46 protein-coding genes and 1 CRISPR repeat array (1 of these 47 running past the window's edge) are annotated in these 57671 nt (G+C 49.3%); of the genes, 10 read left to right on the top strand and 36 right to left on the bottom strand.

What is annotated here, in order from left to right:
- The 8 genes from BTA35_RS13880 to BTA35_RS13845 all read right to left on the bottom strand — a co-directional run.
- Window positions 1-289, bottom strand: partial view of an ATP-binding cassette domain-containing protein gene (locus BTA35_RS13880; RefSeq protein WP_078320420.1) — the 5' portion only. The gene continues 335 nt to the left of window position 1, outside the view; only the first 289 of its 624 coding nucleotides appear in the window; it begins with the start codon at window positions 287-289; its stop codon lies off the left edge, out of view.
- The gene (locus BTA35_RS13875) at window positions 267-1172 is read right to left on the bottom strand and encodes a metal ABC transporter substrate-binding protein (RefSeq protein ID WP_078320419.1); all 906 of its coding nucleotides are present in this window, start codon (window positions 1170-1172) and stop codon (window positions 267-269) included. Before BTA35_RS13875 ends, BTA35_RS13880 begins: the two co-directional genes overlap by 23 nt.
- Before the next feature lie 165 nt (window positions 1173-1337).
- Entirely contained in the window at window positions 1338-2624 is a 1287-nt protein-coding gene (locus tag BTA35_RS13870; RefSeq protein ID WP_202931271.1) for a putative porin, read from the bottom strand.
- Between the two features lie 134 nt (window positions 2625-2758).
- The gene (locus BTA35_RS13865; protein WP_078320417.1) at window positions 2759-3220 is read right to left on the bottom strand and encodes a KilA-N domain-containing protein; all 462 of its coding nucleotides are present in this window, start codon (window positions 3218-3220) and stop codon (window positions 2759-2761) included.
- A gap of 291 nt (window positions 3221-3511) precedes the next feature.
- Window positions 3512-4954, bottom strand: coding sequence for a hypothetical protein (locus BTA35_RS13860; protein ID WP_078320416.1), 1443 nt, complete (start codon window positions 4952-4954; stop codon window positions 3512-3514).
- A gap of 92 nt (window positions 4955-5046) precedes the next feature.
- Entirely contained in the window at window positions 5047-5727 is a 681-nt protein-coding gene (locus tag BTA35_RS13855) for a YbjQ family protein (protein ID WP_202931270.1), read from the bottom strand.
- A complete protein-coding gene (locus BTA35_RS13850) occupies window positions 5724-6050 on the bottom strand; it encodes a hypothetical protein (RefSeq protein ID WP_078320415.1) in 327 nt (108 codons plus the stop codon). Before BTA35_RS13850 ends, BTA35_RS13855 begins: the two co-directional genes overlap by 4 nt.
- Window positions 6047-6424 carry a hypothetical protein gene (locus BTA35_RS13845; RefSeq protein WP_078320414.1) on the bottom strand — a complete coding sequence of 126 codons (378 nt, stop codon included), beginning with the start codon at window positions 6422-6424 and terminating at the stop codon, window positions 6047-6049. The genes BTA35_RS13850 and BTA35_RS13845 overlap by 4 nt, the downstream gene beginning before the upstream one ends.
- On the opposite strand from BTA35_RS13845, the gene BTA35_RS13840 reads away from it, so the two are divergent.
- The 3 genes from BTA35_RS13840 (at window position 6414) to tal (ending at window position 9415) form a co-directional block, all read left to right on the top strand.
- Complete coding sequence (locus BTA35_RS13840; RefSeq protein ID WP_078320413.1) at window positions 6414-6986, top strand: DUF4760 domain-containing protein; 573 nt, start codon at window positions 6414-6416, stop codon at window positions 6984-6986. The two genes, BTA35_RS13845 and BTA35_RS13840, sit on opposite strands and share 11 nt — an antisense overlap.
- 332 nt (window positions 6987-7318) lie before the next feature.
- The gene (dusA, locus tag BTA35_RS13835; protein ID WP_078320412.1) at window positions 7319-8341 is read left to right on the top strand and encodes a tRNA dihydrouridine(20/20a) synthase DusA; all 1023 of its coding nucleotides are present in this window, start codon (window positions 7319-7321) and stop codon (window positions 8339-8341) included.
- Window positions 8342-8461: 120 nt separating this feature from the next.
- Window positions 8462-9415 (top strand): transaldolase, encoded by a 954-nt coding sequence (gene tal / locus BTA35_RS13830; RefSeq protein ID WP_078320411.1) that lies wholly within the window; start codon window positions 8462-8464, stop codon window positions 9413-9415.
- An 84-nt stretch (window positions 9416-9499) separates the two neighbouring features.
- On the opposite strand, the gene BTA35_RS13825 is transcribed toward tal, so the two are convergent.
- Together BTA35_RS13825 and BTA35_RS13820 are read right to left on the bottom strand one after the other, a co-directional pair.
- On the bottom strand, window positions 9500-10015 hold the full coding sequence (locus tag BTA35_RS13825) for an STAS domain-containing protein (protein WP_078320410.1): 516 nt from the start codon (window positions 10013-10015) through the stop codon (window positions 9500-9502).
- Between the two features lies 1 nt (window position 10016).
- On the bottom strand, window positions 10017-11174 hold the full coding sequence (locus BTA35_RS13820) for a PP2C family protein-serine/threonine phosphatase (protein WP_078320409.1): 1158 nt from the start codon (window positions 11172-11174) through the stop codon (window positions 10017-10019).
- 272 nt (window positions 11175-11446) lie between these two features.
- Here BTA35_RS13820 and BTA35_RS13815 point away from each other — a divergent pair, with 272 nt between their 5' ends.
- Window positions 11447-11788 carry a PilZ domain-containing protein gene (locus BTA35_RS13815; RefSeq protein ID WP_078320408.1) on the top strand — a complete coding sequence of 114 codons (342 nt, stop codon included), beginning with the start codon at window positions 11447-11449 and terminating at the stop codon, window positions 11786-11788.
- Between the two features lie 78 nt (window positions 11789-11866).
- On the opposite strand, the gene BTA35_RS13810 is transcribed toward BTA35_RS13815, so the two are convergent.
- The 5 genes from BTA35_RS13810 to BTA35_RS13790 form a co-directional block, all read right to left on the bottom strand.
- The gene (locus BTA35_RS13810) at window positions 11867-12601 is read right to left on the bottom strand and encodes an MlaA family lipoprotein (protein ID WP_078320488.1); all 735 of its coding nucleotides are present in this window, start codon (window positions 12599-12601) and stop codon (window positions 11867-11869) included.
- A 64-nt stretch (window positions 12602-12665) separates the two neighbouring features.
- The gene (locus BTA35_RS13805) at window positions 12666-13610 is read right to left on the bottom strand and encodes an alpha/beta hydrolase (protein WP_078320407.1); all 945 of its coding nucleotides are present in this window, start codon (window positions 13608-13610) and stop codon (window positions 12666-12668) included.
- Window positions 13610-17602 (bottom strand): ATP-dependent RNA helicase HrpA, encoded by a 3993-nt coding sequence (hrpA, locus tag BTA35_RS13800; RefSeq protein WP_078320406.1) that lies wholly within the window; start codon window positions 17600-17602, stop codon window positions 13610-13612. The genes BTA35_RS13805 and hrpA overlap by 1 nt, the downstream gene beginning before the upstream one ends.
- A gap of 247 nt (window positions 17603-17849) precedes the next feature.
- Window positions 17850-19541 (bottom strand): AMP-binding protein, encoded by a 1692-nt coding sequence (locus BTA35_RS13795; RefSeq protein ID WP_078320405.1) that lies wholly within the window; start codon window positions 19539-19541, stop codon window positions 17850-17852.
- Between the two features lie 422 nt (window positions 19542-19963).
- Window positions 19964-21589 carry an acyl-CoA synthetase gene (locus BTA35_RS13790; protein WP_078320404.1) on the bottom strand — a complete coding sequence of 542 codons (1626 nt, stop codon included), beginning with the start codon at window positions 21587-21589 and terminating at the stop codon, window positions 19964-19966.
- Between the two features lie 413 nt (window positions 21590-22002).
- Between BTA35_RS13790 and BTA35_RS13785 the strand changes: the two genes are divergently transcribed.
- Window positions 22003-22758, top strand: a complete 756-nt coding sequence (locus tag BTA35_RS13785; protein WP_078320403.1) for an alpha/beta fold hydrolase — start codon at window positions 22003-22005, stop codon at window positions 22756-22758.
- A 217-nt stretch (window positions 22759-22975) separates the two neighbouring features.
- Complete coding sequence (locus BTA35_RS13780; protein ID WP_078320402.1) at window positions 22976-23446, top strand: MaoC/PaaZ C-terminal domain-containing protein; 471 nt, start codon at window positions 22976-22978, stop codon at window positions 23444-23446.
- A 155-nt stretch (window positions 23447-23601) separates the two neighbouring features.
- On the opposite strand, the gene BTA35_RS13775 is transcribed toward BTA35_RS13780, so the two are convergent.
- Both BTA35_RS13775 and BTA35_RS13770 read right to left on the bottom strand, forming a co-directional pair.
- On the bottom strand, window positions 23602-24786 hold the full coding sequence (locus BTA35_RS13775; RefSeq protein ID WP_078320401.1) for a vWA domain-containing protein: 1185 nt from the start codon (window positions 24784-24786) through the stop codon (window positions 23602-23604).
- Between the two features lie 9 nt (window positions 24787-24795).
- Window positions 24796-25641, bottom strand: a complete 846-nt coding sequence (locus BTA35_RS13770) for an AAA family ATPase (protein ID WP_078320400.1) — start codon at window positions 25639-25641, stop codon at window positions 24796-24798.
- Between the two features lie 185 nt (window positions 25642-25826).
- On the opposite strand from BTA35_RS13770, the gene BTA35_RS13765 reads away from it, so the two are divergent.
- Window positions 25827-27545, top strand: a complete 1719-nt coding sequence (locus tag BTA35_RS13765; RefSeq protein ID WP_078320399.1) for a flagellinolysin — start codon at window positions 25827-25829, stop codon at window positions 27543-27545.
- Between the two features lie 157 nt (window positions 27546-27702).
- Entirely contained in the window at window positions 27703-28674 is a 972-nt protein-coding gene (gene cysK / locus BTA35_RS13760; RefSeq protein ID WP_078320398.1) for a cysteine synthase A, read from the top strand.
- A 38-nt stretch (window positions 28675-28712) separates the two neighbouring features.
- Here cysK and BTA35_RS13755 read toward each other — a convergent pair whose 3' ends face one another.
- From BTA35_RS13755 to BTA35_RS13740, 4 genes are all read right to left on the bottom strand, one after another.
- The gene (locus tag BTA35_RS13755; RefSeq protein ID WP_078320397.1) at window positions 28713-29504 is read right to left on the bottom strand and encodes a class II glutamine amidotransferase; all 792 of its coding nucleotides are present in this window, start codon (window positions 29502-29504) and stop codon (window positions 28713-28715) included.
- 163 nt (window positions 29505-29667) lie between these two features.
- A complete protein-coding gene (locus BTA35_RS13750; protein ID WP_161489878.1) occupies window positions 29668-31542 on the bottom strand; it encodes a vWA domain-containing protein in 1875 nt (624 codons plus the stop codon).
- Window positions 31543-31675: 133 nt separating this feature from the next.
- Complete coding sequence (locus tag BTA35_RS13745) at window positions 31676-32338, bottom strand: YEATS-associated helix-containing protein (RefSeq protein WP_078320395.1); 663 nt, start codon at window positions 32336-32338, stop codon at window positions 31676-31678.
- Window positions 32339-32475: 137 nt separating this feature from the next.
- Window positions 32476-32850: a hypothetical protein gene (locus tag BTA35_RS13740; RefSeq protein WP_078320394.1), complete on the bottom strand. Its 375-nt coding sequence runs from the start codon at window positions 32848-32850 to the stop codon at window positions 32476-32478.
- Between the two features lie 64 nt (window positions 32851-32914).
- Between BTA35_RS13740 and BTA35_RS13735 the strand changes: the two genes are divergently transcribed.
- Window positions 32915-35029 (top strand): prolyl oligopeptidase family serine peptidase, encoded by a 2115-nt coding sequence (locus BTA35_RS13735; protein ID WP_078320393.1) that lies wholly within the window; start codon window positions 32915-32917, stop codon window positions 35027-35029.
- A gap of 338 nt (window positions 35030-35367) precedes the next feature.
- Window positions 35368-40337: direct repeats of the CRISPR family, unit length 29 nt; unit sequence CGGTTCATCCCCGTGGGCACGGGGAACAC.
- Between the two features lie 95 nt (window positions 40338-40432).
- Here the strand turns inward: BTA35_RS13735 and cas2e are convergent.
- The 15 genes from cas2e to BTA35_RS13660 all read right to left on the bottom strand — a co-directional run bounded on the left by cas2e (window position 40433) and on the right by BTA35_RS13660 (window position 55725).
- Complete coding sequence (cas2e, locus tag BTA35_RS13730; protein ID WP_078320392.1) at window positions 40433-40726, bottom strand: type I-E CRISPR-associated endoribonuclease Cas2e; 294 nt, start codon at window positions 40724-40726, stop codon at window positions 40433-40435.
- Window positions 40723-41643 carry a type I-E CRISPR-associated endonuclease Cas1e gene (gene cas1e, locus BTA35_RS13725; RefSeq protein ID WP_078320391.1) on the bottom strand — a complete coding sequence of 307 codons (921 nt, stop codon included), beginning with the start codon at window positions 41641-41643 and terminating at the stop codon, window positions 40723-40725. Before cas1e ends, cas2e begins: the two co-directional genes overlap by 4 nt.
- Window positions 41640-42254, bottom strand: a complete 615-nt coding sequence (gene cas6e, locus BTA35_RS13720; protein ID WP_078320390.1) for a type I-E CRISPR-associated protein Cas6/Cse3/CasE — start codon at window positions 42252-42254, stop codon at window positions 41640-41642. Before cas6e ends, cas1e begins: the two co-directional genes overlap by 4 nt.
- A complete protein-coding gene (cas5e, locus tag BTA35_RS13715; RefSeq protein WP_078320389.1) occupies window positions 42241-42900 on the bottom strand; it encodes a type I-E CRISPR-associated protein Cas5/CasD in 660 nt (219 codons plus the stop codon). Before cas5e ends, cas6e begins: the two co-directional genes overlap by 14 nt.
- Before the next feature lie 9 nt (window positions 42901-42909).
- Window positions 42910-44058 carry a type I-E CRISPR-associated protein Cas7/Cse4/CasC gene (gene cas7e / locus BTA35_RS13710; RefSeq protein WP_078320388.1) on the bottom strand — a complete coding sequence of 383 codons (1149 nt, stop codon included), beginning with the start codon at window positions 44056-44058 and terminating at the stop codon, window positions 42910-42912.
- Window positions 44059-44076: 18 nt separating this feature from the next.
- Window positions 44077-44544 carry a type I-E CRISPR-associated protein Cse2/CasB gene (gene casB / locus BTA35_RS13705; RefSeq protein ID WP_078320387.1) on the bottom strand — a complete coding sequence of 156 codons (468 nt, stop codon included), beginning with the start codon at window positions 44542-44544 and terminating at the stop codon, window positions 44077-44079.
- Window positions 44522-46057, bottom strand: coding sequence for a type I-E CRISPR-associated protein Cse1/CasA (casA, locus tag BTA35_RS13700; protein ID WP_078320386.1), 1536 nt, complete (start codon window positions 46055-46057; stop codon window positions 44522-44524). The genes casB and casA overlap by 23 nt, the downstream gene beginning before the upstream one ends.
- The gene (gene cas3, locus BTA35_RS13695) at window positions 46058-48763 is read right to left on the bottom strand and encodes a CRISPR-associated helicase/endonuclease Cas3 (RefSeq protein WP_078320385.1); all 2706 of its coding nucleotides are present in this window, start codon (window positions 48761-48763) and stop codon (window positions 46058-46060) included.
- A 371-nt stretch (window positions 48764-49134) separates the two neighbouring features.
- Complete coding sequence (locus tag BTA35_RS13690) at window positions 49135-49581, bottom strand: YcgN family cysteine cluster protein (RefSeq protein WP_078320384.1); 447 nt, start codon at window positions 49579-49581, stop codon at window positions 49135-49137.
- A gap of 2 nt (window positions 49582-49583) precedes the next feature.
- Window positions 49584-49871: a YcgL domain-containing protein gene (locus BTA35_RS13685; RefSeq protein WP_274378433.1), complete on the bottom strand. Its 288-nt coding sequence runs from the start codon at window positions 49869-49871 to the stop codon at window positions 49584-49586.
- A gap of 31 nt (window positions 49872-49902) precedes the next feature.
- On the bottom strand, window positions 49903-51042 hold the full coding sequence (rnd, locus tag BTA35_RS13680; protein WP_078320383.1) for a ribonuclease D: 1140 nt from the start codon (window positions 51040-51042) through the stop codon (window positions 49903-49905).
- Window positions 51042-51644 (bottom strand): recombination mediator RecR, encoded by a 603-nt coding sequence (recR, locus tag BTA35_RS13675; protein WP_078320382.1) that lies wholly within the window; start codon window positions 51642-51644, stop codon window positions 51042-51044. The genes rnd and recR overlap by 1 nt, the downstream gene beginning before the upstream one ends.
- 172 nt (window positions 51645-51816) lie before the next feature.
- On the bottom strand, window positions 51817-52143 hold the full coding sequence (locus BTA35_RS13670; RefSeq protein ID WP_078320381.1) for a YbaB/EbfC family nucleoid-associated protein: 327 nt from the start codon (window positions 52141-52143) through the stop codon (window positions 51817-51819).
- Between the two features lie 122 nt (window positions 52144-52265).
- Window positions 52266-54644 (bottom strand): DNA polymerase III subunit gamma/tau, encoded by a 2379-nt coding sequence (dnaX, locus tag BTA35_RS13665; RefSeq protein WP_078320380.1) that lies wholly within the window; start codon window positions 54642-54644, stop codon window positions 52266-52268.
- Between the two features lie 160 nt (window positions 54645-54804).
- Window positions 54805-55725, bottom strand: a complete 921-nt coding sequence (locus tag BTA35_RS13660; RefSeq protein ID WP_078320379.1) for a mechanosensitive ion channel domain-containing protein — start codon at window positions 55723-55725, stop codon at window positions 54805-54807.
- A 161-nt stretch (window positions 55726-55886) separates the two neighbouring features.
- Between BTA35_RS13660 and BTA35_RS13655 the strand changes: the two genes are divergently transcribed.
- Window positions 55887-57431 carry a sensor domain-containing diguanylate cyclase gene (locus tag BTA35_RS13655; RefSeq protein WP_078320378.1) on the top strand — a complete coding sequence of 515 codons (1545 nt, stop codon included), beginning with the start codon at window positions 55887-55889 and terminating at the stop codon, window positions 57429-57431.
- The last annotated feature ends 240 nt before the right edge of the window (window positions 57432-57671 follow it).

The raw sequence follows: 57671 nt of genomic DNA, 5'->3' as shown, positions 1-57671 counted from the left end.
AGCCATTCAGAGGCCAGAGCGCAGGCCGCGGGTGCTCCTGCGCTAAAAACAGATAGCGGGATGTGCCCCGATCAAGGGAGCCGCGGATCAAGGAAACTTGTCCCGACAGGGTTTTCAGCAGCAACGACTTACCGGCACCATTGCCCCCGGTTAGCGCGATTTTGTCTCCGGGGAGCACCCTTAGATTCAGAGGGCCAATATGTGTATCCGGTGCCGAGGGGTAGCCGATGCATGCCTGATGCAAAGAAACCAGAGCAGACCCGGTGTCACGATTTCTGTTCAAAAGCATTCGCCCAAACCTGCAGTAGCTCTTTATAGCCATTCCAGTCCGGGGTTTCCGGCTCAAGGGGTAAAGCATACGTTGGCCAGCCTAAACGCTCGTTCAGAAAACGCGCGCCCTGATCCGGGTTAAAACGGGCATATAACACACGGGCTGGCTCCTGTTGCTGGTGTTTCTCAACCAGCTCACGCAGGTGTTTAGAGGTTGGTGGCAAACCCGGTAAAGGCTCCAGATAACCAATATTCTGCACCGGTAGCCAGGCTTCAAGGTAATCAACATCTTCGTGATAGGCGATAAAGCGCTGACCGGGAATCAGTTGTTCAGACAGGTATTCCGCTGTTTGCTTTAACGCTTGTTCCAGGTGATAGGAGCGCTTAATCAAGAGCGCTTTCTGATCCGGAAAAAAGTGCCCGAGACGGCGGGCAACAAGCCTTGCCGCTTTCGCCATGCGTAGCGGATCAATATTAAAATGCGGGTTTCCATGACGATGCACATGACCGGCATGGGGGCCGGTTGTGGTAATAGAAGGGCGAAGCTGCAGAGACGCAGCAAGGCTTAAACGCCCCGGCTGACCGCTATTAATGTCCGGGTTGGCTGCGTTAGCCGTTATCGCAGGCAGCCATCCCTCCTCCAGTCCGGCACCGGTATCAATTAAAAGATCGGCTCTTCGCACGGCGGCCATAAAGCTTGGCCGGGCATCCAGGTAGTGCACATCCCGACCGGGGGATGCCAGTACTTTCAGTTCAAGCTGCCGCTGTTCCACAAGCGGCTGAGCGATCTCATTCACCAGCATGCCTAAGCTATTGGTAGTCACCACAACACGAACCGGCTCACCGGCGCTGGCGTTGAGAATGGGTAAAAACGCGATAAAAAACAGAAACAGACGCAACATAAATATCAGCCTGATAAAACACGAGTGAAGGAGAAATACCAACGGAAGAAACCGGCAGAAAGGAAACCTGTAGTCCAGAAGACCCAGGCGTAGATATTTCCTTTCTGCCAAAAAGCCCGATCCAGGTCGGGCTCAGATCAGCGTTGAGACAACGCTGTCGAAAGCTTAAAAGTTGTGAGCACCATGGGCACCCAATGCAACATTCAGCTGAAGAACAACTTCATTACTGCTGCCATCATCACCGGCAAAGTCTTTATGGTTAAACTGAGTTCTCAGGAAAACAGGCTCAACCGGGCGCCAGGTGATCTGTCCTGAATACTTGTAAGAAGCATCCAGAGAGTCCAGTTCAGTATCATGGCCGCCGCCCCACTTCTCATTAATCAGGCCCAGTGCTTCAGCCCGAAGACCTACCTGCCAGCGCGGTAATACGCCATAGACACCTTCAACATAAAAGCCATCCTGTTCTTCCGTATAGGAATCGCCTTTTATTGCGCCTTCAAGATGATAATCGCCATCCTCTTCATGGTAGTCACCACTGTACTGAGCAAGATCCCGTGCTACGTAGAAGTATTCAGATGTGATGCGCAGATCCCCCTCACCATAAGCCTTACCGGAGGAATACTTATAAACGCCATCCACGCCAGCAAACCAGCTGCTGCCAATCTGAGCTGTGGTATGAGGTTCTGTGCCATGGAAATGTTTGTCATACCCGCCGACATACTGATTGGCATAACCACCGGATAATCCGAGCTGCACCGCATGATCAGCCCCCAGATCCGGGCCGTATTTCATAAAGGCTGTAACAACACGTGGCCCACTGTCCTGCTCTTCCAGAACATCTTCCTGTTCTGCATAAGCATCAAATGTATTGCCCTGTCCCTGCAATAACTCAACACCCAAAAGTGCGTAGTTTTCAGTAGGCAGCTGCCATGTACCCTGCAAACCAACATCCTGCAAACCATGGTCACCAAACAGATACTGATTGACCAGAGGACGGTCAGCAAAATCCCAGCTGTGATTATGACGGCTGTTCGCATAACCTATATCGGACAAGAACTTACCGAATTTCAGCTGGAAACCAGCAGGAAGTGAACGGGTCTTAACCCAGGCTTCCTCAACAGCGACATCACTATCATCAAAGCCCAGCAACAGACGACCATCCAGCAGAGCACCCAGGCCAGCATCAATTGCCAGTTCAGAATGACCAATGCCAAAGCCTTCCTCAAAACCATGCTGATGACCTTCATCCCCATGGTCATGATCGTGATCATGCCCGCTATCACCAAACCCTTCAGGGGAGGACGTTCCAGAACTCAGTTCGTTATAGAAGAGCCCCTCAAGAATAATAGAAACATCAACATCGCTATTCCCATGATCCGCTGCCACAGCAGAACCACTGGCTACCCCAACCGCCAGGGCGAGCAAACTTTTCTGTACCGATTTTTTGATCACAAAACACCTCATTAAGATATGTTACAACATAACATTTCGTGCAATCTAATATAGTAAGCAACCTTAATCAAGTCATAACCGCTTTATTGTCTGGCCTGCATAAATAGATTTGCTGGCAGGTCTGTTCTTTATACTTACCGAACCTGAGCGAAGGGGTAAAAGGCGGGGCTTTCCCGCTTAGCCAGAACGGCCCGACCGTCTGAGGTGTAGCGGCCAGTCAGGTAAGAGGTTTTGCCCTTGGTCAGGGCGGGCAGACAACGCATTCTCTCTGAACGGATCGCCTGCTTCGGTTTAGACTGATTGGACATTTGATCAAAGGCAAGGATCACATGCAGATGGAACTTAGGGCTGATCCTCGTGGCGTAAGAAAATACCAATTCCCGACAAACCCATGTACCAAGACGCGGCTTCTGTGAAATAGACGGAATTCCGTCTTTTTCAATTTCGGCAATTAATTCTTTGGTCTGTTCGTTGGTAGTCCAATAGCGAGGGCTGTGCTTATTCAGTCCGCCGCTGGCTTTGTGTAAATCATTGAGGGAGTACAGGCCATCCGCAGAACGGATGTTTTCTGAAAAGATCGAGAGTTGAGCAGCCATAGGATTGGCCTCCGTTACATTTTTCTCAAAATACCCATTCTCACGTGGGTGGTCAGGAGGTTGAGAACGGCTGTAACGACCGCGGACTTATTCCCCTTGCGGGTATTTTATTCGTCGCCCTCCCGACCATAAATGGCGCACTAAGGGCGCTATTCGGGTAGGGAATTAGTCAAATTTCAGGCACAAAAAAACCAACACTTTCGGGGTTGGGTGCGTCCGGTTACAGCAAAGAGGTTCTCACGCCTCAGGTGGGAATGCTGGAGGATTTGAGGCATGATTGCAAGGGGGAGGCTAAGATTGCTTTAAGTATTTAGTATATACAGAATTCCCAAATGCGCGAGAATCTGGACCATAACTGTCAAAAAAACTTTTGATTGTAACTATATAATCATTTTTAGAGGGGGCTGTAGCTAGAATCGCTTCCATCGTCTTAATATCTTTATCAAGCTGATCTATCTCACCTCCACTACCAACCTCTTCAATTAATTCGTCAAACCTTGACTCTGTTGATTTTAACTCCCGTTCCACCTCAACCCTATAACTATTAAGCAAGTCAATAACAACCCTAAAGTCCAAATGCTCAAAAAATGAAGAATTCGTAACAAAATTATTGTAATCAACAAAAGCCTTACCAAATGACACATTCACAGGAGAGCAATTAACAAACATATAGAAAAGAGTTATATCAGAAATAAATGACCTAAATTGACGATAATACCTTCTCTTTATCTTATTATTCTCTGTGGACGCAGAAATTTTTGCTGCCTCAAAATCCTCAAGCGTATTACCAAATAAAAAATCATCAACCTTATAGTAAGGAAAATCATTTTCTATTAATTTAAAAAGCTGATACATCATGATATTGAGCTTAGAAACCCTGCCATCCGTGTGGAGAAGAATATTACATATAGATTCCACACTAAATTCATCAACTTTAACCGAGATCAGGCTGAGCAGTTCTTCCTGAGCACCTCGGATATTTGTCTGTTCGGATAAGATACGATCAAGCATCGTGAAATATGCATTTTCAAATTGTTGAATACGCTGATTGCGCTCTTGCTCCTGAAGCGCATTTGCCGTGCGTTCGTGCTCAAGACGAGCACGCTCAAACTCTCTAGCCGTAATATCCAGCTGCTTGGTTGCTTGGTCTAACATTTCTCCAGAAAGCTTGTTGGCACTTTGAGTTTGCCTGATTGTCATCAACAGCAAAACAATACTGACAAAGGTAAGGATAGGTGTCAGCGTACCGCCAAAGAAATCCCCAAAAGTTCCAAGATGTTCAATCAGGGAAGCTCTAACCAGATTTCCTTCATCATCTACATCAACTTTGAAGCTAACGAATAATATTTGCATTAAAACATTAACGACAAGGACAAAAGGAACAACAAAAACTGTTGCTTTAATTGTTTTCCTTAAAAAGGATGAGAAATCACCTAGCCCTCTATCCTCAACAAATAGATCAATCCCACTGCCATAATTGTAGACCGCAAAGTTTGAGACCCACATAGCAATTGCACAGCTAATTAAAAACAGGGCTAACTCATAATCAACAACTTGCAATCCATTCTGATACTGAACATAAAAACCAGAGATAAAACTAATCGCAGCAGTCACCAACAACTTGCCAGAAAAACCTGAATTCATAGAAAATCTAAGCGGTAGGTAAGCAATCAAAAGAACAACGCCTAATGCAAAAAAGAAAAAAGTTACTCCACTGATATAGGACTCACTCACTTCAATATCCCTTTCACCATTAACCTATCATGAAAATACAGTCAGCTTGCGACTAAAACAACACGATCTGAGACCAGCCAGCTGCAAGAGCTTTATTCTGCTAAAGCCTCAATAACAACAGCCGTTCCTGTTACCGCAACAAACAACATCGACTTACCACCGCCGGAAAATTCGCTGTAATCAAGGCTAACACCAATAACGGCATTAGCTCCTTTTTGATACGCTTCTCGCTTTAGATCGGTAAGGCTGGCGGTGCGAGCATCACGTAAGGTGCTCTGAATTGCGCCGCTGCGGCCACCAACAATATCAGATACAGATGAAAACAAGTCTTTGAAAACATTCATACCAAAGGCACACTCGGCACCGATAATACCTAAGTTTTTTACAACACGGTAACCATCTACTTCTGGCGTGGTTGTCAGTACGATATTTTCTAAGTTTTTCAACTGGTTGAACTGATCATCAACAGAGTCAAAGCGGCCTTTAAACTCTTCGGCATCTGGGTCAACTTCAAAGAAGGTATTTTCAACGTCAACCGGTAACAGCGACAAGCCCAGAGATCCAGATGGAAGGGTCACTTTTTTCAATTCACCCTTTCGGGATAAAGTAATCGTACAATCAGCACCATTCAACATTTGCATTAAGCTGATGAGTTCATCAACTGAGTCCAGTTTGTGCTGATTCAGCCCTATCAATACATCATCTATAATGATTCCGGCCTTGTGGCCATTGCCATCAAAATTAACAATATCCCGAACACGAAGTCCCTTCATTTCTTTACTCCATCAACACAGTTGTTGGTAATTAAGTTGTATACCCCTTTACCACCTGCCTTAGTCTCACTTAATGCCTTATTTGCAGCATCAATGCCATCATAATCGCCGTCATTTTTGTGAATATAGATAGTGCCATTATTAGCGTGACGCTCATTAAAGCTGTTGTAGGTCACAACTTGATAGCCAGTGTGCACGCGCTCTGCAATGTACACCAATCCATCTTTGATATTTTTACCAAGAACAATCGCATGGTGTTTTGGCCCAAGATGCTCTAAGCCTTTGCTAATTGCAAAAGGCGATTCGACAACCTGTAGTGTCAATTTGAATTAAATCCATCTACCCTAATTTCCTCTTTAAGGTCAGTAGACCAAAACTCACTCAAGTCAAAAATCGGATACGCAAAAGAAAGCCACTTGGCCGGAGCATCCCTGATCGCATTCAATAAATCTTGAGTTTCTTGTGCGTTGCGCGTAGCAATTTCACACAAAATCACCACGGTTTTCGTGACAGATTGAGAATCATACACGATATTACCGCAACAAATAATTTGAGGAACAGGGTTAGCTCCGGTTAAACTGGGGTTGTTGATTACAAGCTTTGCTTGTAGCCCGCCAACTAACTTACCTAAGGGGTGAGACCATGCCGTACAGAAGTGATGATTACGAGGGCTTCTAGTGACGAAGATGCCTTCCACAAAGGACGCTGAAGGCTTTATTAAACCCATAGCAGAAGAGGCCACACAGCAGGCCTCTTTGTTTTTGGGAGAGAGCATAGGCTTTTGGGTTCAGACTGCAGCGATTGTCCTGACTGCTTTTTTCGCAGCTTGGGCTGTATTTTCTGCCCGACAGATGACCCGCCGCAAAAACTCTGCTGATGTCATTTTCAACTCCAAAAATGACAAAAAACTTCGTGACGGCATAAAAACCATTAGCCAGTTACACAAAGATTCTACGGTTGAACTTGCACAATTCGCCTACGACCTGTCCAACGACCAGACCAAAAGAGATCAAGCTGCGTCGATCAATTACGTCTTGAACTACTACGAGTATGTTGCCGTTGGTGTTAAGCGGGGCATCTATGATGAAGCGATCCTCAAAGATTCCAGCTACTCAACTTTGGTGCATATGTACGAATTCTGCCAGCCCTACATTGAAAATGTCAGACGTCAGAATCAGCGGCCTACTACGTGGTGTGAATTTGAAGCGTTGGCTCAGAAATGGCAGGACAAACCGCTAAAAGCCAAGCGTAAAAGATAAAGCCGAGCAAATTGCTCAGCAGGATAACCTCTGATCGCATTCGATTGTTCACAAAAAAACCTCCAGACTATCCCCTCCCACAACCATTTTTCTCACCATGCGCTTAATTTTATCGTGAAGCTTTTGCTCTGTGTTGCGTGCCCTTTTTTGCGTACAATGGCACGCCATCGTGTACCACGTTTTTGAAAAGTCGCCATCAGCACACCAGTCCTTGAGAGAATCATTCTCAGCCGTGTACCTGGTGCACTAATGGTGCACTAATTTCGATATTCTGGGGTATTTCAGAGTACCCACAGTGAAAACTCAACTGAATAGAACCCGCTGAAACCTGCATGAATACTGAAAAAAGCCCAATTAGCCGCCATCGCCGTTTTTCCGTCGCCCCCATGATGGACTGGACTGACCAACACTACAGGTACTTTGCTCGCCTGCTGTCCAAAGAAGCCTTGCTGTACACAGAGATGGTGACCACCGGCGCGATTCTGTTTGGTAAAGACCCGGACCGTTTTCTGGCCTACAACCAGGAGGAGCACCCGGTGGCGCTACAGTTGGGCGGCAGCAACCCCGGTGATCTGGCGAAGTGCAGCGCAAAAGCCACCGAATTTGGCTATGACGAGATCAACCTGAATGTGGGCTGCCCCAGTGACCGGGTGCAGAATAATATGATCGGAGCCTGCCTGATGGGGCACGCAGATCTGGTCGCTGAGTGCGTGTCTGCGATGCAGTCAGCAACCGATACGGAGATAACGGTAAAGTGCCGGATCGGTATTGATGAACAAGACCCGGAAGAAACATTACCTCAATTTATTGAGACCGTAGCCAAAGCAGGTTGTAAAAGTTTTACACTGCACGCCCGAAAAGCCTGGCTTGAGGGCTTAAGTCCTAAGCAAAACCGTGATGTACCGCCTCTGGATTATGATCTGGTTTATCGCATGAAACAGGCATACCCGGAGCTTGAGATCATGATCAATGGCGGTATCACCACTTTTGACCAGATGGCAACGCATCTGGAACATACAGATGGCGTTATGGTGGGCCGTGAAGCTTACCAGAACCCTTATCTTTTAGCGGAAGTAGACCGCAAAATTTTTGGCCTGGATACACCGGTTATCAGCCGTCATGATGTCCTGGTTAAAATGCTGCCTTATATTGAGCAACAGCGCTCAAAGGGCACCTACCTGGGTCACATCACCCGTCACCTGCTGGGTATTTTCCAGGGCTGTCCGGGGGGGCGTAAATTCCGTCGCCATATCAGTGAAAATGCTTATAAAGAGGGTGCAGGCCCGGAGGTTCTGGAGCAGGCGATGGCACTGGTGTCTGAGCAGGCGATACAGGATGCAGCCTTCAGTGAGTAAAACTTGCCGTAGATCGTGATCCACTTCAGATAATACGACCTGCACCACCTTAGTGCTATTGCGGTTCTGTTGAATTCTCTTTAAAAATAAAGAACTTAACGAACCGCAGGTAAAATCACCATGGCCAGTAAACTGGAACAACTGCGTCAAATGACGGTTGTCGTAGCCGACACCGGCGATATTGATGCCATCGAACAGCTAAAACCACAAGACGCAACCACCAACCCGTCACTGGTGCTTAAAGTAGCCGATAAACCCAGGTATCAGAGTCTGATTGAACAGGCGGTGCAGCAAGCTCAGCGGGAAACCCCTGACCCTGAGCAGCAAAAGGATTACGCCGTTGATCGAATCGCTGTAGCGATTGGTGCTCAGATCAGCGCTATCATTCCCGGATATATATCAACTGAGGTGAGTGCTCGCCTCTCGTTTGATATCCGGGCGACCGTTGAGAAAGCACGGCGTCTGATAGCACTGTACCAGGAGCAAGGCGTAGGTCGTGAGCGGGTACTGATTAAAATAGCTGCGACCTGGGAAGGTATCAAAGCCGCAGAGATTCTGGAGCAGGAGGGGATCACCTGTAACCTGACGCTTATTTTCTCTCAAACCCAGGCTGTCGCCTGCGCTGAGGCCGGAGCGACCCTGATCTCTCCTTTTGTCGGCCGTATTCTGGACTGGCATAAAGCAGCCTATCCCGATCAGGATTTCACTGAAGAAAAAGACCCTGGCGTGATGTCAGTGCAGCGCATCTATAACTACTACAAGCAACATGCTTACAACACCATTGTAATGGGCGCCAGCTTTCGCAATACCAGTGAGATCGAACAACTGGCTGGCTGTGATCGTCTGACTATCAGCCCGGCACTACTTGAGCAGTTGGCTGCAGACAATGCTCCATTGGAGCGTAAGCTCCAGGTGAACAAACCTCAGGCACCTCGCCCAGAAGCATTAAATGAAGCGGTATTCCGGTGGCAGATGAACCAGGACACTATGGCGACAGAGAAGCTGTCTGAAGGTATCCGCCAGTTTGCTGCCGATCAGGCAAAACTGGAAACCTTACTGGCGCCACTGTTTTAAGTTTCCGACAAAAAAACAAAACCCTGAATCAGTCTTTACACAAGCTGGTTCAGGGTTATATCGCCAGTCATAAAACCTGACGGCTTAGTGGAAGCTCTTAAAGTCCGGCGTTACTTTACAATTTTCCAACGCAAAAACGACCGGCTCAAACTCTTCTTTATTACGCGGGTTCAACCCCATCAGGATGCGGTGCGCATCAATCACTTTCTGTCGAATACTGTCAGCACACTCATCATCCGGCACCGGAGCCTCCTCCAGCGAATAATCCAGAGCGATGGGCTGATAACGCAGATTAAAATAGTGATCAAACCCCATGCTATCCAACACGCGGGTAATATCATCCCGGGTTGATACGATCATAGGCTTACGGGACATCGCCTCTTTTGCATTGACTGCAATCTTTGCCAGTAATCCCAAAGCGGTACTGTCTATACCCTCTGTTTCCGTCAGGTCAATCACCACAGACTTCAGATCACCACCGCCAAAAATTCGTTTCAGCAACGAGTCAATGGTTGTGCACAGTGTAAGACGTACATCACCTATAAATTTGAGTACATATACACCGCGGTTTTCCGCAACCAGTATTTTGCCTTCTTGCATATTAAGAACCTGATACCGCCAATAAGCTGACATCGTCAGGGGCATCCTGCATGCCTAACTCGGTAAAGTGTTTCACCATAGCGTCATGTCGCCCTGCAAATTGAGTTGCTATCTCCAGCAAACATTTCTCTTTTTCCACCAGAGAGCTTTTTTTGATCACTTCAAACACACCGTCCGAAAAGAGTGTGAGATGGTATCGCGGGTGCAACAATAACTCAAACTCCTCATAGGTCGCATCCGCAAAAAGTCCTACAGGCATACCTTTACCCTTAAGATATCTGGCCCCCTGCTCCTCATCAAACAGAACAGGGTAAGGGAAGTGAGCACCATTACAGTAGCGTAACTGCCGACTCCGGCTATCCATCAGACCAAGGAAAATCGTCAGATGCTTGCCTAAACCCGTTTCAAGAAGCTCGCTATTTACCCTTGCCAGAATATCAGCCAGCGATATCTGCCCGCCAAGTTTAAAGGCCCTTTTAGCGTAACGGCGTATATATACCCGTAACAGAAGGGTGATAAAGGCAGAGGATGCACCGTGACCGGAGACATCAGCAAGATAAAACATCACCTGATGCTTACCCACAGGGAAATAATCGACAAAGTCACCACTAAGGTATAGTGAAGGACAGATCATGTAAGCGAAGTTATGCGGGTGAAATACCCAGGGGGAGTCCGGCAGCATTTTTTGTTGCACATAGCGTCCCGCCTGCTGATCCTGCTTCAGCAGATCCAGGCTGGTCATCAGCTCAAGATTCAGTTTCTCCAGCTCATCATAGGTTTGCTGACTTTGCAGTAGTGCCTGTTTCCGACTGACGGCCCGTTGCAGCACCAGCACCGCAAGAGACGTGTTTTGCTCAGGGTTAAGTAAATACTCGTCAGCACCAGCCTCAAGAGCCTTCATTAGTGTCTCTGACTGATCCTCGTTACCAATGACCACAAGAGCATATAAACGGGGTGCAACGAGCCAGCTTTCCAGAGAAAAGAGATCATTCGGACCGGTTATTTCGTAGATAACCAGCCGAGTAGATTGGGGCAGTTCCGTCGGAGAGCGAAGCTCAGGCAAGACAGCAGGACTCAGAGCCTCAACGAGCTCAGGAGAAAGAGGCTTGTCAGCAGAAGAGGCAGAGACATAAACTGCATCCATCAAGGGTGTAAGCATAAATTCCAAATATCCTTAGAGTATCTCAGGTAATGGCTTAGCAGGTCTGTTGCTATGCGTTCACGTTATCCTGAAATTCACGTTAGGGTTGTACTACCTGAGCTGCACACAGGCTTTGTTCTGCATCAATAAGTACTGCATATCATGAAGTAACTTACACCAATTAGTGTAAACCCTATCACAGACAAGTGAAATGAAGATCGGCCTTGGTTTACGTGCTGTAAAAAATGTAATACTTTAAATATTTATTTGCTGGCAAGGGGAATTTGGGCATGGAGTTTTTTCTACCGACAGGTGAAAAAAGGGCTTTTCCAAGAACACGGCTCAACCTGAACTGCGAGCTAAGATTTTCAGATACACAAAGCCAGCTGGACGGCCAGTGCCTTGATCTCAGCACCACGGGTGCCAAAGTCCTTTTTTGCGAAAAGGTTGCCTCCGGTGCCCAGGCTTTTTTCAGGCTGAAAGAACATCTGGGAAAAGAGCCTTTTGAGGCAAGAGTGGAAGTCACCCGGGTTGAATACTACCAACAGGACACCCGGGAAGGTCAGGGAGATTCGCACAACATTCAAAACCCCCGCTACTGCGCAGGCCTGAAAATTGTGGAAATTCTCTGATCAAAGATGGGCTATCCGGGCTATTGAGATACGTTCTTCTCCATGCGCCGGGCTCAGTGGCTGCCCGTTAAAACAGATTCAGAAATCATCATCAAAGTCGGTACTGTCGAAATCATCAAACCCTGCATCAAAGCTATCCTCAACCTCACCATCTTTGATCTCGTAGTTCCGGCTCTGAAGATAAGCATCCCGATAAAAAACGTACTTATCACCACTTATCAGGCTTTCTTTATTCAGAAGACTCTCCCGCCGATGCACCAGATCCAAAGCCAGAACACCATAGGTCTCCTCTTCTGTCAGCGGTGCATACCGGATCAGGCTCAACTGATAATTCGGATAAATGCTCAGGGAGTCCCGTAACGTGCTGGGGCCCAGAAAGGGGATCACGACATATGGGCCACTCCCAACCCCCCAAACAGCCAGTGTCTGCCCGAGATCTTCACTATGCTCTTCGATATCCAGCCAGCTGGCCACATCAATAAGCCCAAAAACCCCGACCGTTGAGTTAATCACAAAACGGCCGGAAGATCTCAGTGCATCTCCGGGTTTTGCCTGCAACAGATCATTCACCACAGTAGGCACTTCACCCAGGTTACTGAAGAAATTACTGATGCCGGTGCGGACAAAGCGCGGCGAAATAAAGCGATACCCTATAGCAACAGGCCTTGCAACATAAGTATCCATGACTTCATTAAATGCATGTACATTGCGATTCCACCCCTCCCAGGGGTCTCTGTCATCACTGGCTAAAGCCGGCAGAGAAAGAAAGCACAGGCTGAAGATAAAAGATATTTTTGCTAACAAATAACGCATCAAAAAACCCAGACGTTGCTGAAGAACGGCCACAGGAAGGCAGAAATACCTGCCACAGAGTCAGTCATAAGGCTACAGAAGCACCTTCTTTTTGAGGCAGAACTTCTTTCATCCATTCGAGAATTAACGGGAAGTAGTCCTCTTCTGCCTTCAAATGTGTGCATAACTCATTGCGCGCATAGTTAGTCTTATTCCCCACTTTAGCTCCCAGCTTGATCATACGGCCATTATGGTACCCCAGCTCAAACATGTAGGCGCGACAGTCATGCTCTAAGCCACGCCAGGCTTGCTTAAGGGTGACAAAATAAAGGCTTGGCGGAAGATCAAGCTTCTCCATTGCCGCCAAATAGTCAAAACCATCCCACTCATCGACCCACTCATCTGTTCGCCATTCAAGGGCATCAGAGTAAAGCGGTAAAGACTCATTCTGCTTACCCATTCTGAAACGTTGAGAGGGTACAAACCCCATCAGTTTTCCAAGCCGGGGCATCATGCGATGTTCCAAAAACTCATACCAGAAATTTTTACGCTTGCCGCTGGGAACCAATGCCCGTTGCGGACAAAAATGCATAATCCCACGCACTTTTTCCAAAATATCAGGCTGTCGTGCAATCATCGCACTCCACAGCAGGCTGCCAAACTGGTAGCCCACCAGGTAGATATCCTGATGACGGCAGCGTTTTTCCACGGAAGACCATAACAATGGCAGGTCTTCCAAAAGCACCTGCTTAAGGCCAAAAGGCTCAAGCTTAAGCTGCTCATTGGAAGCATCACGCCCACGTAACTGACAAACAAACACGTCATAGCCTTTCTCGGCCAGGTAGTAGGCCAGGCCTCCACCTCTTACCTGATCAAAGAACACATCACTTCCCTGCATCAGGCCGTGCAGCATAAGCACCGTCCCTTTTACCTCGCCATTACGAGGTGTAAAACGATGCAGCCCCGCTGTCATCATCGGGGTCACGGGTAAAGAGATACGCTCTTCAATAATTTGGCGATCTAAAGCCATCAGGTTAACTCACTCCATAGTTTATCCAGTCGTTTTGCCGATACTGGTGTTGCCGTGCCAAGTTGCTGTGCAAACAGAGATATCCGGTACTCTTCCAGCATCCACCTGAAAGGCAACAGTCGATGGGCGCTGCCCTCACGCTGTTTCAGTTGTTCTGATTTTGTCTGGTACTTTTCCCAAAGCTCCGCCAGTTCCTGACTCCAAAGCTGATCACGCCCGCGGTTGATGCCGGCTTTATCCAGACGAATCAGAATACCCTCCAGATAGCGCGGCAGCTCCTCAAGCCACTCAGGCCCGGTCATGTGTAAGAAACCAGGATAAACCAGATGTTCCAGCTGACTCCGGATATCACTGTAAATAAACGCCAGGGCCAAGGGGATTTTACCTTTTAAGCGCTTCTGAATCTCATGATTTAATTTGAGAATAGTGTGGCTGAGATTTAATAAAGCCTCTGCTTCTTTGCCAATCAGGTCTTTCTTACCCTTTAACAAGGCATCGAACGCCTTAATATCTCTGGGCAGTTCTGCAGATCTGAAGACATGGTCTGCTTTAAATACCCGGTCAAAGGTCGCCAGCTGCAAATCCTGCACAAACTGCTCTTTTTTACCCAAACTGTTAAACAGTAAAGCGGTTTGATTCAGCTGCGGCAGAGATTTTTCAATCCATTTCACCTGCTGAGGCAATGACAACATTAAAAGGCGTCGTACACCGGGCCAATGACAGGCATCGGCTTCGCCCTGAAGGTCAAACAGACTGACATCTACAGATGTTTTTCTATCCACCAGTGCCGGAAAAGCTTTTAGGACAATTCCCTGCTGCTCCTGTTCCAGTACATGGGGCAAATTCAGATCTTCCGGCCACTGGGTTAGCCCCTGACGTTTAAAGCTTTCATCACCGCTGATACGCACCTGCTCCACAGAATGGCCGGAAAACTGCTCCACCAGCTCTGCCAGCCTCCGGGATTGCCCGATAACGTTTCCCTTCGCATCCACAACCTGAATCAGCATTTGCAGATGGGGTTCCAGAGTGTCGGTTTTCCATAATAACGGATCGATCTTCAGCCCTGTTTTCCGTCGCAGACGCTCCGCAAGGTGGTCCGTCAACGGCTCATCACAGGGTTCCAGTAATGGCAAAATCTGATCAACATAGTCAGGGATGGGGACAAAATTTTTCCGCACCTGCTTTGGAAGGTTCTTGATCAGGGCGATGCATTTCTCCCGCAGCATACCCGGTACCAGCCACTCCAGGCGGTGCTCATTTACCTGCTGCAGACCCGCCACCGGCACCTGAATACACACACCGTCCTGCTGCTTATTATCAGGCTCAAACTTGTAATCCAGCGCCAGGCGCATTCCCTCAAGGCCAAGCTGATCCGGATACTGGCTCTCAAGCGCAATTTCATCCGGCTCCCTCTGCTTTAGGGCGTTCGGATCAAAGAACAGCGTCTCCGGGTTTTCCTTTTCAACCGTTTTGCGCCATTTCTCAAAACTGGCACCGTTATATATCCCTGCGGGAATGCGCTCATCATAAAAGCGGAATAAGGTATCATCATCCACCAGAATATCCCGCCGACGCACCTTGGACTCCAACTGTTCCACATCAGCGATGGCCTGCCGGTTGTAATGGTAAAACGGGGCTTTGCTGTCGTACTCCCCCTCCACCAGTCCACTACGGATAAAGATCTCCCGCGAAACATCCGGATCAATGGGGCCATAATGCACCCGGCGTCCCGGCACCACAGGAAGACCGTAGAGTGTCACTTTCTCATCGGCGACAACCTGAGCCCGCTTCTTTTCCCAGTGGGGTTCACTGTAGCTGCGCTTGGTCAGATGCCTGGCGTAACGCTCAACCCATTCAGGCTCGATTTTTGCCACCTGCCGGGCGTAAAGCCGACTGGTTTCCACCAGTTCTGCCGCCATCAGCCACTTAGGTTGTTTTTTAAACAAGCTGGAACCCGGAAAGATATGGAACTTACGGTTACGGGCACCTAAATACTCCCGGTCTTCCAGTTTCATACCCAGATGACTGAGCAGGCCGGGCAGCAGGGATTTATGCAGATTTGCGCTCCCCGCCGGATTGCTGTTGAACTCCAGTTTCAGCTCTTTACTCATCAGTTTTAGCTGATGGTGTACATCCCGCCACTCCCGCATACGCAGATAGGAAAGGAAGTTTTTATGACACCATTTACGGAACTGGCTATTAGTCAGCTCCTGCCGTTGCTCTTCATATCCGTTCCATAAATTCACATAGGCAAGGAAATCGGAATTCTCATCCTTCCATTGCTTGTGTTTCTCGTCTGCGGCCTGCTGTTTATCATGGGGACGCTCCCTGGGATCCTGGGCACTCAGAGCACTGGCTATGATCAGAACCTCATTCAAGGCACCATGCTCCGCTCCGGAGAGCACCATACGGCCAATACGAGGATCAATAGGTAAACGCGCCAACATGCGGCCATTTTTAGTCAGCCGCTCTTTTTCATCCACTGCCCCCAACTCATGCAGCAAGCGAAAGCCATCACGGATAAAGCGATTGTCCGGTTTATCAACAAAGGGGAAGGACTCGATCTTACCCAGGCGCAAATTCAACATCTGCAGAATAACCGATGCCAGGTTGGTGCGACGAATCTCAGGATCCGTAAATTCAGGTCGCCCCATAAAATCTTCTTCACTGTACAGCCGGATACAGCAGCCCTCAGCAATACGACCACAGCGCCCTTTACGCTGATTTGCACTGACCTGGGATATCGCTTCCACTGGCAGGCGCTGCACCTTAGAGCGATAGCTATAACGGCTGATACGGGCAGTACCAGGGTCGATCACATAACGGATGCCCGGCACCGTGAGAGAGGTTTCGGCAACATTGGTGGAGAGCACAATACGTCGGCCAGAGTGCGACTGAAACACTTTATTCTGTTCTTTGGCACTTAAACGCGCATACAGCGGCAAAATCTCCGTACCGCGCAGATTAGCCCGGCGTAGAACATCTGCGGTTTCCCGTATCTCCCGCTCACCGGGCAGAAAAATCAGAATATCACGGGGGCCGGTGGCCCATTTGCGTTCACGCTCGATCTGTTCAATCTCTTCCACCGCTTCAAGAATGCCCTGATGCAGGTATTGGTCAAAATCGCGCCCCTCATCCTCTTCCAGCTCCATCAGAGGACGATACAGTACATCCGCCGGGAAGGTACGACCGGAGACCTCAATCACAGGGGCGTTACTGAAGTGTCTGGAAAAACGCTCCACGTCAATGGTTGCCGAGGTGATAATCAATTTCAGATCAGGCCGCTTGGGCAACAGCTGCTTCAGATATCCCAGAAGGAAGTCGATATTGAGGCTGCGCTCGTGGGCCTCATCGATAATGATCACTTCATAACGGTTCAGGAAGCGGTCATTCTGGGTTTCCGCCAGCAGGATACCGTCGGTCATCAATTTAACCAGAGTGTTCTCTGTCACCTGATCGGTAAAACGCACCTGATAGCCTACCTGCTCACCCAAGGGCACCTTGAGTTCTTCTGCCACACGATCCGCAACCGTTCGTGCCGCCAGTCGGCGAGGCTGGGTGTGGCCGATCAGACCTTTAACACCTAAGCCAAGATCCAGGCAGATTTTAGGAATCTGAGTCGTTTTACCCGAGCCGGTTTCCCCGGCAATTACCACCACCTGATTATTTTTGATCGCTTCAGCAATATCTTCTTTCTTCTGGCTGACCGGCAAGTTTTCCGGGTACTCTACCGCAGGAATCAACCGAGCACGCTGAGCTGCTTTTCCCGCAGAACGCTCAATTTGCTGAGCCAACTTCTGCTGCTTATCCGTATCTTTCTGCTTTAATGCCTGACGCCAACTCTGTTGCAGGCGGAAGCGATCCTTCAGCAAAACATTATCCAGCAAATCATTGATCCGGCGAATATCAGGCTTCTTTTCAGGTAAATCTGCCTGTTTAGCATTGCCGGACAGCTGGGGTGTTACTGGGGTTGGGATTTTGTCTGAAGCCATGCAGGAAGAAACCTCTGGAGAAACTCAACGCGCCTACGGTAAAACATAGCGATTGCTAGGGATATCACAATTGAAGGGCGGCATTTTACCCTGTTTAATTGAAAAACACAGAGGATTTACAGGACAACCTGATTTACAAGGTAATCCCTTTCTCCCCTGTGACCGGAAACCTAACAGAAAAACGCAAAAAAGGGGCCGAAGCCCCTTAATCTGAAATCATCATCTAACCTGGATAAATATGCCTGCGTCAGGCAACCTCTTGCTGTTTAAGCTTTTCCAGCTCGTCATCCCGCAGTGTACGGCGCAGCACTTTACCCACGTTAGTTTTTGGCAGCTCATCGCGGAATTCAACCTGCTTAGGCACTTTATAGCCAGTCAGATGACTCCGGCAATACTCCTGAACCTCTTTAACGGTCAGATTTTCATCCCGACGCACCAGAAATACCTTAATCGCTTCACCGGTTTTTTCATCCGGAACACCGATTGCAGCCGCTTCAATAATTCCTTTATGGGAGACGATCACATCTTCCACTTCATTCGGATATACATTAAAACCGGAAACATTAATCATATCTTTCTTACGATCGACAATACGGGTAAAGCCATCATCCTGAACAACAGCCATATCTCCGGTATGCAACCATGCATCAGCATCAATCATATCCCGGGTCGCTTCTTCATTGTTCCAGTACCCCATCATAACCTGCGGGCCTTTCACACAAAGCTCACCAACATCACCGTGGGGCAGGTCATTGCCTTCCTCATCAACAACTTTAAGATCCGTTGATGGAACCGGCAGACCGATGGAGCCTAACTGAGAGCGGCACGGAATATTAAAGGTCACAATAGGCGAGGTTTCAGTCATACCGTAACCTTCGTTAATGTGGCAATCCGTGATCGCATGCCACTCCTCTTCCGCCGCATGCGTTAACGCCATACCACCGGAGATGGTCAGTTTCAGCTTAGAGAAATCCAGCTGTTTAAAATCATCCCGGTTCGCCAGTGCCACAAAAAGTGTGTTCAGGCCAACAAAACCGGTGAACTCATTTTTGGCCAGCTCTTTAACAAAAGCAGGCAGATCCCGCGGATTGGTTACCAGTAAGGAGTGATTACCGGATTCCATCAGTACCAAACTGACCGTAAAGGTATAGATATGATACATAGGTAACGGCAGTACAACGCTCTCTTTACCTTCATCCAGAATGGTATTCAGGATAATGCGTGCCTGCAGCATATTCGCCACCAGATTGCGGTGACTCAACATAGCACCTTTAGCGACACCTGTAGTACCGCCGGTATATTGCAGTACTGCCAGATCTTCGGAATTAGCGTGGTATTCCTGTAACGGCAGTGCTTTTCCGGCAGATAAAACATCACGGTAAGGGATCGCATTCGGAATACTGTAACCCGGTACCATTTTTTTCACATAACGCACAACAGAGTTAATCAGAGTGCGTTTGACGAAGCTGTGCATATCACCCAGTTCAGTGATAATCACATGCTCAATCTCAGTATCCGGGATTACTTTTTCCGCCAGGTGCGCCATATTGGCCAGCACAACCAAGGCTTTAGCACCTGAGTCCTGGAACTGATGACGCATCTCACGCTCGGTATACAACGGATTGGTATTCACCACCACCAGCCCGGCCCGAAGCGCACCAAATAAAGCAATCGGATATTGCAGCGTGTTCGGTAGCTGGATCGCAATACGCTCACCCGGCTTGAGTCCGAGGTGGTTTTGCAGGTAAGCCGCAAAATCACGGGCCAAGACATCCAGCTCAGCAAAGGTAATGCATTTACCCATATTGGAAAAGGCAGGGCGGTCAGCAAACCGCTTACAGGCCTCGTCGAGAACATCCAGCACGGAACTATAGGCCGTCAGGTCGATCTCACTGGAAACGCCTTCCGGATAACGCTCTTTGAAGAACGGACTCATCATGACTTCTTCTCCCGTTTCTTTATTTTTATTGGCTCACTTCGCAAGGGAGCTACAGAGGTTGTTGTCTTAATACGCACCAACATAAACCAGTTACAAATAAAAGTAAAACAAACGATTGAAACGCACGTTTGTTTTATTAATCAGATAAAGCTGAACTATTACGTTTTTACGACTAAAGTACCATCACTTTTAATATCTAGTACCGTCACTTTTAATATCTAAAGGTTAACACTGCCACAATGTAATACTTAATATTGTAGAAGAGCAGTAACAGAAAGAAAGCAAAGGGGATCGCAATACGTATTCTGATGCCCGGACCGGACAAAGCGTAGAGACAGAAAAACAGAGCTGGCCGGAATACGTTATTCCAACCAGCCCTGTCTGTTCAGAGGAAGATTAATCTTTAAGGCTCTTTGGCTCGATTAAAGCTCTTTGGCTCGATCCCGCAGCATAAACTTCTGAATCTTACCCGTGGATGTTTTTGGCAGATCGCCAAACACCACATTTTTTGGTGCTTTAAAGTTTGCCATGTTGTCACGACAGAACTGAATCACTTCCGCTTCGGTCAGTTCAGCATCCGGGTTCAGTGCCACAAATGCACAGGGTGTTTCACCCCACTTATCATCAGGCTTGGCCACAACCGCCGCTTCCATGATTTTCGGATGGCGATAAAGCACGTCCTCAACCTCAATGGAGGAGATATTTTCACCCCCAGAGATAATCACATCTTTAGAGCGATCCTTGATCTCGATATAACCATCTTCATGCCATACCGCCAGATCACCGGAATGGAACCAGCCACCCTCAAATGATTCATCTGTGGTATTCGGGTTTTTCAGATACCCTTTCATCACCAGGTTACCGCGAATGAAGATCTCACCCATGGTTTTACCATCCTGAGGTACCGGCTCCATCGTGGTTGGATGCGCAACCATCAGGCCTTCCTGCATAGGCGCACGAACACCCTGACGCGCTTTCAGCTTAGCACGCTCGCCAGCAGGGAGATCGTCCCACTCACTGTGCCATTCACACAGTACACACGGGCCATAAGTTTCTGTCAGGCCATAAACATGGGTCACTTTAAAGCCCATACCTTCCATGCCTTCAATCACAGAAGCCGGTGGCGCAGCACCTGCTGTCATCACTTTAACTTCGTGATTGATGCCAGCCTTCATCGACTCATCAGCGTTGTTCAGCATATTCAGAACAATAGGGGCACCGCAGAAGTGGTTAACGCCCTGTTCTTTAATTGCTTCATAGATGGGTTCCACACGAACATGGCGCAGACTAACGCTGACACCACAAGCCAGAGCGACACTCCAGGGGAAACACCAGCCATTGCAATGGAACATCGGCAGTGTCCACAGATAAACAGGGTGATGCCCCATATCCCATGAGATCACATTGCTTTGCGCATTCAGATAAGCACCGCGGTGGTGGTACACCACACCTTTCGGATTACCCGTTGTACCTGACGTATAGTTAAGTGTGATGGCATCCCACTCATTTCCCGGCATCTCCCAGGCAAAGTTTTCATCGCCCTGGGCGATAAAGTCTTCATAATTGGTATCGCCAATCAGTTCGCCGCCTTCATAGAAAGGATCATCAATATCGATAATGCGCGGCTTGTTGTGCAGCATTTTTACTGCACGGCTGATCACATCGGAAAACTCACGATCAACAAAAATAACCTTAGTCTCTGCGTGCTGCAGGATAAAAGAGATCGCTTCCGAATCCAGGCGGGTGTTCAGTGCATTTAAAACCGCACCGGACATAGGCACACCAAAATGCGCTTCAAACAGAGCAGGGATATTAGGTGACATAAACGAAACGGTATCACCTTTCTCAATACCTGCTTTTTTCAGTGCTGAGGCCAGGCGCACCGCACGCTGATAGGTCTCTTTCCAGGTAATTTTCTCGCCGTGGTGAATCTGAGCCGTGTAGTTAGGGTACACGGAAGCCGCACGTTTCAGATAGCTTAACGGAGACAGTGCCTCATAATTCGCTGGAGTCTGTTCCAGACCCATATCGTAAATATTCTGATGCATCGAAGATACCCTTGTTTCTGAGCCCTGTTATTATTCTAGGCGTTCTGAGGTTTTTAGTTATTTTCTGCAGACAGGTACGTTGCACAGTGTAAAGAACACTGTCAATGACCCACCCGGACGGGTACTAGTGATTCAAACCGGCACCTGCACAATGCCTGATCATGGCCTGACAAATAAAACAGCGAAACTGCCTGCCAGTACTTAACACACCTCGTACACGGTTTAGTATGTGAATTAAGCATTACGCTGCATCGCAAAAGAATCAGACTTTAGTTGAGTCAATAGCTGATTTTCCTAATAATTTGCGACCATGCAGTCATAATTTATTAGTTTTTTTCCTCAACACCTGTGTTTAAAATCAAAATCCAGCAAACATTGCTATCTCATTGCTTTTTTTCAGGGTTATCCAGTTGATGCGTGCCACACCGGTTTTACTTCTTCACAGCTCCATGAGCAGCGGCCAGCAATGGCAGGCTTTGCGCCAATCTATCGATCTGCCGTCCACTGCACCTGATATTTCAGGCTATGGCAATGCTGAAATGCCCGGTAACGCCCGTCATGAGCATCAACTGCAATTTGAACTGGATCGACTAGAGCCCGAGATCCCGGCAGGCCGGTTCCACCTGGTTGGCCACTCCTATGGTGCCGCCACTGCGCTTCGCCTGGCCCGCTTGTATCCTGAGCGCGTGGCCAGTCTCTCACTTTTTGAGCCTGTCGCTTTCCACCTGTTGGCTTCAGACCACCCCCAATATAATGCCGTTGAAGCACTCAGCCGGAAAATCGAGTCCTTTATTGATCAGAATCAAACTGCAGAAGCAGCGGACCGTTTTATTGATTACTGGAATGGACAGGGCACTTTCAAACGCCTCAATGAAAAAATGCAAAAAATATTTTGCCGGGGCATTATCAAAGTTGCCTATGATTTTACTGCCCTTATGAAGGAGACCTGTCAGCCGGCTCAGCTGGCAAACATCCGCTGCCCCGTTCTTTTAATGGAAGGCTCAGACAGCCAACCATCCGCACATGCTGTGATGGATACCCTGAAAGCCACGTTCCCAAAAGCTGAACACCACCTTTTGCCCTGTGGTCATATGGGACCACTGACTCACCCCGATCTTGTGAACCCACTGGTCAGTCGATTTATTGCAGCGCACAATAAAGCAGGCTAATCTTGCCGGTTATTGAGCGGTCCAATAAAACATGATTTTTTGACCGTTTTAAACAAAAGTCAGCGGCGTCTCTCTGAGATAAATTGAGAAAAATCAGCTCTGAGGCAAGATTACATAAGGCATCATTATCACGTAATATCCGTGCTGTTAATCTTAGTTCAAACATAGCGCGCTATGATAAGACACTAAAAGTAAACGATATCTGGAGATATAGAAAATGACCGTACTGGTTAGCAAAACCTACGAAGAGATTCAGGTTGGGGACACAGCAACACTGGAACGTGCTCTGACCGAAAAAGAACTGGTACTGTTTGCAGCGGTATCCGGCGATGTTAACCCGGTTCACCTGGATGCAGAGTTCGCCAAAACCACCATGTTTGGCGAGCAGATCGCCCATGGCATGTGGTCCGGCTCTCTGATCTCCGCAGCTCTGGCAACAGTACTTCCGGGGCCGGGCACCATCTATCTGGGACAGGAGCTGAGCTTTCGCCGTCCGGTGAAGCTGGCCGATACTCTGACCGTGACCCTGACAGTTAAAGAGAAACTGAGCAAAAACCGCGTTGTGATCGACACCCTGGTCACCAACCAGAACGATGAAAAAGTTGTAGTGGGCACCGCAACGGTAATGGCACCCACCGAGAAGTCCGAACTGCAGGCACCTGAGCTGCCAGCCATCACTATTGGTTGATACCCTTGGTTAAGTCGGATGGCGCGCCGTTAACCTTTTGAAGGTATTGTTTGGCCCGTTATCCGGCACTTATCCGACCTACGAATCAGGCACAATCCTCGTCGATCTGTAGATCGGAAAAGCCGAAGGCGCCTTCCGACACCTTTGCCATGACATTAACTCTTTTTCGTTAAAAGATTCATCGCCTCAGTGATACCCGACAGAGTCAGCGGAAACATCCGATCCTGCATCAGCTGACGCGTCATACCGATGGACTGAGTATAATCCCAGTGATTTTCCGGTACCGGATTCAACCAGACGATATTTTTCCAGGTATCCGTCACCCGCTGCATCCATTGCGCGCCACTCTCCTCGTTCCAATGCTCCACGCTACCTCCGGCCATAGCGATCTCATAAGGTGACATGGAGGCATCACCAATAAAGATCACTTTATAATCTGAGCCATATTTATGCAGCAGATCATAGGTAGGGATTCGCTCATCAAAGCGGCGCAGATTGTTCTGCCAAACCGATTCATAGATAAAGTTGTGGAAATAGTAATATTCCAGATGCTTAAACTCGGTACGACAGGCGGAGAACAGCTCTTCACAGGTTTTGATATAGCCATCCATAGAGCCGCCCACATCAAAAAACAGCAGCACTTTAACGCTGTTATGGCGTTCAGGCACCAGCTTCAGGTCCAGCATACCGCCATTATGGGCTGTAGACCGGATGGTATCATCCAGATCCAGCTCAGAAGCCGCCCCACTGCGGGCAAACTGGCGCAGGCGCTTCAGGGCCACCTTAATATTACGGGTGCCCAGCTCCACACTATCATCCAGGTTTTTAAATTGGCGTTTATCCCAGACCTTAACAGCACGGTTATGGCGATTACCATCCTGCCCGATACGGATACCTTCAGGGTTGTAGCCATAGGCACCGAAGGGCGACGTACCCCCGGTTCCAATCCACTTATTACCACCGGCATGGCGTTTCTGCTGCTCCTCCAAACGCTCTTTAAAGGTATCCAGAAGCTCCTGCAGGCTTCCCAGAGATTTGATCTTCTCCCGCTCCTCCGGGGTCAGCATTTTTTCAAACTCTTTGCGAATCCACTCGTCAGGAATCAGCGTATCCAGCAGGTCATCCAGGCCCTCCAGCCCGTTAAAATAAGCACCAAAAGCCCGATCAAAGCGGTCATAGTAGCTTTCATCTTTGACCAGACAGGTACGGGCCAGCAGATAGAAGTCGTCGATATTGGCAAAAGCCACACCCTTTTCCAGGGCCGCCAGCAGATCCAGCAGCTCCCTAAGGCTAACCGGCACACCGACTTTGCGGATATCATTAAAAAAATCGATCAGCATAGCAGCCCCCTAGCGGGATTGACGGCGGTGCATAAAGGCCAGTTTCTCCAGCAGGGAAACATCCTGTTCATTTTTCACCAATGCACCGTGCAGCGGAGGAATCGCCTTGCTGGCATCCCGCTCCTGCAGCATCTCTAGGCTCATCTGATCCGCCATCAGCAGCTTCAGCCAGTCGATCAGCTCAGATGTGGAGGGTTTTTTCTTAAGACCACGAACATCCCGCAGATCGAAAAACACTTCCAGCGCTTCTGAAACCAGCTTCTGCTGAATATCCGGATAGTGCACATCAACAATCTTCTGCATCGTCGCCTTATCCGGGAAGTTGATATAGTGGAAAAAGCAGCGACGCAGAAACGCATCCGGCAGCTCTTTCTCATTGTTACTGGTGATCAGAATAATAGGGCGCTGTTTCGCTTTGATCGTTTCGCCGGTTTCATAAACATGAAACTCCATTTTATCCAGCTCTAATAACAGATCGTTCGGAAATTCAATATCCGCTTTATCGATCTCATCGATCAGCAAAACCACCTGTTCATCAGACTCAAAGGCTTCCCATAGCTTGCCCTTGTTAATGTAATTCTTAATATCATGGACACGATCATCCCCCAGCTGGGAATCCCGCAGACGGGAAACTGCATCATACTCATACAACCCCTGATGAGCCTTTGTGGTGGACTTAATATGCCACTGGATCAGACGTACACCTAAAGCATCCGCCAGCTGCTCAGCCAGCATCGTTTTACCCGTACCCGGCTCACCTTTAATCAGCAGTGGACGCTCAAGAGCGATACAGGCGTTAACCGCCATCTGAAGCTCATCGGTTGCCACATATTGATCCGTACCCTGAAATTTCATAACGGTGTATCTCTTATTTTTAGTTGTCAGATTTAAGTGCGTAGCTTAGCAGTAATACACGCACAGATATTCCCGCCTAGTTTACTGGGTCTTTTCGTCAACGAAAGTCAGTGAGTGACCCATAGGTCATACAAAAAACAAAAAATAAGAAGCTTTGTAAAAAATAGTTAAAGATGTAACTAAATATGTCGATAGATTCAGTCAAGATACATTTTTTTTCTGCGCAGAGATCCACTCCCTCTCCAAACGGGCTGCACAGGGCACATTACAACGGGGCAAACCTGTCTATGCTTTTTGTAAATACAAATGTCAGCGCACTCAAAGGGATGAACTTTATGTCCCGCGTAACGGAGCGGATGAATCTGTCTTTTGAACAGCTATCCTCCGGCAGCCGAATCAACTCTGCAAAAGATGACGCTGCGGGTCTGCAGATCGCCAATCGCCTCGAAACACAAATTATTGGCACCAACCAGGCAACCCGAAATATTCAGGATGGTATCTCTGCCCTACAAATTGCAGACGGTGCCATGGATGAAATCACCAATATCACTCAACGCATGCGCCAGCTGGCGGTTCAGATGTCCAGTAACACACTGAGTCAGGAAGATCGTGATGGTGCTCAACTTGAGATCGAAGAGCTGATCAACGCTGCCAACGGGATTGCAGAGTCAGCAAACCTTGGGGGTGACACACCGCTTCTTGAAGGGCCCGACGTTAATTTTACAGCCAACTCAGATGCCGATATTTTTGCCCGGGTTACCGGTATGATGGAGCAGGCAGAAGCCAATATTAAAGCCCATTACGGCCTTGTGGGTGATGGGGAAGACACCTTCCAGATGCTGATCTCCAATCATGATGGCGCCGGTAATGTTGTTGCCTTCGTGACCTCTGCTGCGGGCGATGTTATCAGCATGACCCTGGACCGGGATGACTTTAACGGATCGATCAGCAATATTGATCGCATTATTGAGCATGAGATGGTACATGCTGTTATGGGCAACCAGATAACCGCAGCCATGCCCAAATGGTTTACCGAAGGTACCGCAGAACTGATTCACGGTGCCGACGATCGTCTGGTGGTTGATGTTGCGGGCGATCCGGCAGCACTGATGGCGGGCTGGAACCCCTCATCGGCAGCGAACAGTGCAGACTACTCAAGAGCCTATGTGGCAGCCCGAATGCTCCATGACGATCTTAAATCTGCAGGTCATTCCGGAGGCATGAGTGCGTTAATGCAGACGATGGCCGATGGCGATACCCTTGATAGCGGTCTGCAAAAACTGCTTGGCATCTCCCAGGCTGATTTTGAGACACGGGTCGCCAACGAAGGGGCCTCCTATATTGAATCGATGGATCTGACCAATGATGATCTGGGGGGAATCGGAGCTTTGGATTCTGACGCCATGGGAACCCGAAACGCAGAAGATGCCGTGGGTGATGCATTCAGCTATGCAGAGCAACCCCTTGAAGGCTTCAAACTCGACTGGTCTGCCGCAGGCTTTAAACCTGATGAGAAGAAAACCTTCCAACTACAAACCGGTAGCAACGCCGGAGAGCAATCCAGTTTTTCAATCAGAGGTGGAACCGCCGAACGCCTGGGACTTGCCGGGGTCAATGTATCCGCCAATGCACGGGGCTCCATTGCCATCACAGACAAAGCTCTGAAAAACATCCATGAGATCCGCCGTGAGATTGCCGGAACCATGGCAGAACTGGAGTCAATGCAGCGTAATAATACCGCCATGGTGATTAATACCTCAGATGCCAAATCCCGCATCAAAGACACCGACTTTGCTGCTGCCACATCCGAGTTAACCCGAAACCAAATTATTCAGCAGGCGTCATCGACCATCCTGGCACAGGCGAACCAAACCCCTAATATCGCTCTTTCCCTTCTCAGTTAACCCCACTGAAAGCCGGCTAAGAACTCAGCTGAATAAACAGTTAAGTTCTTAGCTTAAAACATTATTGAATTAAGATCTGATAGATTTTTCCTCAACCTATCCCTACCCTAACGAGCAAGGGTTATAACGACCCAACAACCAAGACAAGGGAATAACAATGAGCAAGGTTTTTGACGACAACTCGCTAACCATCGGCGAAACCCCTCTGGTAAAAATCAACCGACTGACCCAACACGGCAAGGTGTTTGCCAAACTGGAAAGCCGTAACCCTGCCTTTTCTGTTAAATGCCGTATTGGCGCTAACATGATCTGGGATGCGGAAAAGCGCGGTGTTCTTAAACCTGGAATGGAAATTGTAGAGCCCACCAGTGGCAACACAGGTATCGCCCTATGTTTTGTGGCCGCATCCCGTGGCTACAAAATCACCCTGACCATGCCTTCCAGCATGAGTATTGAACGCCGTAAAATGATGAAAGCTCTGGGAGCTAATATCGAACTGACAGAACCTGCAAAAGGCATGAAGGGCGCAATTGCGAAGGCAGAAGAGCTGGTTGCCAGCAATCCTGAGCATTACTTTATGCCGCAACAGTTTGAGAACCCGGCGAATCCCGAAATTCATGAGAAAACCACTGGGCCAGAGATCTGGAATGACACCGATGGTGAGATCGATATTCTGGTGGCAGGCGTAGGCACCGGCGGCACCATTACCGGTATTTCCCGTTATATCAAAAACACCCGGGGCAAAGCGATCACATCCGTTGCCGTAGAGCCCGTGGAGTCCCCTGTTATCAGCCAAACGCTTAACAGTGAAGATGTTAAACCTGCTCCCCATAAAATTCAGGGTATTGGCGCAGGCTTTGTACCTAAGAACCTGGATCTGTCTCTGGTGGATCAGGTGGAGCAGGTCAGCAATGATGATGCCATTGAAATGGCCCGCCAGCTGATGCTGAAAGAGGGTATTATCTGCGGCATCTCCTGTGGTGCAGCCATGGTCGCCGCACTGCGTCTGGCAGAGAAGCCTGAAAATGCCGACAAAAATATTGTCGTTATTCTGCCGGATTCCGGTGAGCGTTACCTGTCCACTGCGCTATTCGAAGGTATGTTTACCGAGAACGAAACCGTACAGTAAACCCACCCTTCAGTACCGGGTAAAACACGGCAGACGTATTACTCTGCCGTGTTCTTTAAAAACCGCTCAACAACCCGCCCTTCTTTAAAAACAACCAGCTCGCCGGGCAGAATAGTGTTCCACGCTTCATTGTCGGTCAGTGGCTGAGTCGCAATAACGGTCACCACATCATGGGGCGTTGTCTCTTCTTTGAAGTCTACCTTCATCTCAACATCAGACAGCTGAGCTTCTCCAAAAGGCGCTTCACGGGTAATCCAGCTTAATTTGGTTGAGCAGTAAGCAAACAGGTAATCACCGTTTGAAAGCAGCATATTAAAAACGCCCTTGCTTCGTAGCTGCTCGCACCATTGATGCAACGCCTGACTCAGAGGGCCAATGGCACACTGGTCGGTAAAATTCAGCCGTATCTGGGCCAGCAACCAGCAAAAAGCCTGCTCACTGTCCGTTGTTCCTACCGGCAGATAAAAACTGGCCGGAAAATGGGTTTTACTCTCCTCCAGCTGCCCGTTATGGGCATAACTCCAGTAACGCCCCCAAAGCTCACGGCTGAAGGGATGGGTATTTTCCAGACAGATTTCACCCACATTGGCTTGCCGGATATGACTGATCACCGTTTTGCTTTTGATCGGGTAGCGCTGGATCAGCTTAGCGATCTCAGAGTCCACCGAAGGATTAGGATCCCGAAACTCGCGATAACCAACGCCTTCATAGAAAGCGATGCCCCAGCCATCTTTATGTGGCCCGGTCTCACCACCGCGCTTAACCAGTCCACTGAAACTAAAACAGATATCCGTTGGCACATTGGCACTCATGCCAAGAAGTTCACACATGAAATAAAGCCTGTAATCAATAGAAAATAACGCGCTGAAAATCTTACGGTAAAAAAATGGCCCCTGTTAACAGAGGCCACTTTTTTTATGCATTGTCACCTGACTAAACAATCAGCGTCATTTGATTCACCACCAGCCGGTTTTACTGGATCTGACATCGCCATCAGAGAGACAGGTCATCATCATCCTGCTGGCGGTCTTCTGATGGCTGGCTGGCCTCAGACGTCTTGCGCTCACCGGACTGCTGACGGGCAGCAGTGCGACGCTGCACAAAGCGTTTATACAACCAGAAAGCTCCGGCGAACAAGCCAATATTAACCAAAGCCACCGCAAGGTAGACCCATAGCAGATTAGCATCACTCGGCTTGGAGGGATCTAAAGGCTGGCTGTTCGGATCAAGAAGATTCATCGGTTTTTTAGGCCGGTCATCCTCTTCAGCTTTATCGGCGTTATTGGCCGAGTCTGCAGCACCTTCATCAATAGACTGAGCATCCATCTCTCCCGGCGAATCCAGAGTCTCAACCTGAGGTTCAGGGTTCAGCGGCGGGATAATGACAGGGTCTAACTCGATATCAAAAGCTTTGCCCTCAACGGTCCCGGTAGCAAAGACACGAATACGCTGCGCCTTCTCACGATCCATATCCGGCAGATCCAGGGTCCACGACTCCGGCGTAGCCAGCTGTGCCTTCTGAGCCAGACCATTTACCTGGGCGGTAATCGTCAGATCGCTGGCCTTAAGCTCCGGCAGAACTTTAGTGAAAAAGATACGCTGCGGCTCATTAGCATCATCGTAGTCCACCTGAGCACTGACAATATCCTGTACAAAAACAGGCTGAGAAACCGAGCGCTGGAAGGTTTTACCATCCAGATTGACCTGAATCCGGTAATTGCCTGTGGTGTTAAACGGCCCCAGTTTTGTGACAAAGGTTCCGGCGTCTCCCGGTTTACCTGTCATGGCATCAGACTTGAGTACCTGATCATTATCGGCCAACTGCTGAGCATCCATCGCAACCACACGCAAAAACTCAGGGCGGGTAATGGTTTCACCCTCTTCCTGAATTGATGCCTGAATATTCAGATCCAGGCCCCGGAAAAGCGTTGCCGGTATATCACTGACTTTAAGGCTGAGATCCGAAACCACCGTAACGCGGTTATCCGGGTGCATCTCAGTTTCTACCAGCCACTCGCCATCATCAGGATCCGATACCGTGATCAGGTCGTAACGGCTTTCATAATGCCAGCGCACATTATCCGGATGATTCAGAGCCGTATAACGCTCACCTTCAGGGGTAATAAGAAAAACCCGCTGACTATCCGGCTTATGGAAAATCAGAGCGGTAAACTCATTAATACTGCTATCCACCAGGAAGCGGTTATTCTCAAGCGGGACCTGTTTACTGGGGGCTGTACGATCCAGAGCCTGCATAAAGAGCTGCATCAGCTCCTCCGCATTATTGGCCACCGCCGCCAAGCCTCCGGTACGCTGGGCCAACTTCAGCATCAGATCTTTATCTGCGTTATCAGAAAGGGCAACGGTATGAACCGTATAGCCCGCTTTTTTCAATTGTGGTAGCAGATCAAACTGAATACTGTCCCGGGACTCATTGTTTTCCTGACGCTTACGGCGTCCATCCCGTGCTTCTGATATATCCACCAGACCATCGGTCAGCAGAATAATATGGCGATCATAATTTTCATCCACACGATCGGCATCATGACTGGCGCGTTCCAGGGCATTTTCGATATCGGTAAACAGGGCAGAAGAGGTAATATCACGGCTCCGGCTCCGGGCATCCTGACGCCACTGCTCGGAAACCGCTTCATGGGGAACAAGCTCATTGGTATAAGTACCAAAGGTCCAGACACCAGCCTTACTTCCCTCCGGCAACAGATCAACCAGCAGATTCAACGCCGGAACCCTGAGGTTTGACGGGTCGTTGTTTTTCATACTGCCGGATATATCGATCAGGACGCGAACATCAGGCTTTACATCTGCTGCACTTACCACAGAAGCTGCAACAAAAGCCCACAGCATCATAAGGATTCTAAATCCTTTTTTGCCGGACCATCTGCTCTGCTTCGTTGATCGATCTGCAATAACGGGCATTTCAGTTCCTTACTTACCTGGTGATACCGGATCAACTCCGGTATCCATCTCAATCTTTTTGTTATTAAACAATGGACTCAGCCAGCTTACGGCCACGCTCCGTTACATACCAGCGCATTCCCCAGCCACTGTTAACACGGCCCGCCATACCTTTACCGACTAAAACCGCCAGGCTTTTCTGCAGATCGGTTTCATCCAGTTCGGTCTCAGTACACAGAGTCGGCAGCGCACGATAGATATGGCGACCACTGGCCAGGCTCTTCAACACCGCTGTTGAGGAAACATCCAGTGAATCCAGCTCTGTTGATGAAACTTCTGCCTGATCCTCATGCTCGGTTTCTGTTTCCAGCAAAGGCACGATAGAGTCCTGCAGCTGCTTTAGTTGCTGCTTCAGCTGCTCTGTTTCTGTTTTAGCTGTTTCTGCCGCCACCAGAGTACGATCCAGTGTATTCGTTGCCACCAAACGTGAGGCGATAGCAGCAATCAGGCAGATACCGGTATAGATCAGCAGCTTAGAGGCATCCTCCTGACTCTGCGCCACAATATCACTGCTCAGCAGATCCAGTGCTACCGGCACCAGAAACGCAGCACTGACACCCACCACCAGAGAGCGCGCCAGAGCAATGGTATCTTTGTTATTCTGGTTCAGCAGATAAAAATTAACCAAACCACCAAAAACACCAGCAAACAGCATAACTAAAACGAGAAGAATGACGTGCGTTGTCATATTAATTTCCTGAAATAATTTCCTTTAAGCCGTTAAAACGACCCGCCCCAACTAAAGTGCCACTTCACAACGATCATTTAAAGCGGCAACGGATTTCCGTTTTTGTTCGGATCGGCCAGACAAACCGATCGCTTGCATTAACGCTCCTCAGCCGCCTCACCGGATGGCGATGCGCCTGGCTCATCCTGACGGCTTTTCAGCCAGAGGAACAGTGCCAAAACCAGATAACCTACCGCCAACCCACCTAACAGAGGTAAACCAGCCCGCATCCAGGTTGCGCCTTCAACACCACCAAACGTTTCAAAAAAAGTGATAATCACAGCCGGAGCCAAAGGTCCGCCCGTTCCCTGCACATACCAGGGAACCGCAAACAACACCGTTGCCGTCGTGACAATAAAGCCCCGCAGGGTTAACGGCCAACTGCGGGTAATTCTGAGCGTGACAATCATCACTGCCAAAGCAGATAATAGATAGATACACCAGCTCAGAAGCTGATAGCTCTCAAACGCCATAGTTCTCAATTCCTATAGCCGCTGTATTTGCGGCATAACACCCTGATTCTTAAGCGCCCTTATTATGTCTCAAGCTAAACAAAATAACGACCTCAGCACGACATCACTTAACGCAATGCCACAATTTTTATCCCGGGTGCTGCAGAAAGATCCCCTTTCATCACTGGAAAAGAAAAGCAGAGAGACACTCACCTTCCTGGAAAAATGCAATCAGGATGCCAACTCGGCACTCAACCCGGAATTACAGGAAGAACTTTTTCGGGAGATTCGTCACCGAACCCCTCTGGATCATGACAGCTACCCCACAGACCTGAAACACTATCGCTATTTTGTCCGCCAGAGAGAAGCCCTTAACTACCCCCAGTTCTGGCGCCCCCCCCTTAACCAAGAGAACCGCCAGCATCAGGAGAAACTGGAACAGGCTCACTGCTATCTGGATATCAACAAGCTGGCTGCAGAGTACGACTATTTTGATCTGGGGGATCTGGCAATCTCCCCCGACGAGCAACGGCTTGCCCTGACAACCGATACCGAGGGCGATGAGATCTACAGCCTGCAACTGGTTAACCTGAGCAATAACCACTGGCAGACCTTCGACGATTTACCGCCTCTGGCATCTGACCTGATCTGGACAGAAAATCAGGAGACCCTGCTTTGCTTCCCACTGGACGACACACAGCGCCCGTGGCAAGTCATGGCTCTGAACATCGCCAGCGGCCAAACATCGATTATTTTTGAAGAGCCCGATGCCCGCTTCTGGGTTGGCTGCAGCAAAAGCCGCGACCGTAAACACCTGTTTATCGAAAGTCTGAGTAAACAAAGCACCCGCTACTACCTGTTACCGGCAGATCAGCCTTTAAACCCACCCCAACTGCTGATTGAGCAGCAGGAAGGCCATGAATATCACGCCGACAGTATCGATGACCAACTCTATATCCGCAGCAACCTGCAACAAGCCGACTTCGGGCTCTATCGGCTCGATCAACAGCAGGTCACACCGCCGCTGTCACCTGCAGATTTTCTGCAGCAGGCCAGCGTTATTCATCCGCCATCAATGCAGAAAACTTTCGAAGGGTTTGAGCTATTCCAGAACCATCTGTTAATCCTGCAAAGGGATCACACCCGGGGGCGTCAGGAGTTATCCATCCATAGCCTTGATGGCAAAAAACAGCACGACTTTGAGCCACCCTACCCGCTGGTCAGCATAAACCTGTCCGACAACCCTGACAGCGATACGCCCTGGGTACGACTGGAGTTAGAATCTTTCAATCAGCCACCTACCCTCTATCGCTATACCATGACAAAGCAACAGCTGGAACAGCTGCGTCAGATGCCCCTGAACAATACAGACCTCAGCCAGTTCACCAGTCAGCAGATACTCATTCCCGCCTGGGACGGCACCCCCATCCCCGTCAGCCTTGTTGGTAAAAAAACCTTACTGGATGCGCAAAAACCACAACCTGTTTTACTCTACGCCTATGGCGCATACGGCGACCCGCTGGATCCCTGGTTTTCTTCCAGCCGACTCAGCCTGATGGAACGGGATGTTATCTTTGCCATCGCCCACCTTCGCGGTGGCGGCGATTGTGGCGAGCATTGGTATCACCAGGGCCGGCTCGGCTATAAAGAAAACAGCATCCGCGACCTGGAAGCCGTGATACAGGCACTGCTCAAACAAGGTATCACCGAACAAGAACAGCTGGTCGTACAGGGAGGCAGCGCCGCCGGAATCGTCCTCGGCGCACTGTACAACCGCAGCCCCGAACTTGTCACCGGCATCATCGCCGAAGTCCCTTTTGTGGATGTACTGCGCACCATGTCGCGACCGGAGCTTCCCCTCACCATTGGCGAATATGAAGAGTGGGGCAACCCCCAAGAACCGGAAGCCCACTGGCGAATCCGCCACTACAGCCCACTGGACAACCTGAAACCAGAAAGCCATCAAACAGAACCGCGCCAGCCAAAACTCTGGATTGAAGCAGGCCTGAACGACCCCCGCGTGCAATACTGGGAACCCGCTAAATGGGCCTATCGACTGAAAAAAGCAAACATAGAAAAGGTTTGGTTAAGAACCCGCATGGACTCCGGCCACGGCGGCGGATCAGGCCGGGATCAAAGCTACCGGGAAACCGCTGAGACCCAGAGCGTTGTCCTGATGATGCTTAATAAAGACCAGTAAACTCCCACTACAACCACCCCAAACCCGTAGCGCCAAAAACAGCCGTAGGTCGCCCTTCAGGGCGACACAGATATCATTGCTAAACCACCTGCGTGCCGGTGAACGTAGGTCGTCCTTCAGGGCGACACAGACATCATTTCTAAACCGCCTGCGCGGCAGTGAACGTAGGTCGTCCTTCAGGGCGACACGGATATCATTTTTAAACCGCCTGCGTGCCGTTGAACGTAGGTCGTCCTTCAGGGCGACACGGATATCATTTCTAAACCGCCTGCGTGCCGGTGAACGTAGGTCGTCCTTCAGGGCGACACAGACATCATTTCTAAGCAGCCTGCACCGGACGATTCATCCTCGTGGGCACAGGGAACACACTCTCATTTGCAACTCTAAAATGTCCTGTTCCGGTTCATCCCCGTGGGCACGGGGAACACTCTTTGCCCGCTGGCTTGGCGTTTAAATAGATCGGTTCATCCCCGTGGGCACGGGGAACACAGCTCCTTTGAGGGCTGCAAGCACAACACGCGCGGTTCATCCCCGTGGGCACGGGGAACACTTCGTTTTATGAGCGCGATGTTGCTGTGTCGGCGGTTCATCCCCGTGGGCACGGGGAACACTTCTCTATACGGATCATGAAAAAGTGCTTATGCGGTTCATCCCCGTGGGCACGGGGAACACCCGTGGTTCCCGCAGGTGCTGGAAGAGGAGCGCGGTTCATCCCCGTGGGCACGGGGAACACTGATTTTATATTGCAGAGATTGCGGAGAATATCGGTTCATCCCCGTGGGCACGGGGAACACAGAATCGCGCGCAGCTTGTCAGGCGTCATGCCCGGTTCATCCCCGTGGGCACGGGGAACACGATCCAGTTGTCGTTAAACCGCGCAAAAAGCACGGTTCATCCCCGTGGGCACGGGGAACACGGCCGGTGCTGTGATCTCCGGCATGTGGCGGTCGGTTCATCCCCGTGGGCACGGGGAACACAATGGCAGCGGCTTCAGCGGCTGTTTTAAATGCGGTTCATCCCCGTGGGCACGGGGAACACCCCGTGATCACCAATCGCCAGGCACAAACTCACGGTTCATCCCCGTGGGCACGGGGAACACATTCCCTCCCTTTGCCCGTGGCGTTAACACCTCGGTTCATCCCCGTGGGCACGGGGAACACTTCAAGACGCGCCGTTTCAACATTGCCAAAAACGGTTCATCCCCGTGGGCACGGGGAACACAAAGACACCTACATTGATGAGGTACTAGAACACGGTTCATCCCCGTGGGCACGGGGAACACAAAGACACCTACATTGATGAGGTACTAGAACACGGTTCATCCCCGTGGGCACGGGGAACACGCCACCACGGCGGTTTTTTTGTGCCTTTTTGACGGTTCATCCCCGTGGGCACGGGGAACACTCTTATTCTCTATACGAGTCTTATCAACTTCACGGTTCATCCCCGTGGGCACGGGGAACACGTGCGTGTTAACCAAATATGCATCAGGGCGACCGGTTCATCCCCGTGGGCACGGGGAACACGCAAAAACCAATCTCTTTAACTCGCTCAATTTCGGTTCATCCCCGTGGGCACGGGGAACACAACATCGCCATCGAACTCTACATCTATCATTTCGGTTCATCCCCGTGGGCACGGGGAACACTTTTCCTTAATTTCCCTTATAAGGTTTAAGTGCGGTTCATCCCCGTGGGCACGGGGAACACTAGGATGTTTCTAAGTCAACGGACTGACGTAGCGGTTCATCCCCGTGGGCACGGGGAACACGTGGATAACTCAACTCAGGGAGTAAATCATGGCGGTTCATCCCCGTGGGCACGGGGAACACATAAATTGCATCATATTTAATTCCTGGGTGCGCGGTTCATCCCCGTGGGCACGGGGAACACAAAACCTTCTTTTAGCAGTGCTACTGCTTTTTCGGTTCATCCCCGTGGGCACGGGGAACACTAGCTGATGCTGTTAATTATCTGGCTGGAGCACGGTTCATCCCCGTGGGCACGGGGAACACCAGCCCGTGATCAGATCCATTAAAGCCGTAAGCGGTTCATCCCCGTGGGCACGGGGAACACGATTACCCGCTGCCCGCGTTGGCGGCAGATGCCGGTTCATCCCCGTGGGCACGGGGAACACATAGCCCAGCACAAAGAGCGCACTAAACACGACGGTTCATCCCCGTGGGCACGGGGAACACGCATCATTCAGCCAATCAAGTTGCAGGCTAAACGGTTCATCCCCGTGGGCACGGGGAACACGTACCTTTGCCACGCGGCCAGCTATCAAAACGCGGTTCATCCCCGTGGGCACGGGGAACACGCCTGATAAGCCCGGCTATATGGATAATCCAGCGGTTCATCCCCGTGGGCACGGGGAACACTTTTCCTTAATTTCCCTTATAAGGTTTAAGTGCGGTTCATCCCCGTGGGCACGGGGAACACTAGGATGTTTCTAAGTCAACGGACTGACGTAGCGGTTCATCCCCGTGGGCACGGGGAACACGATTACCCGCTGCCCGCGTTGGCGGCAGATGCCGGTTCATCCCCGTGGGCACGGGGAACACATAGCCCAGCACAAAGAGCGCACTAAACACGACGGTTCATCCCCGTGGGCACGGGGAACACGCATCATTCAGCCAATCAAGTTGCAGGCTAAACGGTTCATCCCCGTGGGCACGGGGAACACGTACCTTTGCCACGCGGCCAGCTATCAAAACGCGGTTCATCCCCGTGGGCACGGGGAACACATCGTAGCCGGGCAACCGAGGTTACCGAATACCGGTTCATCCCCGTGGGCACGGGGAACACGCCTGATAAGCCCGGCTATATGGATAATCCAGCGGTTCATCCCCGTGGGCACGGGGAACACGATGGTGCTTGTTGTGTGCGCCGTAATATCGTCGGTTCATCCCCGTGGGCACGGGGAACACTGCTCCAGCCTGGTGAGCGGTACTCCAAAGCTCGGTTCATCCCCGTGGGCACGGGGAACACAAGACTATGTTGGTCTTAACATACTGTGGACACGGTTCATCCCCGTGGGCACGGGGAACACTCTATCCCCCACCAGCATTTTTCGTCTTCTTGCGGTTCATCCCCGTGGGCACGGGGAACACGGTCGCACGCTGAGTTCTGCGCTAAAAAGCGTCGGTTCATCCCCGTGGGCACGGGGAACACTGTCGTGTCGGTCTCGCCGGTTTTTGCAATCTCGGTTCATCCCCGTGGGCACGGGGAACACTTAAAGCACTAAAGAATTTTCGCTTCACAGAGCGGTTCATCCCCGTGGGCACGGGGAACACGCCCCACTCCGCAATTGATCTAATCCGCCATCCGGTTCATCCCCGTGGGCACGGGGAACACAATTTTGCAAAGAACGTTCGGCACCGCGAACGCGGTTCATCCCCGTGGGCACGGGGAACACATATCCATCTTCAGCCAGCCGGAGAAACTATGCGGTTCATCCCCGTGGGCACGGGGAACACGTCGTGGCTTTTTATTGCCTGAAGGTTTCCCTCGGTTCATCCCCGTGGGCACGGGGAACACTCTTGCGGCGTCAAGCAGCGGGTCAGCGCCTTCGGTTCATCCCCGTGGGCACGGGGAACACGCCAGAATCAAGATCCCGCCATTAACGGAACTGGGTTCATCCCCGTGGGCACGGGGAACACCACCGATCAGCGCCTTATCTGGTGCAGTACGCCGGTTCATCCCCGTGGGCACGGGGAACACCTAGTCGCGCCACCAGCTCTAGCTGCTCTTCTCGGTTCATCCCCGTGGGCACGGGGAACACGGGGGAGCTAGTTTGTGACTGTGGCCGCAAGGCGGTTCATCCCCGTGGGCACGGGGAACACTGGATGATTTTGGCCATGTGGCGTCGATGGATCGGTTCATCCCCGTGGGCACGGGGAACACGCCCTGCCGAAGGCTGACGGAGAATAATCATGCGGTTCATCCCCGTGGGCACGGGGAACACCACTTTTTCCAAGCCGTTGCATCTGTTCCGCCCGGTTCATCCCCGTGGGCACGGGGAACACATAGGGATCAAGAAAAACGATCTGATCCGTTGCGGTTCATCCCCGTGGGCACGGGGAACACCTAAAGATAAAACGGTATACCCATTCTTCTTTCGGTTCATCCCCGTGGGCACGGGGAACACACTAATGCGTTCGGCCTGCGCGTCTGCCCAATCGGTTCATCCCCGTGGGCACGGGGAACACATGGTCCGCACATCAGCAAAAGCAGATGGTCACGGTTCATCCCCGTGGGCACGGGGAACACCCAGTCGTAGGGTCTATGGACTTCCCGTCTACCGGTTCATCCCCGTGGGCACGGGGAACACCCGGCGTTAATCTCCAGTATGTTTTCCTCATACGGTTCATCCCCGTGGGCACGGGGAACACTCTTCTACCGGTTTCTGTATACCCGCACACTGCGGTTCATCCCCGTGGGCACGGGGAACACTGACCAGACAGCAGCTCTTAAAGTATCAGCTGCGGTTCATCCCCGTGGGCACGGGGAACACGATATAAGTATCGGCAGCCTGTGTTATAAACGCGGTTCATCCCCGTGGGCACGGGGAACACACCCAGCCGCTACCAAAGCAGGTCGGGCAGGGCGGTTCATCCCCGTGGGCACGGGGAACACCATTTAAATGTCTGGGTATCTGCAAAAGACGGCGGTTCATCCCCGTGGGCACGGGGAACACGTGACGGTAACGCCGGAGCGGATCAGGTGGTACGGTTCATCCCCGTGGGCACGGGGAACACCGTGTTTAATGCCTGGCTGAGTAAATCACCGACGGTTCATCCCCGTGGGCACGGGGAACACAAAAAGAAGATATGGAAAAGCTGTTTGCACAGCGGTTCATCCCCGTGGGCACGGGGAACACTGTGTTACTGGAAAAAAATACGGGCGTTACAGCGGTTCATCCCCGTGGGCACGGGGAACACTTGTCCGCAGACTTGACCTCTTCCGGCATACTCGGTTCATCCCCGTGGGCACGGGGAACACACTTATCTATACCAGAATCTGAACCGGATAGGCGGTTCATCCCCGTGGGCACGGGGAACACACTGGAGGTTGAAGCAGTTTTTTTGCTCATTTCGGTTCATCCCCGTGGGCACGGGGAACACCGGCGTTTAATCAGGCGCATATCCTCAAAATACGGTTCATCCCCGTGGGCACGGGGAACACGGCAGGCGGGCTACTCCGTTGAGCAACTGGTGCGGTTCATCCCCGTGGGCACGGGGAACACTTCAGTTCTTAGGCCCAAGGGCTTCATTAATTCGGTTCATCCCCGTGGGCACGGGGAACACTCTTGCTGGATGCGATTGTTTTATAAGGACTTTTTATCCCATAAAAAATCTACCAACAAGATAAGCAAAAATTACACTATTAAAGAGCAGACAAATCAAGTGTTATCAGAAGGCAAAAATGAAACAAGCCTTAAACCATCCATTTCGATTGGAATACGCCTGTTCTGACCATAGGTTTGAAAATCAAAACCAGATTCAGTATTGGTTGCCCACGCGAGAACGACATTGCCATCTTCAGCAAGTACATTAATCTGCTGCCAGATCATCTCTCTGATTTTTCTCGATACATCCCCTACATACACCCCCGCGCGAATCTCTAACAACCAGACGGCTAACCGCCCCCGAAGTCTGGGCGGGACATTCTCAGTCACGACGACCAACATACTCATTGGTGGCTCCTGTGGCCTAAATCACCGGTTGCTTCGGGCTCCGGTATTGCAGGGGGCTGGGCATCTTTGGGTGGTTTCGGAGGTTCTATTTCACCGGCGGCTAATACCTCTTCAATCATAGGAATCAGGCGTTTGAGCACTTTACTACTTCGGAAAATATCTCGGCAGGCATGACGTACGGCTTTATCCGGTTGGGTTGGGTGAGTAGCCGCTATCTCAAAGGCTTTGGGTACGATATCGTCAAACTTGATAATATCAGCGATATCGTAAACAAAAGACAAAGGTTTGCCGGTATGAATAAAACCGATAGCTGGTGCATAACCTGCCGCTAAAATAGCCGCTTCAGTGATGCCATATAAGCAGGATGTGGCAGCACTGATACATTGATTGGTTACATCCCCAGCAGCCCAATCTTTAGGATCATACCGCCGCCCCTGCCATTTTATGCCATAGCGCTTGGCAAGCAGTTTGTAAGTTTCACGAACACGGGCTCCCTCGATCCCACGCAGCTGTTCAACGGAACGTTTAGCCGGTGGCGGCTCGCCAAAACGCATTTCAAACATTTTGCGAACCACTTTCAGCCGAAGGTTTTCATCTAGCGCCAGCTTGGCTTGATAAAGTAAACGATCCGATCTAGCGCCTCCTGGCTGACCAGAAGCATACAGACGCACCCCAGCCTCTCCAACCCAAACTAAGAGCGTGCCAACTTGTGCAGCCAATTTGGCTGCGGCATGGGATACTCTTGTGCCGGGTTCTAGCATAATGCAGGCAACAGACCCAACGGGAATATGCGTCCGAACCCCCGTTTTATCGACAAGTACAAAAGCACCGTCAATAACGTCAATCTGACCGTACTGCAGAAAGATCATGGAAACCCGGTCTTTCATCGGGATGGGATTCAGGGGAATAAAGGTCATGCGGGTGCCAATGAGATCAACCCGCAGCCAAGTGATTTGGCTGGGCCAATTCCTTTTTTGAGTACATCTAAAAATGCTTGTTCATCTTCAATCATCAGTACCCCATCAAATAATACCGGTTGAATCTTTCCCGAATATTTTTCACGTGCCTTATGAAAATTCAGCGGCATTTCTTGTTGAATATTTAATGCTTGAACAGATGCACAGCCAGCAAGCTTTCGTTCCAACCAGGCTTGCTGTTGCTCTTCATGCACAAGGGGCACGCGAACTGTACGAGTGTAACTCTTACCATTTCGAATGCGTTCGCCTTTGCTCTTATCCTTAATCGCCTTGATAGGATTTGCCCTTAAACGAAAACGTAAAAACTGTTCTTGGTACAATGACAACTGTAGTTCTCGTACGGCTAACAGCTCGACATTTTCATTTTCAGCGGGGCGTTGCAGGGACTGCATGAGGACCACAGCCCCCTGTCCTTTTAGGGTTTGCTCCACACGGTATAAAAAATCACGCTTTCCATCGGGCTGCTCAGGAAATAATTGCCACAGAGCCCTATGCTGTTCGTAAGGATTTTTAGCTTGCGCCCAGTTAAGCCTTACTTTACTCAGATACATGTAAAACCCCCTCTTTTTTAGGCTTCGTCATATACACGCAACGACTGGCAAACTGACGCGGTCTGTCAATGATAGGCACATCTCGTTTTTTAAGTGGTATCGCCTTTTCATCAAACTCATCTGAGTAGATGGTGCCACCCATTGGTTCACACAAGCTAAATGCCATTAATGCGGACTGGGCAGACACTTGTCCTTCGTATAGTGGACGAGAGAGCGCGCAGCTTCGACGACCAAGAACAGGGGTATAAACCGGTTTTTTAACTGCAGCATCAATATCTAAAAGAGTGATATCAGCATCATCAACTAACCATACCAAAACCGTGTACTTGGCGTCCTGCCAGTACTCACGCCAGGTCTGTATCGTTTCGTGACTTTTTAAGCCGCTATACTCTTTACGAGCATTTTTAACTGTATGGTAGTCAGTCATTTTCTGACCTTGCTGGTCTATACGCACAGCAAACTGCACACTTTTGGCCAGCATGTACTGCCCTTTGGTGTCCAGTCGATCAACCCCTAAGCAAGCTCCCAGCAACCCCAACAATGCGCTACGACCGGGGAAAAGCTCGGAAGGCCTTAAACCTTCAAAGCTTTCACGCCCCCAGGCTTGCATTGGCCCCTCTAGTTTCAGTACAAGATAGTCCTTCATAAGACCACCTTATTGCTTGTCGTTGTCAATTGGCCCATCAGCACGTACCCAAGCTTCCAATGCTGGCAACGAATTCTGAGCCAACATATCTGTAGGCAATTCGATAGGCTCTAATGAAAATTCTGCACAACGCTCATCCAGGCCATAGCCGCGATGAATTTTGTCCCAGTATTCATTTAGCTTTTTAGCAGAAGGTTCACGAAATCCGCCTTGATGATCGGCTTTTACAGGTGTTTCAAAGGCATTAGCCAGTGAGATAGGTTGATCGGAAAAGGAGACCAGTGCCTGATCGGCCAAATTGTGAGCAGCATAACTCTGCTGTTTCGCACTGGGCACTTCAGTTGCCAGCATATGTAATACATGCGCGGCAATATCCAAAGCTTTTTCACGAGGCGCATTACCCAGATTTTCCTGTAGCTGGGCAATATTCAGGCTGGCATAGCGGTAAAATACACCGGAGGAAAACTCTTGCGTATCCAGGTGACCAGAACCGGATTCACCCTTACCTTCCTCTAGAGCTCCTACTCTTCTAGATACCTTTTCATCTTGAACGATATCATCAACCGCTGTAAACCAATCAATATCAGCGTCAACAGCATGCGTTGTCAGGGCATGTGCTACCGCTAATGCCCCATCAATATTTGTCATCAGGCCAGAGGTTGCCATACGCCCTGATAGTGCAATATCGATAGCTTGACTGGCAGCGGCAATGGCAGACTTTGAGTCTTTCTCAATTCTCTTCTTAAGTTTGCCAATATCAGCCTCATCAGAATCTTCAATCAATTGACAAAAATAAGCTACTTCAGAGATAACCCAAGGAGCAACAGCTATACCTTTGCTCGACAAATCTGGCAAACCTTCTTTTCCAGATATAGCCTCTAGCGCAGAAATGACTATTTCTTCCGAGAAAGAGTCCTTTAACGCGTCTACATAATGTTGCTGTACTTTAGCTAGCTCGCGTGTTCTCAACGAAGGCTCTCCAAGATGCTTTTTATAATACTCACCTTGACGCATTGTGCGTTTTAAGCTTTGACTGGAAACCCGCACCCGGCGCTTGCCACCAAAAATAGCAGATTTCTGCATATTCATATCATCACGGTTTAAGCAGGATGGGCTATGCGAAATTAACACATGGAAATTAATAAAATTCTTGCTCATGATTTCGTCCTTAAAAAGTTAAGCCGCATTGGGGTTAGCTGATTTATCAGATTTACTGTTCTGAAAGAAGAAATAGTCTTCCAAAATTCGTTGCTTATTACGTTGCCCCCACCAATAAAGGGTTTCTGCCATCAATGGCCAGTCCAGCGATGGTTCTGCCATTTTCAGCAAGCGTCGCAGTTGAATAATATCGTTAGGGAATTCCGAACGAATCACCATAAACAAGCGTTTTTCGCTGATCTCCGCTTTAGCCAGGGCCTGACCCAAGCGAATACCTTCAACGTGATTTTTAACAGTGGGCAGGCAGTAGATTAGCCGCTTCATTCTTCTGTCTCCCACATGACCGTTCAGCAGGTGATAAAAAGCAGGCATCTCGGCCAGGTCATCTGGCTCTGCCGGCCGGCGCAACTCGGCTTTGGGGCCAGGTTTTAATTCAGTGTATCGCTGGTACAAGCGCATAAAATCAGGCTGATTTTGCTGGCTCATGATTACCTCCTTGTGCTTCAAGTTCTTTCAGATATTGGTGTAATAAGCGGCGTGAAGAAGCCAGTGCTTTTAGCATTTTCGGTTCTTGTTTGTAGGGTTCGGTCGCCTGATTAAAAAGATGTATAACGACCGTCTTTAGATCTGAATAAAGACTCTTTAGATCGTCTTGTGGTTGATCAAAATCTATATGGGCAAGTGTGTCGTGAATCAGGTTTTCGGTTTGTTGGTAAAACACCGATGAATACTGAGATGCAATTTTTTTAATTCTATCTCTATTTTTTTTACTTGTAGCACTCATGATCGCTAATTTATAAAAGTCCTCCAATGCCCTAGAAAGCGCATTTTTATAACTTTGAGCGTTTCTAATTAGCTCATCAATTACAATACTGTTGTCCTTCCAGCCATCAGCCAAACTAAACATTTCATGCCTGCGTTCAACAATCGTCGCTGTAGTTTTTATACCATTACGGTAACCTCCAACATAAAAACTAAGTCTATTTGCCCCATATGAACGCAATTGTGCAATAACAGGAGCTGGATGGTATCCCTCTTTATCCTTTTGGATTTCGGCGACCAATTCCGGCAAGTGCACCCAAGTCGGCTGAGTTGTGGTAAACGAAGGAAACTTCTCCTCTCGCCCCCCTTTCTTTATTACAAAAGTACGTGAGGATAAAGGGTGAGGCCAGGCTCCTGATATCGTATATTTGGGCTGTAGTTTTTCCTTAAGAAAGCCGGTGTAAATACGACCGGTGTCACCGCAACAACTGCACACCAAATTAGGCTGTGGTTCACAGAGCTGATATTTTGCTGGTTGCCAGAACAATCCGCGATTTATGCCGATTTCAGAAAAAACATACTGTGCACCGGGGGGGAGACCATCAATGTAGTTTGGAGTCATACAACTCGTTTGACTATACCAAGGCATTTCTTTATTCAATGATTCAACAGTTAAGATGTTATGCCAGATAGTCTTTCTTAGACTATCCGTAGCTATTAAAACTGTTATAGATGTACTTCCTCGCATTCCAGGCTGGAATCCTCCACCCGCACTCGGGCAGTTGTAAGCGGTATTGTATAAAGCAATTGAAACACAACTCGCACACAAGCCGTCAGCTAAACCTTGAGGATTAACAAACGTCTTGTTAGTACCATCCGCTACTCCCGCCATCAGTTTATCCATAGGAGTAGGCTCTTTTGCCTTTACACTGCGAAACTGCATAAATGGCGTTTCAGGGTGATTAAGATCAAACCAGTCCTTTTTACCTTCACAGCCACTCGCATACTCTTCAGGTGTGAGTGGATTTTTAATACGTTGAACCAGCGCTTTTTTATCAGATGGCGTAAAGAGCACTTGGGTCAGTGCCACTAATAATTGCAGGCAGGCAAACTCCATATCATCACGAGGCAAGCAGATTTCACCGCCTTTTTCACCACATAGTAATTGCTGAAACGTGATTTTTTCTTGTAGACCAGCTTGCTGCACCGGTATCCATGAGTCCGTTAATAGATTCATCTATGCATCCTTTTCTAATTCATTGTCAACTTGAAGCTGTTCACGCTGAAAGCCAACAGTGCTTGTATATTGATAGCGCCATTGCTGGTACTGCATAGTCAAAACTGCTCCATTTTGTTGCATTTCAAACCATATCAGCCCATCACTATCTTGCTCCGGTAGGGCTTCTCGTTTACCCCAGCTATGAGGTACAGGCACAGTATTTAAATTAATGGTTTCGATTCTGGTTAAATCACTCTGAGGTGGTAAGGGTTCACCATTTAATAAACAATGTTCACCTTGAGCATTAATATAAAAAGGCACTAAGCTCAGGCTCATTTCACCATCACGGGTCAGCACACTGACACTGGCATCGTCATCAGTTAATGAGTTCATCGAAGACCTCATCAATTGCTTGGCACAGTAATAAGATGCATCCGATTCTTTGCAAAAATTCTCGTAACTTAACCGTACAGAGCTAGGTTCGTCATCCCAGTTTTGCTCTTCATATACTGCTTCTATCCATAAACGATAAGCCTGCGGAAATTCAATTACACCACCAGAAAGACTCTCTTTTTCTAATAATTGATGGGTACGCCATAACACCCGGCTATTGCCGTAAATTAATTCATGCAGATCATAATTTGGTTGTTCCGGCACCAATACAGAACACAATTGTTGTTCAAACCCGTGTGGCCTTGTTCGTTTGTGTCGGTGTAAACGTCCCATGCGTTGAAAAAGTAGATCAACTGGACATAGCTGAGTTATCAACCAATCAAAATCCAAATCTAACGATTGCTCTACCACTTGGGTTGCAATCAAAAAATGGCCTTTTTCACGTGCATCGCGCGGATCAGGATCTTTACCAAATATATTGACGACCAGTTCTTCTTTATTCTGACGGTCATGAAAACTAAAACGTGAATGAAACAGTCCTAACTGATCGGTATTCAGACTGTTATTTTGTTCAAATCGAACTTGCATAATCTGGAACAGATGCTGAGCGACATCCACTAAATTACAAATTAAACAAACCTGAGCTCCGGAAATAACAGCCTGTTCAATACGCAATAGTAAATTATCGTCTGGTAATAACCGCTCGTCTGATAAGAGTTCGATTTCAACTTGTGTGGATTCTGGTCTCAGCTCTGGTCTCGAGTGCAGATCGAAAACCGTACTAGCAGTAGCCGTATAGGAAGTGATTAGAGGGTAGTCATCATTATCTGGAGCAGGCTTTGCTTGCCAAGCGTGTGATAACGCCAGTTTTTGATATTCGGGTAAAGTAGCGGACAATAGAATGGCACTGCCACCACTGGCTTTTTGTTGCTCTAACACACCGCCGAGCAACCCATACATATAACTATCGTAAGCATGTATTTCATCAATGATCAGTACACTGCGACCTATACCAAAACCCCGAACAAACTTATGTTTTATGGGAAGTACAGAAACCAACACCTGATCAACAGTGCACACACCTATTTGCCCAAGAAAAATCCGCTTACGGCTCTGTGCTAGCCATTCGCTACACTGTACCCAGGCCTCTTCATTGCCCTGAAGGGTTCCCGTCCTACTTGTTTGTTTTAGATTAATAAACCCCTCATGGTAACGCGACCGACCATGAGCCAGAATCAAATTAGTTTCATTGCAGAAAATAGTATTAGCCGCTTTCTCCAAGCGCGTGTACATGGCATTGGCCGTAGCCTGAGTAGGCAAAGCAAAGACAATACTATCGGCCAACCCAGCATCCAATAAATGCCAAGCATAAGCCAGCGCGGCCTCGGTTTTACCCGAGCCAGTAGAAGCCTCAATCAGAGTTAAACTTTGTTGCAAAGGCAGATCTTGAATCAACGCTTGAACTTGCCGCGGCTTATAATTCTCACCGAGCAGTTTTTCTATGTCAGGCTTGATGTTAACTTGAGAGTGTAAACCTGCGGTCTTCAGGGCGATTTCAGCAGCATTAAACCTCCCTCGATACCAACTTTTCAAGCCCTGAAATGAGCTTTGCGGACAATCGTCATAACTGAAAAAATCAGAGGAACCAAGCCAGTCACAAACAGAGCAGAAACCTGCAAGCATGATCGCACTTTTCTGCTTAATTAATGGCGGGTTATCTGAAAAGGATAAACCCGCGGGGGTTAAAAATAATTGTTCCAGTGCGTTGACCCACTCCATACGAGCCTGTTTAAACACTACCCCGGCGGACTTACAGAGTAACGGGAGTTTAGCCTGCTCAGATGTCTCAGGAATTTCACCATGATGACCTGCCACCGCCGCCAGCCAAGGTAGCCAATAATCCTTATCTTCGGAATCGACAGAAAGCCAGTCACCATCATCAAATCGAGATTCAAAATCAGAAAAAAACCAATTGAGTCCTTCTGGCCCATGAAAGTATTTTTTGATGTCATTGGGGCTTAAAGGCAAGTCACCCAATGTGGTTCCATGACTAGCTGCAGCGTATGCACTTGGTGCTTTACGCTGAAACCGCAAGTCCCATTTACCATAATCATGTAACGCTATAAAAAACAATATCCAAGCCTTTGCTTTAATTTCCTCCAGCCCAGTTTGAGTCATAAAAGCATTGCGAATTGTCGAGCTTTGCTCCCACCAGCATTCTGCCACTACTGCCACATCTAAACAGCGGTAAGGCAGTAGGTGGTAACTTACACTCTCATTATCCGAGTCTTTTTTGGCCTTCCCCCAATAGCGGTAGTAGAGCTTATCCATAACAATATCCCTATGTGCTTACTATCCTAAACAGTCCTGCCTGAGCCTACCCTAAAGGTACGATAATTTACATCGCAGGTTCTGCCTTAATCCTTTAATAAAAATACACAATAACAATTCTTTTTTTGAGGGTCATTAATACCAAGGGGCAAGGGAGCGTATTTGGCTTGAGGATCGTATTCTGATCTGAGGTTGTGGTGCATGACGCGGTTCGTGCCTCACCACTTATGCCACCCTACAAAACAGGTGAATGATCGGGTTATGGAATGGGTAGAGGCCACGGGAGTGAGCAGAGATAGATAGAGAGATGAATAGAAATACGGGGTGGATACTCACCACTGTACCGATTGCGGTGAATATCCGGGGAGTGGCTATTCAACCCATTGGATGATGTGCCATTCCATTTCGTCGGGATGAACCACTTGTTCGCTGACGGCTCGGCCTTTAATACTTTGGCGGGCTTTGTGGATGCTTTTTTTATCGCCGGTGAGCAGGTGGTGCCATTCTGGCAGAGGTTTACTCTCTTTGATCAGCCGATAGGCACAGGTATGCGGTAACCAGTCAAAAGCTTGTACATCTTCTGGCGTTAGCTTTAAACACTCTGGTACGTGCTGTTTGCGGTTGGCGTAATCGTTGCAGTGGCACTGGGTTATATCGAGCAACTTGCAGGCAACGTCGGTGTAGTAGACGGTGCCGTCGTCTTCATCTTCCATTTTATGCAGACAACATTTACCGCAACCATCACACAAAGATTCCCATTCATCAGGGTTCATCTCTGCTAGTTTTTTATGTTCCCAGAAGTGTCCTGTATCACTCATTTTCAGTATTTGCCTTCTGTGGGGGCTTTATACAGATCCAGCAGGTATTCATCTTTTTTCGGTGGCATTTGCAGATAGAAGCCTTTTTCACGAATATCCCTCAGAACATCTTCTGATTTGACTCGGGCAAGGTCTTTTTCTTCCCGGATAAGCATGGTCATAACCGTTTTGGGTGTACCAAAGATCTCCAGCAGTTCTTTGGGTACACGTTTCAGGCCTTCCTTTTTATCTACGTAAATGTACATCTCATCTTTACGTGGGCTTTTAAATACTTCGCAAATAACTTTCACTGTTTTTCCCGTTATATCGGTGTGAGGCGGACTAACTACGCAACTTATCCAGCAGGTCAATCAGGGGCTGGCCGACCAGGCTTTCCCGCCATCCACGCCACTCTTCAGGTATAAAGTTGAGTTCACCGCGTATTGCCCGGTTTAATACCTGTTCCATCTGGCGTTTTCTGACCAGTAGTTCCGGTGGCAGGTTATGTGCTTCTGCGATCTGACGCACTTGCTTCTTCATCGCTTTTGACCAATCCCGGTAAGGGTGGCCAATGGGAGATGGCAGTGAAGCGGGCCACATGGCCTGAGCCCGGTTTCGGGCGATATCCACCAGTTCAAGAATATCATCGCCGTCTTTTTTGATGGTGCCGTGGCGAATGCCTTCTATCCGGGACAGTTCCATTCGGTTGGCGGGCAGTTTCAGGGCGATCAGCCACAGCAGGTTATCGGAAATCAGACGACCACGGGGGATATTTCGCTCCCGGACCTCCTGTTCCCGCCAGGCCGCTAAGACCTGAAGCACAGCAAGTTGCTCCTGATTCAGTTTCCATGCCTGCTTGACCCGCAGAAAATAAAATTCATCATCCGGTGCTTGCTCTGACAGACGAATGATCTGTGCGCACTCCTGACGACACCAGTCGAAACGATTCTGTTCCTGTAATTTCTGCTCTATTTTTGGCCAGATTTTATACAGATAAAACACATCAGCGGCGGCATAAGCACACTGACTTTGGGTCAGGGGGCGCTGTAGCCAGTCTGACCGGGTTTCCTCTTTTTGCAGAGAGATATCCAGCCAACTCTCTACCATGCGCTGATAGCCAACGGAGAGGGTTTCTCCAAGAAAGGCCAGTGCGACCTGAGTATCCATCATTGGCTTGGGTAAGGTGCCGGTCAGTTTGGCAAAAACATCAAGATCTTCCGAGCAGGCATGCAGCACTTTTAAGGTTTGCTCAGCGTTCAGCACCTGCTTAAAAGGCCCCCAGTCTGAAATGGTAAGAGGGTCAATCAGCCAGCATCCCTGGTTGTCCTGTACCTGAATCAGGGCTGCTTTCGGATAGAAGGTGTCCACACGGATAAACTCTGTATCCAGTGCGATAACACTACAGGTCAGCCAGTGGGTGCAGCGCTCTTTCAGGAGGCTGTCAGAATCGATAAAACGGTATTCGATTGTATCTTCGGTCATTATTTCGCCATAGGTAACCGGCCAGCCATCGCTCGGCTCAGGGTCCCACCATCAATATATTCAAGCTCGCCACCCACAGGAATACCATGGGCCAGGCGGGTTACGGTTACCGGTAAATGCTGCAACATTTCGGAGATATAGTGAGCGGTTGCTTCGCCTTCTACGGTGGGGTTTGTAGCCAGAATAACCTCTTTGACCAGGTCCCGGCGAACCTTGGCTTCCAGGTGATCCAGCCCCAGAGCATCCGGGCCGATGCCGTCAATGGGGGATAAATGTCCGGTCAGGACAAAATAACGACCATCGAACCCTCCGGCCTGCTCCATTGCAATCTGATCTGCTGGCGTCTCGACAACACATAAAAGCTCGCTGTTGCAACGCTCACTTCTGCACAGGCTGCACACGGGTTCTTCTGTCAGGGTTCGACACTCCTGACATTGTCCGACATGCTCCAGGGCACGTTCCAATATCTCTGCCAGCCGGAAGCCACCTTCACGCTCTCGCTCAAGAAGGTGCAGAGCCATACGCTGAGCCGATTTGGGCCCAACACCGGGCAGGCATCGTAAGGCGGTAATCAGTTCTTCAACCAAGGGGCTGAAAGCCATAGCAGATCCTTAAGTCAGACCTTTCAAGCAGGATTATCATTTACAGGCTGATATATGAGAATAAGCACCAGCCAGATCAAGAGTGACCATTATAAAAGTAAAAGTGACAACGTAAAAAGCCGCTGATCAGCGGCTTTTTACGCTTGATCCGTTCAGGTTAAACCTTCACCGATCAGAATGGCATTTTAAACCCGGGAGGCATCTGCATGCCACCGGTCAGTTCAGCCATTTTTTCCTGGGTGCTTGTCTCAACGCGGCGAACAGCATCATTCACGGCAGCGGCAAGCAGGTCTTCCAGCATCTCTTTATCTTCACTCATCAGGCTATCATCAATGGAAACAGCGCTCACATCATGCCGTCCGTTCATGGTGACCTTCACCATGCCAGCACCGGACTCACCGGTCACAGTATGATTAGCGGCTTCTTCCTGCAGTTTCTGCATTTTTTCCTGCATCTCCTGCGCCTGCTTCATCAGGTTACCCATTCCGCCTTTAAACATTATTTCATCCTCAAGTCGCTTGGTCATTCACCGTTTTACCTCATATTAAACGGGTAAAACGATCTGTCTTTTCCGATCCCGCATGATCAGGTCAGGCTTTGCGTAAGAAACAGACTCACAGTCTAAATCAAAGGTTCCACGCTCTCACTCAGAACCTGTGCGTCAAAGTTCTGCTGCAACGCCTGAATAACAGGGTCGCGGGCAAATAGTGCTTCAGCCTGCTGCTGCCGTCTCTGCTTCAGAGCCGCTTCATAGTCTTCTGGTGTGTCCAGATCTGTGCTGAACGCACTGATTTCAATGGTCAGGGGTTCGTTAAATAGCTTTTGAATACTTGCTTGCCAGCTGGCTTGGCGTTCCGGCGTTAAAAAGTTTTCGGTTACTGCTTTAAGGGCAAACTGCAGATGGGTGCCTTCACGGGACAGCAGGGCCGCATTTTTTGCCAGTGAACGATCGAGCCCTTTAAGGGGAAGGTGAGCAAATGCCTGCAGCCAGTCCTGGTTGGTATTCAGTTGCTCAGGGCAGGGGCCAACAAGGGGCGTGATCTCCACCTCCGCGGTTTCAGGCAGAGCCGTGTCACGCAGGGCCGGTGCCTGCTTTACAGCCTCAGACATGGGCTCGGGCATCATGTCCTGATATTCCGGGGTGGGCGGAGCCGGAGTCTGGGTCGGTTGATCTGCCGGAGGACTCGGGTGCTCCTGTGCTATCGGATTTGGCTCAGCTACCGGGCTTGGCTCAGCGATCGGGTTTGGCTCAGCGATCGGGTTTGGCTCAGCGATCGGGTTTGGCTCAGAAAGAACCGGCACCACTTCCCAGGGCGGAATATCATTCCCAGTCGCTGGTGTCTTTTCGGGTGTAGATCCGGGATCTGTGTTCACGCTGTTGTGCAGCCTGAGATGGTCAGCGCCCGTCTCTTGGCTTGGTATCGCGGAACGTTTCGAGGCCTGGCTGATTTTATCTGCGCTGGCTGATGGAAACTGAACCGTTCTCAGCCCGCTCCCGAGAGAAGCTCTGGCACTTTGCACCCTGGAACCGGCCTCCTGAGGCTGGGTATCTCCAAAACGGCCTTCATCAGCAGAGGCCTCTGATACCGGCGGCGTAGTCTGATCCGTCGGTTTCGGCGAACCTCCTGCAGGAGGTGTAAATTTCACCAGCTGAGGCTCAGGAGCCGGGGTATCAGGGTTTAAAGCTATGTTTTGTGGGTCATCTGGTATGCCATAAACTCCCTGAGCCACAGGCTGAGGTACCGGTGCGCTCTGGGGTGGCTCAGTCAGAGATAAGTCCGTTAGCTCTTTTTTTTTAGTGCTGTCAGGCTGGCCCGATTGCGGAGCATCATTTTCAGGAGCCCCCTCTGAGACAGGCTGCCCCTGCATAGGCATAGCCTGACTTGACAGCGGGCTACCCCCTTCACTGGGCACACCCTGAGGGGCAAAGGCAACCATGCGGATCAATGCCATCTCAAAACCGGTTCGGGCATCGGGAGCCAAAGGCAGATCTTCCTGGCTCTTAATCGCAATCTGGTAATAAAGCTGAACATCCTCTGCGGTCAGCCGGGCAGCCTGAGTTAAAACCTGTTCACGATCTCCCTGAGCATTATCTACCGCGTCCGGAAGCAGCTGGGCAACGGCCATACGGTGCAGATAAAGGGCCATATCTGAAAGAATCGTTTCGAAATCTGCAGCCTGCTCAGAAAGTCGTGTCACTTCAGATAGCAGGGCTTTGGCATCACGGCTGATCAGGTGATCGATCAGAGCGCCAACGTGCCGTTGATCGACCAGGCCCAGCATCTCACTAACCTGAGCGGCATCGATATGCCCCTGTCCATAAGCGATGGCCTGATCCGTCAGGCTGAGTGCATCTCGCATACTGCCATCGGCAGCACGCCCCAGCTGCCAGAGCGCCGCATCTTCAAACGGAATCTGCTCCTGGGTCAATACGTTGCTCAGGTGCTCTACCACTCGCTCCGGCGGCATGTTTTTCAGATTAAACTGCAAACAACGGGATAGTACGGTCACTGGCAATTTTTGAGGATCGGTGGTGGCCAGCAGAAATTTCACATGGGGAGGTGGCTCTTCCAGCGTTTTAAGTAAGGCGTTAAAACTATGGGTAGAGAGCATGTGCACCTCATCAATAAGGTACACTTTGTAGCGGCCACGGGATGGCGCATACTGCACGTTATCCAGTAGTTCACGGGTATCTTCCACTTTGGTCCGTGATGCAGCATCCACTTCAATCAGGTCTACAAAACGCCCCTCATCAATCTCACGACAACTGCTGCATTCACCACAGGGGCGGGATGTTACGCCCGTTTCACAATTCAGACATTTTGCGATAATCCGGGCGATAGTCGTCTTACCTACCCCACGGGTTCCGGTAAACAGGTAGGCGTGATGCAAACGGTCATTATCAAGGGCACTCACCAGCGCTCTGCGCACATGATCCTGCCCAACAAGCTCATGGAAATTTTTAGGACGCCATTTACGGGCCAGTACCTGATAACTCATATAAACCAGTCTGCTGTGTGAAAATTGCGGGGTTAACCCGGTTCAAAATACTGCCTGATCAGACATAAATTCGAGCCTGATATTGTACACTAAATGTTGAATACGGTATTGCACTTCTTCATGGCCGCAACGGGCTTCTGTACGCTAACTTATTGCCGTATCAACTTTTTTTCGGCCGAAGATGTCGGGCCGGATGGCTTTCACTAACCACAACTTCCGGTACGTCATCCAGTTGCTGATCCGGGCCATAAAAAGCATCCAGTTTGTGGGTGATACTGTACCAGTAATCAAGGAAGTCTTCTGTAATCTCCTCTTCAATGCGGGTTGCTTCCTGTGTTGGGCAAAAAATGGTGACAACAAACACATTACGGGCTGTATCATTGGTTGCAACACGAACGTTCAGATCAGAGACACTCAGAGCTATTCCCAGTCGTTTTTCAATCAAACTACTGTAGCGGTCAGCAACTTCTTTAAATGGACTGCAATATTCTCTGACCAAATCCTCCAGGTAGAGCCTAGCATCACGAACACTGATGGCATCCGCTTCCCGGACAATACTGAAACTATGGGCGACATAGCGGCGCATAAAGTTAAGGTTCTTAATCACACCCGTGCTGAATTTATTATTTGGAATAACCAGGCTGCGACCAGTGTAAGCGTAGCTCATTCCTTCGATATCAACCTCCAGCAGGGTGATTGTCAGCCAGTCACTACGTACCACTTCACCATAGTGATGCTCCACTTTGATCCAATCGCCGATACTGAATGCCCGGCTGCTGGCAATGTAGATGGCACCTAAAAAGCACTGAATCTGCTCCCGGGTTCCGACAACCAGTGCAACAGCAAAAGCTGCAATGGAAAGTGCGACAAAGCGCAGTTCACTCAACCAAATAATCACCAGACCAATAATAATGACTAGACTGGTAATGTTAGTGATCGTATTTGTCCAGCGGCGATGGAGGTTATCCTCATCTTTAACAACACGTTTTACAAACCTAACGCTTAACCAACGCAATAAGAGACAGGTGAAGACAAAGACAAGCGACAAGATCCACTGGTTGTCATTGACAATATCTTTCATAACACCCTCGAGTAATTAATAATGAATAAGCCTCAGGTAAACGAGGTTTTTTATGCTCAATCCAATGAAAGCAGGTATCTCTGTTCAGGTATACCGGCAGCAATAATGCAAAGCTTTTAGATGTTTTTTCAGCGGATGACAAGAATAACAGAGGCAACACTATGGCTTCACAGAAACGCTATATTATCGTTTTTTTTCTGCTGCTATCGGTATTTTTTTCATCGCTTTTACGGGCTGATACCTTTGACAATCTATTTGAAAAACACGCTGTCGTTATGCTGCTCATTGAGCCTGAAAGTGGCAAAATATTCCGGGCAAACCAGGCTGCTTCTGAGTACTACGGTTACAGCAAAAATAAACTACAACAGATGCATATTCAGGAGATCAATGCATTATCTCCTGAAGCCGTAGCGGCTGAACGGGAGTTAGCCCGCAAGGAAAATCGCAACTACTTTATTTTCCGTCACAAGCTGGCCGATGGCTCCATCCGAACCGTAGAAGTATCTGCTATCCCCTTTGAACAGGATCAGCAAAACTATCTCTTCTCCATTGTGACCGATATTAATGACCTTAGGGCCGCAGAAGATAGCCTCTGGCATTACCAGAACCAACTGGAAGAGATGGTTAAGCAACAACTGAGCTACCTTCGCTCTAAAGATCTTTTTATCTATACCCTATTGGCAATTGCCCTGGTCTCTCTGTTGTTCGCCACAGCGGCTATGGCCTACATGCTGTACCGGAAACGCCTTCATGCCTCACAGCTTCAGGCAGAGAAAACAAGGCTGGATGATATTATCTGGGGTACAAATGCCGGCACCTGGGAGTGGGACTGTCTTTCTGAAAAAATTGCGATCAATCACCGATGGGCGGACATTGCCGGATTTACTATGGCAGAGCTGGAGCCGCTGACACTATCAAAGCTCGAGTCTATGATTCACCAGGATGACCTTGAAACAATGCGACTCCAGCTCAATGATCACCTGACCGGTAAAGAAGATTACTACCAATCCGAATACAGGATACGTCATCAGCAGGGACACTGGGTGTGGGTTCTCGACAGAGGACGCATGGTTAAACAGGACGAGGCCGGAAACCCTGTACGAATCTGCGGCACTCTGCAGGATATATCCAGCGAAAAACGTGCATTGCTGCAACTGGAACACATGGCTCATTATGATCAGTTAACCCACCTTGCAAACCGCTCTCTGTTCTATGAGCGCCTCAATCATGCATTGGTGAGTGCGAAACGCAGTCCTGATTGCTTTGCTGTTATGTTTCTCGACCTGGACGGCTTCAAAGAGGTTAACGATCAGTATGGCCACCATATCGGTGATGCCCTTCTGATAGAGGTTGCAAAGCGCCTGCAAGCAGCGGTCAGGGAATCCGATACCTGTGCCAGGATGGGCGGCGATGAGTTTGCATTACTGATCGACCATCTGTCAGATCATCATGCCGCAGCCTTGGTCGCGGAGCATATTCTGACCCAGCTGCATAGTCCATATGAGCTGGAGGGTCACCGCTTAACCAACCTGTCCTGCAGCCTGGGTATCGCGCTATACCCTGATCACGAATCATCAGGCAATAGCCTGGTTCAAATGGCAGATAGTGCTATGTATGAAGCTAAACGATCCGGCAAAGACACGTTTGTTTTTGCTTCCAATAAAACAGACCGTTTCGAGAGAAGAGCTATAAAAAAAGATAGCTGATCCGGTAGTACATCATAAAAAATCCGGGGAAATAAACCTTCCCCGGATAAGTAATAGCCCCATTAAAGCAGAATCTGTCAGCGTGTCAGCTTTTGCATCTCAACCGCATAAATAACCGCCTCTATTCGCCTGTTCCTGCTATGGGCCGCTTCGTTATCTGCCGGATCTAACAATCTCGACTCACCATACCCTTTGCTCCGCACCCGTTGCGGATCAACCTTGAACTCTTCAACCAATACC

Origin of the sequence: Oceanospirillum linum (assembly GCF_001995095.2) — a bacterium.
GTDB classification, from domain to species: Bacteria; Pseudomonadota; Gammaproteobacteria; order Pseudomonadales; family Halomonadaceae; genus Oceanospirillum; species Oceanospirillum linum.
Note: the sequence above shows the minus strand (reverse complement) of the source record. Positions and strands in the feature narration are given on the sequence as shown.

Excerpts from the sequence above, each read along its gene's own strand:
- BTA35_RS13875 (WP_078320419.1), bottom strand. The coding sequence starts at position 1,172 with ATGTTGCGTCTGTTTCTGTTTTTTATCGCGTTTTTACCCATTCTCAAC.
- BTA35_RS13865 (WP_078320417.1), bottom strand. The coding sequence starts at position 3,220 with ATGGCTGCTCAACTCTCGATCTTTTCAGAAAACATCCGTTCTGCGGAT.
- BTA35_RS13855 (WP_202931270.1), bottom strand. The coding sequence starts at position 5,727 with ATGAAGGGACTTCGTGTTCGGGATATTGTTAATTTTGATGGCAATGGC.
- BTA35_RS13840 (WP_078320413.1), top strand. The coding sequence starts at position 6,414 with ATGCCTTCCACAAAGGACGCTGAAGGCTTTATTAAACCCATAGCAGAA.
- dusA (WP_078320412.1), top strand. The coding sequence starts at position 7,319 with ATGAATACTGAAAAAAGCCCAATTAGCCGCCATCGCCGTTTTTCCGTC.
- tal (WP_078320411.1), top strand. The coding sequence starts at position 8,462 with ATGGCCAGTAAACTGGAACAACTGCGTCAAATGACGGTTGTCGTAGCC.
- BTA35_RS13825 (WP_078320410.1), bottom strand. The coding sequence starts at position 10,015 with ATGCAAGAAGGCAAAATACTGGTTGCGGAAAACCGCGGTGTATATGTA.
- BTA35_RS13820 (WP_078320409.1), bottom strand. The coding sequence starts at position 11,174 with ATGCTTACACCCTTGATGGATGCAGTTTATGTCTCTGCCTCTTCTGCT.
- BTA35_RS13815 (WP_078320408.1), top strand. The coding sequence starts at position 11,447 with ATGGAGTTTTTTCTACCGACAGGTGAAAAAAGGGCTTTTCCAAGAACA.
- BTA35_RS13810 (WP_078320488.1), bottom strand. The coding sequence starts at position 12,601 with ATGCGTTATTTGTTAGCAAAAATATCTTTTATCTTCAGCCTGTGCTTT.
- BTA35_RS13805 (WP_078320407.1), bottom strand. The coding sequence starts at position 13,610 with ATGGCTTTAGATCGCCAAATTATTGAAGAGCGTATCTCTTTACCCGTG.
- hrpA (WP_078320406.1), bottom strand. The coding sequence starts at position 17,602 with ATGGCTTCAGACAAAATCCCAACCCCAGTAACACCCCAGCTGTCCGGC.
- BTA35_RS13795 (WP_078320405.1), bottom strand. The coding sequence starts at position 19,541 with ATGATGAGTCCGTTCTTCAAAGAGCGTTATCCGGAAGGCGTTTCCAGT.
- BTA35_RS13790 (WP_078320404.1), bottom strand. The coding sequence starts at position 21,589 with ATGCATCAGAATATTTACGATATGGGTCTGGAACAGACTCCAGCGAAT.
- BTA35_RS13785 (WP_078320403.1), top strand. The coding sequence starts at position 22,003 with ATGCGTGCCACACCGGTTTTACTTCTTCACAGCTCCATGAGCAGCGGC.
- BTA35_RS13780 (WP_078320402.1), top strand. The coding sequence starts at position 22,976 with ATGACCGTACTGGTTAGCAAAACCTACGAAGAGATTCAGGTTGGGGAC.
- BTA35_RS13775 (WP_078320401.1), bottom strand. The coding sequence starts at position 24,786 with ATGCTGATCGATTTTTTTAATGATATCCGCAAAGTCGGTGTGCCGGTT.
- BTA35_RS13770 (WP_078320400.1), bottom strand. The coding sequence starts at position 25,641 with ATGAAATTTCAGGGTACGGATCAATATGTGGCAACCGATGAGCTTCAG.
- BTA35_RS13765 (WP_078320399.1), top strand. The coding sequence starts at position 25,827 with ATGTCGATAGATTCAGTCAAGATACATTTTTTTTCTGCGCAGAGATCC.
- cysK (WP_078320398.1), top strand. The coding sequence starts at position 27,703 with ATGAGCAAGGTTTTTGACGACAACTCGCTAACCATCGGCGAAACCCCT.
- BTA35_RS13755 (WP_078320397.1), bottom strand. The coding sequence starts at position 29,504 with ATGTGTGAACTTCTTGGCATGAGTGCCAATGTGCCAACGGATATCTGT.
- BTA35_RS13750 (WP_161489878.1), bottom strand. The coding sequence starts at position 31,542 with ATGATGCTGTGGGCTTTTGTTGCAGCTTCTGTGGTAAGTGCAGCAGAT.
- BTA35_RS13745 (WP_078320395.1), bottom strand. The coding sequence starts at position 32,338 with ATGACAACGCACGTCATTCTTCTCGTTTTAGTTATGCTGTTTGCTGGT.
- BTA35_RS13740 (WP_078320394.1), bottom strand. The coding sequence starts at position 32,850 with ATGGCGTTTGAGAGCTATCAGCTTCTGAGCTGGTGTATCTATCTATTA.
- BTA35_RS13735 (WP_078320393.1), top strand. The coding sequence starts at position 32,915 with ATGTCTCAAGCTAAACAAAATAACGACCTCAGCACGACATCACTTAAC.
- cas2e (WP_078320392.1), bottom strand. The coding sequence starts at position 40,726 with ATGAGTATGTTGGTCGTCGTGACTGAGAATGTCCCGCCCAGACTTCGG.
- cas1e (WP_078320391.1), bottom strand. The coding sequence starts at position 41,643 with ATGACCTTTATTCCCCTGAATCCCATCCCGATGAAAGACCGGGTTTCC.
- cas6e (WP_078320390.1), bottom strand. The coding sequence starts at position 42,254 with ATGTATCTGAGTAAAGTAAGGCTTAACTGGGCGCAAGCTAAAAATCCT.
- cas5e (WP_078320389.1), bottom strand. The coding sequence starts at position 42,900 with ATGAAGGACTATCTTGTACTGAAACTAGAGGGGCCAATGCAAGCCTGG.
- cas7e (WP_078320388.1), bottom strand. The coding sequence starts at position 44,058 with ATGAGCAAGAATTTTATTAATTTCCATGTGTTAATTTCGCATAGCCCA.
- casB (WP_078320387.1), bottom strand. The coding sequence starts at position 44,544 with ATGAGCCAGCAAAATCAGCCTGATTTTATGCGCTTGTACCAGCGATAC.
- casA (WP_078320386.1), bottom strand. The coding sequence starts at position 46,057 with ATGAATCTATTAACGGACTCATGGATACCGGTGCAGCAAGCTGGTCTA.
- cas3 (WP_078320385.1), bottom strand. The coding sequence starts at position 48,763 with ATGGATAAGCTCTACTACCGCTATTGGGGGAAGGCCAAAAAAGACTCG.
- BTA35_RS13690 (WP_078320384.1), bottom strand. The coding sequence starts at position 49,581 with ATGAGTGATACAGGACACTTCTGGGAACATAAAAAACTAGCAGAGATG.
- rnd (WP_078320383.1), bottom strand. The coding sequence starts at position 51,042 with ATGACCGAAGATACAATCGAATACCGTTTTATCGATTCTGACAGCCTC.
- recR (WP_078320382.1), bottom strand. The coding sequence starts at position 51,644 with ATGGCTTTCAGCCCCTTGGTTGAAGAACTGATTACCGCCTTACGATGC.
- BTA35_RS13670 (WP_078320381.1), bottom strand. The coding sequence starts at position 52,143 with ATGTTTAAAGGCGGAATGGGTAACCTGATGAAGCAGGCGCAGGAGATG.
- dnaX (WP_078320380.1), bottom strand. The coding sequence starts at position 54,644 with ATGAGTTATCAGGTACTGGCCCGTAAATGGCGTCCTAAAAATTTCCAT.
- BTA35_RS13660 (WP_078320379.1), bottom strand. The coding sequence starts at position 55,725 with ATGAAAGATATTGTCAATGACAACCAGTGGATCTTGTCGCTTGTCTTT.
- BTA35_RS13655 (WP_078320378.1), top strand. The coding sequence starts at position 55,887 with ATGGCTTCACAGAAACGCTATATTATCGTTTTTTTTCTGCTGCTATCG.